We start from the raw sequence: 57,671 nt of genomic DNA on the forward strand, positions 1-57,671 counted from the left end.
ATTTCATCAAAATCAAAATCTACTTCTTCATTCATTGTCAGTCCTTGATAGTATTTTATCAAACTGACACGAAATTTCTAACACTCCCAGTAAAAGAGTTAGCTAAACCCAACTAAAATCTTCATCTTCCTCAGGCCTTCCCTCAAGAGTTAGATATGGCTTGTATGAGGCTTTGTATGAGAGCGAGCCACAATCTTTAACATAGTAACCTAGATATATCCAATCTTTTTTTTGTCTCTTTGCAAACTCTATCTCGTAAAGTAGCGAGAGTTTTCCTAAAGAGTAACTACTGTAATCTGGGTCGTAGTAAAAGTAGATAGATGAGATGCCATCTTTTAGCACATCTATAAGGTCAACTCCGATAAGTCTGTTTTCATCATAATACAAAACTTCATAGCCAAACCCATTGTGCCCATTTACAAAAGAGCTGTAGTAATTTTGGGGATCTACATAGGAGTGTTCCCAACCCTTTTTATCTCTCATGTAGAGATGATACTTGTCAAAGAGTTGAAGATGTTTTTTTGTCATACTTGGAGCTTGTATATAACTTTTTATATGTTTAGCCTTTTTCATAACTCTTTTATGAGATTTTGAAAACTCAAAATTTTTCACATCTATCTTTATACTTTTACACTCATCACAATCTTTACAAATAGGTCTAAAATACATCTTACCAAATCTTCTGTAACCCCTCTGTATAAGTGAAGAACACTGTCTTTCATCACAATTTTCTATGACTTTGTAGTGAGTAGTTTGGTCTTTGTTCTCAAGATATGAGCAACTATCGTTTAGATAAAATTCTTTAAGTAAATTCATATCGTGATTTTGACATAATTTGCATTATGAATGCTTGAGTAGAGGAATGATTTTGGAATTTTTAAAAAAATATAAGATAGTCTTTTTTAGAGTTGCTGGCATTTTGATGCTTCTTATTGGTTTCGTTGTGCATTTTTGGCTTACTCCAAAAGAGGCTTATACCCAAAATGAGTTAGCTGCACTAAATGTAGCTAGGATGGAGGCACAGGTCTCAGGAGGCTCAGGCTCTAGTAGAAGTAAAAAAGCACAGCCAGATACATCAAAATATATAGAGGAGCTCAAAAATGCTCAAGCTAAGCAGATGAAGTATTTAACTATCATAGCTATGATTTTTGGGGTTGGTTTTTTAGGATATAGTTTTATAAAAAAGAAAGAGGATTAAGGATTTAGGGAGAGTCTTTTTTGCAACCGCGAACTTGTTCGGGTTCCGTGGTGCAAAACTACGCTTTGTTCATGGAGATTAAGACATCCTCTAGCATCTTGTCTAGGTCACCATCTAAGATAGCAGAGACATTAGAGTACGCTTCGTTGCTTCTTGAATCTTTAATCTGCTGATATGGTTGCATCACATAAGAGCGAATCTGGTGTCCCCAACCAATCTCACTCTTACTCACTCCATCAGCTTCGGCTTTTTGAGCGTCAAGTTCTAGTTCATATAGACGAGACTTTAGCATCTTCATAGCAGTCGCTTTATTTTTATGCTGGCTTCTATCGTTTTGACATTGAACCACTACACCTGTTTTAATGTGCGTGATACGGATGGCTGACTCAGTTTTGTTAACATGTTGTCCTCCTGCACCACTTGCTCGATATGTATCGATGCGGATATCTTTGTCTTCTACTACGATGTTTATATCATCATCAATCTCAGGTGAAACCATAACCGAGGTAAAAGAGGTGTGTCTTTTTGCATTTGAATCAAATGGTGAGATGCGAACTAGTCTATGGATGCCATTTTCTACTTTTAAGTAGCCATAAGCATTTTCGCCTTTTATAATGATAGAAGCATCCTTGATGCCAGCTTCATCTCCAGCTTGATAGTCAAGAACTTCAACCGCAAAACCTTTTCTCTCTGCCCAGCGTTTATACATGCGAAGTAACATCTCTGTCCAGTCTTGAGACTCTGTTCCACCAGCTCCAGGATGGATGGATAAAATCGCATTGTTAGCATCTGTTTCGCCACTAAGCATTACTTCTACCTCCATATTGAGTATAAGTTCTTCAAGTCTCTCGCTATCACTAAAGCAAGCCTCTATAGTCTCTTCATCTGCCTCATCTTTTGCCATCTCATAGAGATCTTTAGCATCTTGAAGTGCTTCGCTTGCTTTTTCGTACTTCTGTAGTTTTCTTTGAATTTGAGTTTTTTCTTTTTGAATCTTTGCAGCATAGCTAGCATCATTCCAAAAGTCTTGAGAAGCTTCTTCTTGCTCAATGGCATCTAATCTCGCACTGAGTTTAGCAGGCTCCACAACACCTTCAATGTTTTTCATCTTTAAGCTTAAGTTTTTTAACAGTTCTGTGTATTCATAATTATCCATAAAATAGTCCAATAGTGTATAATTGCGATTATATAAAAAAGAGGCTTAAAATGAAGATCATCACAACAGTAAAAGAGCTAAAAGAGTATGTCAAAAACATAGATAAAAGCATAGGTTTTGTGCCAACCATGGGAGCCTTGCATCAAGGACATACAAAACTTATAAAGCAAGCAAGGGAAGAAAATGAGATAGTTGTGGTCTCAATATTTCTTAATCCTACTCAGTTTTTAAAGGGTGAAGATTTAGATAAGTATCCTAAAAAAGATGAAGCAGATAAGAAAATATGTCAATTAAGTGGTGTTGATGTTATGTTTTTTCCATCTGTAGATGAGATTTACACAGATGATGAAGTTAGCATCCTAGCACCTTGTGTTCGTGGTTTTGTTTTAGAGGGTTTTAGCCGTCCAGGGCATTTCAATGGTGTTTTAACTGTAGTTATGAAGCTTTTAAATATAGTAAATCCAACAAGAGCTTACTTTGGTAAAAAAGATGCACAGCAACTATATCTCATAAAACTTATGGCTAGGCAGTTTTTTATGAGTGTGCAGATCGTAGCGGTAGATACACAAAGAGAGAGTGATGGACTAGCACTTAGTAGTAGAAACGTTTATCTCTCAAAAGAGGAGCGACAAGAGGCTCTTAAAATTCCACAATCGCTTCATCTTTGTGCTAAGTTGGTCTCTAAAAATATAAGAGATAGGGATGAGATAGTGCAAAAGATGAAAGAGATTCTAAATCCTCTAGAACTCTCTTATGTAGAGATTTTAAATCGTAACTTTGAAGTGATAAAAGAGGTTGAACTAGGCAATAGTGTAGTCTTAGTTGAAGCCAAGGTAGGCTCGACTAGGCTTTTGGATAACATTTGGCTTTAATTGTCTACTTAGATGGAACTTTTTTTGCTTAAAGAGAGTCAAATATCTCAAAAAGGTAGGTTTATGGACATTGTTTTACGTAACAATCTTATTCTTATCACGACAAGTTTTGAGACACTAAACAGAGAGTGGATGAAAAACTTTTTAAATCATCACTCAAGAGGTATGCTTTTTTTATCAAAGTCTGTTTTGGTATTTAGAAACGAGACGCTAACAGAGGTAAGAGATGAGTTTTTAAGAGAGCTCTCACAATATCATGCATCTACGCATGAGTATGACCACAAGTTTTTTTTACGCTCAATGTTAAAGTTTGGAACTCAACCTATAAAAATAGAGCTAAAGAAACTTGATAAGACCCAAAAAATAAAAGTAAATCTATATGCTTATGATAAAAACACAGTTTTAATAACACTAGAGAGTCCAAATTCATGGGTACTTAGCTATTTCCGTTCACAGCTTGAAGTCTACGTAGAGAGAGGTACAGATATCTCTTTAGTAGTAGATGTGAGTGACCATAGGGCAAAAGCAAGGTTGGAGAGAACACTCAACAAAAAAGATGTGCTTCACTATCATTTAGAGTATAGTTATGACAATCATTTTTTGAGTAAACTCTATAGTGACTTTGCAAATTATACTTTTGGAGATCTTTGTAGAGAGGAAGAACAGAGCCATCTAACACAACTCTATAGACTCTTAGAGTGTCCTGTTGGCGCTAGTGCTGATGATATTAAAAGAAACTATAAAAAGTTAGCAAGAGCCTATCATCCGGATAAGATACTCCATGAGAATCCTACCATGATAGAGCACTACACACAAAAGTTCCAACTTCTACAAGAGGCATATACAACACTTAAAGAAGTTAGCTAAGATTTTTTAAAAAAGAGAGTCTATTAGTTCATCACTTGAGGTGTTTTTTAGAAGCACTTCAAAGTCATCGCTACTGTAGAGAGCTAAGTCTTTTCCTTGCATTTGCTTTAACTCCTTTGAGAAGCCTCTTTTTGAAAAAAGTATGATCTGAGATGGTTCTATACCGAGTATTTCACACTTCTGTGTGAGTTTTTGCCACTCTTTTTTTGTGACCACATGGTTAGTCCATTTACACTCAGCTACATAAATCTTGTCATTATCAGCGATGGTTAAGATATCTATCTCTATCTTTGCATCCCAGTAACTCCCAGAGCTAACAATCTGAGCATCACGCAAATTATAGTTTAGCAAAACCTCTGATAACTCTTCAAAAACTAAGCTTGTGTAGCTATTTTGTCTCAGCTTAAAATTTTTAAATAGTCTGCTATACTTTTTGTTTCTTATATCTCTTATATTTGGATAGATAAAGTAAAACCAAAACCTTATAAAGGGGTGTGTGAAGAGCACTTTGTGCGAAATTCTCTGCCTCGCTAACTCTCTTTTTAGTTTGTTTTTCGGATTTGGGCTTTTGTTGCACTCTTCTCTTGAGTACTCGATTTGAACTAAGCCTCGCTCTTGAAGGTAGTTAAGGGCTACCCCACCATTACTGTTGTTAAGCCCAGCTCTATTAAATGCAGAAAAAATCCTTCTATCGCCAACGGCTAGCGCATGCAGAAGTCTTTTGTTGATGGGATTGCCAAGAGTTAAATCTTCTATCTTTGCATTTAGATAGGTAAAGTTTTCTAAGATGAGATCTTCTATGAGAAACGAGATAGGTTGTGTGGTATCAACCTCAAATCCAAGTCCGCCAAAGATAGCAAAGTACTCTATGTGAGTCTCCATATCATTGGGATAGTTTCTTATGTAAAATGAGCGAAATTGATCTAAAAGACTTGTATTTTTCATATTTTATTATCTTTATATTGAATTGTTTCTAGCTTTTGCATTTGCTCTGTCTGTAGAAAAAAAAGCTATAAAATTTGCAAGAGTCCCAACTACTAACCCATCGATTCCAAGCGGAGAATCTAAGAGATTACTCCATAAAAGTGTGGTGATGATGCCAGCTGATGCACCTGATATAAAGCGTTTTTTACTAAGTTTTAAACCAAGCAAGGCGGCTGCAAGTGGGACTAAGGTAGTAGGTGCCCAAAAGTTATATGAGTAGATAAGGATATCTAAAATACTATCAATAGAGAGTGCAAAAATCACAGCTATAGTGCCAACAGCTAGAGTAGTCATACGAGCAAGTTTAAGCTCCGCATCTTGGTTAAGTGGAGTCTTTAGTATGGGCTTTATGATGTCGTTATTAAAAGCGATGGCAGCTGCGTTTAAAAATGAATCCGCAGAGGACATGATGATGGAGATGATAGCTGAGATAACTACAGCTTGAAGTACTGGAGAGAGTGCTTCTTGGATAACATAAGGCATGGCAAGGTTTGCATCTAGTGATGGGTTTAGTGCTAATGCTACAAGCCCGATTAACCCAGTGGTTGCAAAAAATGGGATGGAAAATAGTCCACTAAGCATTGTTCCTCTTCTTACATTACGATTTCTTTTACCAATAAGAAGCCTTTGAACATAGGGAGGAACTAGAGTCTCACCTAGTAAAAAGGTAAGAAAAAGAGAGATAAGGGCAATTAGTGCCATAGGTTCAAGTGAGATAGTAAAGTGGCTCTCTGGGACACGCTCAACAACTTCACTCCAGCCACCTAGATGCTCTATGCCAAAGTAAAGTGTAAGAGGAATACCAACAGATAAAACTATAAACTGAACAATATCAGTCCAAACAACCGCTCTCATTCCTCCTATGGTTGAGTAGATGATAACGATGCTAATACCTAAGATGATGCCAGTTGAACGGTCAAGCCCTAGAAAAAGATTAAAAATATATCCCATAGCACCAATCTGAGCACCGAGAATTCCAGCACTTAAAATCACACCAAAAACACCTGCAAAGATTCTAGACTCTTTCCCATAAGCTGGCTCCATTATATCGCCTATAGATATGGCATCTGGATAGTGTCTTATGTTTGGAGCGATGTACTTTGCTACTAAGATCTCTTTTAGGCTAAATCCCCAAAGTGCTACAATATTTGAGATGCCAACTAAAAAAACCTTCTCAGCATTTCCCATAGAGAAGCCTCCTCCAATAAAAGAGGCACTAAGGGTTGCAAAGATAGCCATAGTTCCAAAGGACTTTGAAGCTACAGCGTAGTCTTTGATATCTTTGATACCACGACCTGCCCAGATTCCGATAAGTAGTACTACGATGAGGTATGAAAATATTATAATGCTTTGGGTAGTAAACATCCCTTTTTGGCTCCATTTGCAAAAGTGGCTGTAGTATACTATATTATCTTAATTAAATTCAATTTTTTTGAGGACAAAAAGGAGGACATAGCCTCCCTTTTAGAGGAGAGCTAGATTAGAACTTATAAACTAGAGTACTACTAACTTGAGTCAAGTCAGTAGCAGCCCAACCAATGTCTTTTTCATCTTCATTTATTACTGTGAGAATAGCACTTAGATTTAGGTTTTTAGTGATGTCATAGCCTGCCCATAAACAAAATTCGCTCATTTTATAATCGCCTGAACCATTAGGTAGTTTATAAGTACTATGACCATAAATAGCACTAAGGCTAAGCCCCATTATATTTTTAGAGAGAGTTATATATGGAGTACGAGTATCTATTGCTATATAGTTGTAGAGTTTATCTCCCTCTTCAAAAGGCGTGACATTTTCGCCACCCTTATAAGCAGAACCCCAACCACCATCTTTTCCTGTTTGGATATATCCAAGTCCAAGATTGTAGCCATCAAGCTCAACATAGACTTTTGTATCTATAAGCGAGCCATCTTCGTTTTGTGCAAGTCTTTCATCTGTTTGCATATAGTGAAAAAATCCACCATATTTAAAATCATTTGACTCAAGAGCGAGGGTAGCTTTCGCGCCATAAACAGAGTAGTTATCAGGAGCTACTAGAGTGTAGCCTTTGACTTTTAGTGAATCTAAAATATCGTAAGTTAAACCAACTTTATAGATTCCACCTCCTTCAGAGTTTATAGTTCCACTAAAACCATCCATATCAGGTCCATAAAACAACTCTCTTGCCCACATTCTATAGTGACTTTGTGACCAGATAAGCTCAACTTCAAGCTTTTCTATTGGGTTTGCATAGAGAGTTATTGCATCGTGGTGCTCATCTAGCCACTCAGTCTCAAGCTCTTGACGACCAGCTTTAAAGTGGATTTTTTCTGTGTCATAACCGATGTAAGCATTTGTTGTAACTGCAATCTCTCCACCATCAATATTCCAAAATCTTGAACTTGCATCACCTTTTCCTGCCGTAGGTCCATAAGCACCTATAGAGTTTTTATGATCTTCCCAGATAACTTTATAAGCTCTCATACCAAAGGCAAGATTGAAATTATGAAAAGAGTCAGTTTTATAGATAAGTTCCGCTGAACCAACTGAGTAAGCGCTATCTCTATAGTAAACGTCTAAGTCTTTCTTAGAATCCCTCATCTCATAAGTTATAGTAGCATCACCACTTAACTTTCCGTTTTTAATCGCTTCATCAAACTCTGCTGCGCCAACTGAACTAGCCGCCATAAACATACATGCCACTAAACTTAAACTTTTTTTTCTCATTATTTCTACCTTAGAGGATTTTTTATATAAAACATATATTTAAGAAGTAGAGAAAGCTCTACTTCTTTTTTAGATTAAGGTTGTTTAAACATAGAGAGTTCAGGAGCTGCTTTAGTATATTTTTCAATATTAACTAGAGCTGTATTTGAACTATTTCCATTTGCTAACTTAGATGTTGGGATATCTTTTGTTAGAACATTAACATTACCATTTAAGCAAAGTGAGCCTATCTTTCCTCTCTCCATTGGGTCATACCAAGCACCCTCATCAATTTTCACGACACTCTCTCTAACTTCATCAGATACAATAGCACCAACTAAGATTTGTCCTCTATCGTTAAAGACTCTCACAATATCGCCACTTTTGATGCCCTTAGCTTTTGCATCTTTTGTATTGATCCAAACCGGTTCTCTGTTTGCTACTGCGTACTTTTCTCTTAAACTAGTATTGTTTAGTTGGGAGTGTAGTCTATGAGTTGAGTGTGGAGTAATAAGTGCAAACTCCGCAGTTTTTTTCTTCATACCCAACCACTCAGCTGGTTCTAACCAACTAGGATGCGCCTTACAATCATCATAGTTCATATCTTCAATTGTTTTAGAGTAGATCTCAATTCTTCCAGATGGAGTACCAAGTGGATCTAAGATAGGATCTTCTATATAGTCTGCATATCTTACGAATTGTGTATTTTCATAAGGAGTCCCAAAAGTTATAGGCTCATTTTTACTCCAAAATTCTCTAAATTTTGGTATTTTCATATCCATTTTTACAGCTTGATCATAAGCCTTAGTATAGAACTCTTCTATCCACTCCATCTCAGTTTTGTTTTGTGTGTACTCTTTATGTACTCCAAACTCTTTTGCTAAATCACTAAAGATTTGATAATCATCTTTAGACTCAAACTGCTTTTTAACTGCTTGCTTCATTGGAACGATATTTAGGTTTGAGTAGTCTCCAGTTCCCGTAATATCATTTCTCTCATAACTCGTAGTTGTAGGCATTACAATATCTGCCATTCTAGCTGTTGGAGTCCAAAATGCTTCATTGACAACAACTGTTCTAGGTTTTCTCCAAGCTTTAATTAGAGTATTTGTATCTTGATGGTGAACCAATGGATTTCCACCAGCCCAGTAGATAAAATCAATCTCTGGATATGTTATCTCTTTGCCATTAAACTGGATTTTTTTACCAGGATTTAAAAGAGCATCTGCAACTCTTGCAACAGGGAAAGAAAATTTAGCTGCATTTTGTAGCCACTCTGCACCTTCTGCGTTCTCATTTGCTGTAACATTTGCAGTTATCCCACCAACTATAGCACTCTTAGCAGTTGGAACACCGCCGTTTGAGTAGTGATAAGAGAGTCCGAAACCACCACCTGGTTTACCGATTTGTCCAAGCATTGAAGCTAGAGTTATTAGCATCCAGTGAGTTTGCTCTCCGTGATGAGCTCTTTGCATACCCCATCCAGACATAAACATAGTTGTGTTTTCAAAAAACAGCACTGCTAACTCTTTGATTGTTTTTTCATCAATTCCACATATTTTTGAAGCCCAAGCTGCACTCTTTACAACTTTGTCTTTTTTTCCATAGATATAATCTTTAAACTCATCAAAGCCTTCAGTGTACTCTTCTAAAAACTCTTTATCATATTTCTTAGCTTCAATTAGAGAGTGAGCCATACCTATCATTAGAGCGACATCAGTATTTGGAACAGGAGCTACCCACTGTGCATTTAAGTATTCGCAAGTCTCCGTCTTAAAAGGGTCGATGCAGATGATTTTTTTACCTGAATTTTTTAATTCTTCAAGATATTTAAGCCCATAATCATCAGATGCAGTCCATGCAATTTTTAGAGTAGCCGCAGGATTTGCTCCCCAGATAACTACAGCTTTTGAGTGCTCTAACACAATTGGCCAAGATGTTTGTTGTTCGTAAACTTCAAGAGTTCCTAAAACGTGAGGCATTATTACTTGTGAAGCACCTGTTGAGTAGTCTCCAACTGTTCCTGTAAAACCACCAGTTGCAGTCATAAATCTATGAAGTAGGATTCTACAGTTGTGCATATTTCCACTACTCTTCCAGCCATAACTACCAGCAAAAACACTCTCAGCGCCTTTGTCTTTTCTAGTCTTTTTAAGCTGCGATGCTATTAGTTTTATAGCATCATTATAAGAGACTCTAACCCACTCATCGCTACCTCTTAGTTCTGGCTTTGGATTGTTTGGATCTTTTAAGTAGGACTTTCTAACCATTGGGTATTTAACTCTATCTTTTGCATAGACTAAGTCTTGTGTATGGTGTTGAAGAGAGTTTTCAAGCCCTGATACTTTTTGATAAGGTTCAGATTTTGTTAGTACGCCATCTTTAATTGTTAACTTTAACATTCCCCAGTGAGCAGCAGTTAAGACCTCTCCATTTTGAACTAGTTTTGTGGAAAACTTTACAATTGTTCCAGCTAGCAGATGCCCTCTACTTGTGAGAACATCTATGAATGGAACAGCTGCAAAGAGTGCAGCAAACTTTAGTACATTTCTTCTTTTTAAGTTTGTATTTTGCATGTTATTTTTCTCCTATGTCTTTTGAGTGTTTTTGTAGAAACTGTGTTACAAGATATACATCTTCTTTTGTCATTGCCGTTCTATTTGACATCGACTTTATCATGCTTGGCCATTGGTTTGATGTATATTCATTGTTTGGATGTGCTGGGTGACAGATGGAGCAGTTATCTTTATATATAGCCTCTGCATTTTTATATAAAGAGCTTAAATCTTCTGTCAGATTGTCATTTACTGTATAAGCAGTAAGGGCTACTTTGCTCCATTTTACGCCATCTTTGTCTTTACTAGTGGAGATAGTTTTGATATCAAACTTTGCCTTTTTACTAAGACCAGCAATTAAAATCCTTTTACCTGTTGTAAAATAGACTGCACTTGAGACGCCTTCTCTCATAAAGCCCTCAATCTCAACTTTTACCTTGCCATCTTTTTTCTCTAAGATTTTTACTTCTGAAGTAGGAAGCAATCTCCCCTCACTTCTTTTACCATCTGGCGATGTATATAGATTCTTAACAGAACTTGAGTACAAAGACTCATTTGCAAACAGGGATCCACTTAAAAAAATGAACCCGATCATTAAACTTTTTATCATTTTACTTCCTCATAAGATTTTTAACTCTTTAAATGATAATAGATTAAAGTAGCAAAATAGTCGAATAAATTGTTGTTGTGTTCGACTATTTTGCTACATTTTGTCAATACAATTTTTAAAATCGTAGATTAGGAATTTTTACTTGCTATTTTGGATGTAGGGTTTTAAAGTTAAAATGAGCATTAGAGTATAATGAGCAAGAAGGAATTGGTAGTGAAAAAAGAGCTTTTACATAAATTACAAAATCTAACTATTCTTTATGCAGAAGATGAAGAGGGTATACGAAAAAATATAGCTGATTCTCTTAGATATTATGTTAAAGAAGTTTATGAGGCAGGTGATGGCGAGGAGGCTTATCTTTTGTATGAGCAAAAAAAGCCCAATATTATATTTAGTGATATCCATATGCCAAAGATGGATGGTATCGAGTTTGTTAAAAAGGTGAGGGAAAAAGATTTAGAAACTGCTGTTGTTATGATAACTGCACACACAGATAAAGAGTATCTCTTAGATGCAGTTGAGCTTCACATGGAGAAATACTTTGTAAAGCCTATAAACTTTGAACAACTCTTAGGTGGGCTTGAGCGGTGTGTTCTTCAACTAGAACAAAACAAACTTGTTGTTTTGGATGTTGATAACTCCTATGTTTATGACTTTGATAACAAAAAATTGAACTACAAAGAGAAGTGGGTTACTCTTAACAAAAAAGAGATGCTTTTTTTTGAGGCACTTATCAAAAATCAAAACCGCATCACTTACTACGGCGAACTACAAGAGAGTGTTTGGGTTGATGATGTAATGACTGATAGTGCTTTGCGTTCACTTGTTCGCAATCTTAGAAAAAAACTGCCAACAGATATCATCTACAATCTATCAGGAGTAGGATATAAATTTATTTAAATACTTACTTATTTTACTTCTTTTTATTAATATAACTGATGCAAATGAGCTTCTAGTAAAAAAAACTCACTTTAGAGATGACGATGCAGCCTCTCGCGCTGCAACTCCTCTGCATCCAGACTCTCACATAAAGATATTTATCCCAAATGTTCCATATATTTACATTACCAAAGCCACAAATGCTGGACTTATTCGCTCTTATGATAATGAGAGAGGTTGGAAGTACGAACTAGCAAAAAGTCATAAAAGAGTGGACGATTTTACTTATGAGTTTGAGTTACGAAAGGGACTAAAGTTTCAAGATGGAAGCGAGTTTGATACTGCTGATGTGCTTTTGAACTTTGAGTACTTCAAGCGCTCTCCTTTTCTTTATACAAACATAGATAACGTAGACTTTGAGGTTATAAAGATTGATAAGTACAAGTTCAAAATAGTGCTAAAAGAGAAGTATGAGATGTTTTTTACAGACCTCGCTAATATCTACTTTCATACAAGAGAGTATCTTAAAAAGTATGGCTTTAAGGGCAGTGAGACTGAATCAACAACACATGCACCAGGTGCTTATGGGATGGGGCCATACATACTCAAAGAGGGTTATGCTCTAGGCTCAAAACATACACCAATCATAGAGTTAGAGGCAAATCCATACTACTACAATAAAGAGTACCCAAAGATAAGAAGAGTAACAGCTTACACACAACTAAGTGCCACAAAAGCACTAGAGATGATAACTCAAAAAGAGGGAGAGCTTGACTTTGCCCCTATTGCCTTTAACAAAAAGATAGAAGTTCTAACATCAAAGTATGCAAAGTTAAATATTAGCAAATCCACAAACAATTTTATAATCTTTTTTAATCTTATAAATGCGAATGAGAGACTAAAATCAAAAGAAGTAAGAGTAGCACTAAACCAAGCACTAAACCAAGAAAACTTACTAAACTTTGTATATAAAAACGAGGGCTATATCGCACCATTTGCAAGTTCTGTAAACTATGAGATAGTGAAAAAAGTCTTAAAAGATGCAAAACCAAAAGAACAAGAGAGTTATACAAAAGAGAAGATGCACAAACTACTAAAGGGTCTGCATCTAAAGGTCTTTACGCAAGATAGTTTTATGTTTTTGTTTAAGGGCATAGAGTATCAGTTAAAGAAGTATGGAGTAACACTTAGTTACACCATAACAAGTAGTGAAAAAGATATATATGAACAGTTGCTCACCACTCATAAATCGCAAAATACTCAAAAGTGGGACTTGCTTATCTGGGGAGATGATGACTGGTACTATGGTAATCCATGGAGTGTTCTTTTCATCTATGAAGATGAGAGCGCATGGTCAACCATAGGAAAAGACAGACTTATGAAGAGCTATATAGATGAGTTTTTTGTAACAAAGGTTGATTCAAAAGAGTATGAAGAGATAGTTTCAAAAATACTATATAGAGCAAAAGAGATGGCGTACACGCTAAGGGTTCCATCACCGAACAAAGTTACAGCACTAAATAAAGAGATCATCTATAAGCCATACAAAGGAGCAGTTATCCCCATTTGGGAGATGCAAATTACAAAAGACCACTACTCCATAAGAAAAACAAGAGAGTATCCTAAATACTTAGAACAACCCATAAAGCCAAAAAGAGGAAATTGTGAATAAAATAAGTATAAAATTTAAACTCAGAATCCTCTTTATCTTACTACTTCTAGCTATCTCAACTATAGGATATAAGTCTATATCTATAAGTCAAGATAACAAAGACAGACTTGAAGTGGTTCATAGCAAATCACAAACGCTTCTAGGCTTGCAAGATAAAATCATCACTCCACTCTATAATCTAAGAGAGCTAAGCCAAGCCTTAGTTATGGCACCAAACCAAAAGATAAGAGAGTCTATACTAGACAATTTGACTACAGCGATAAATGAACTTGATGATGCATTTTTAGAGTATTCAAAAGAGAATAAAATAGTTTACGAGATGTGGCTTCACTACAAGTCTCTTATAAAGGTGACAAAAGGCTATTTAAACTCAGAGTTTGAGGAAGGCGCTTATGTAAATATTACAACTGTTGGTAGAGCACAATTTCAACTCTTAGTTAAAGAGCTTTTGGTTATCCAAAGTGACTTGTTAAGTAAATCATCCATAGCTTATAGCGAAGCGGTAAAAGATGTTGCAAATATAAAAATAGAAATATTTGTTTCTCTATTTGTGATCTTGCTTTTTTCTATCATCATAGGTTCTTTAATATCAAATAATATCATCTCCTCTATATATAGAGTTCAAAATGGCTTAAGAGAGTTTTTTGAGTATATAAACCATAAGAGGGAAAAAGCAAACAGGATTGAACTTGTCTCAAATGACGAGTTTAGCGATATGGCAAACATGATAAATGAAAATGTTGAGACTATACAAAACAACATAGAAAAAGATGAGGCACTTATAAAAAATGCTACAAGAGTGCTACTAAGCATCAAAAGTGGGAACCTCGGAGACAGGCTTGATGGTCATACTCATAACATGGCTCTTGGTGAACTAAAAGAGATGATAAACGATATGATAGAAAACCTAGAAGAAAAAATCCAGCAAGAGATAAATAAAAGACTTGAAAACGAACAGATATTACTACAACAGTCAAAGCTTGCATCTATGGGTGAGATGATAGGAAACATAGCACATCAGTGGAGACAACCACTCGCTCAAATCATAGCGATTTTTATGAATATGAAGGTTACTTATGACTTTGATAAGTTTACACCAATCTATCTAAACCAAAAGATAGAAGAGGCAGATAAACTAACACAATACATGTCACAAACCATAGATGACTTTCAGAACTTTTTCAATCCACATAGTGTAAAAGAGGTGTTTTGTGTTGAGAGAGCTTGTAGAGATGCGCTTTTTATAGTTGAGTCTTCACTTAAACACAACCATATAAAAGTAGAGTTTGAAGTCTTAGATGAGTTAAAGATTTTAGGACATAAAAATGAGTACTCTCAGGTTGTACTAAATATCATAAACAATGCAAAAAATATCCTCTTAGAAAAAAAGATAAAAGAGCCACTTATAAAGATAGAGATAAAAGAGGGAGATAACTTTGCAATAGTGAAGATTTGGGATAATGGTGGAGGGATACCAGACGAGTTTTTAGATAAAGTGTTTGAGCCTTACTTCACAACTAGACACAAAACTCAAGGAACTGGCATCGGTCTCTATATGTCAAAAAATATCATAGAGAAAAATATGCAAGGCTATTTGAATGTCAAGAATATTGGTGATGGAGCTTGCTTTACTATATAAGGTACAAAAACACTAAAGTTCACTTGCCCATTTGATGGCATCTAGTCCATACTTTTCTCTAAGTTTATGTGTCTGCTCGCTTAGTGTTTTCATCTTTTGATCATCTTCAAAACCTATGAGGGAGAGCTCTTTTTTAGAGTCTCTTGTAAAGCTTGAGCAGTTGATGCTAAGCCTGATGGCGTGGAGTCTCTTGTGGATGTCTGCCTCATTAAAGAGGCTCAAGCAAAGAGAGTCAAACTTTTTTTCTGTAAATATCTCAGCTAGTGAGATGTTTTTATGTGAACTTTGTCGCATCTCATAAGAGATGCTAAGATGAAAAACAGTTGGGATGACATCAAGTTTTAAGATAGCGTAACTTAGATGTCTGGCTAAGATATGCACTCTTCGTCTTAACTCACCTCTATCAAAGATGGGGTCAAATGTTCTTGAGATGCCGATGGACTTTCTTTTGTGAGTTGTCTTAATGTTCTCATCTGAGAGACCGCAAACTCTTTTATAAAGCTCTTTTGCGTAAGGCCCCCACGACTCAATAGTGCCACGTCTCTGCTGTAACTCTCCTAAAGTACGAATCTGAACAGAGCTTAGCTTCTCCTGCATACTTTTACCAATGCCAGCAAACTCTTTAACAGGGATATCTTTTATAAAAGAGTCAACACCGTTTGCATAGATAGTTTTGCATCCAAAAGGTTTTGCGCTTGAAGTGGCTAGCTTTGCGATGAAGCGAGTGTTTGCCGCTCCGATGGATACTGGGAGTTTTAGCTCTCTTTTTATCTCATGTCTAAGGTTATCAATAAACTGCTCAACTTCATCATCTTCCACCCAACCAGACAAATCACCATAAAACTCATCGATGCTGGCTTGCTCAATGAGAGGGATTTTTGACTGTAAAAACTCATGAAGCTTATGCGAGAGCTTTTGATATAGAGACATGTTTGGTGCTTTTATGATGAGATGTGGACAGAGCATCAAAGCCTCTCTTATGGTCATAGCAGTTTTAATCCCAAAAGAGCGAGCTTCATAAGATGAGGTAGTTAAAATCCCACGAACTCTTCCATCTGTATCTACAAAAGCATCTATATCATCACTCTTCTCATAAGTTTTATAAAAAGTGCTAACAAAAGAGCCAGAGTTCTCAAGGTTAACACTCTGCTTCTTTGCTTCTTTTGTAAAAATCTGAGCATCACTTCTCCCACCAATAGCCACAGGTTTCCCCTCCAATGATGGCTCACTAATGCGAACGGCACTTACAAAAAAGCAGTCTATATCTATGTGTATTTTCATAGTTAGAATTATAGGGGATTTTAAATAAAGAAGTTAAAAATATGACAAGTTGTCAAGAAAAATAAAACTGCGAACTTTGGGATCAAGAGCAGTTTGTAAAGCCTCACTTCCGAGTTATTTCACACTCTCAGTGTAGAGGAGTGCTAAATAGAAGCAGAGAAATCTTATTTGAAAACTTAGATATTCATTTGTGGATAGATTATGCTATTATAACTTACTATATAGCTATAAAAAGGGGCATACATGAAAAAAAGAACCAAAATTATAGCCACTGTTGGCCCAGCATCTGATTCGCTTGAGGTTATAGAGGCACTTATCTTAGCAGGTGTTAATGTTTTTCGACTAAATTTTTCACACGGGACGCATGAGTACCATTATGAAGTTCTGCATAGAATTCGTCAAGCTGAAAAAAACACAGGGCTTTTAACTGGCGTTTTACAAGATATTAGCGGACCAAAGATTCGTGTGGGTAAGATTGATGAGCCTTTTAAGCTTAAAGAAAATGATACTGTAGAGTTTGTTGCAGAAGATATCTTAGGCGTGCAGCTCGGTGAAAATAGCTACCGCACTTGCATCAATCAGCCAACTATTTTAAAGCAGTTGCACATAGGCGATTATATATATCTTTATGATGGAATGATCCGTACAAAAGTTATCGAAGCCTCTGCATCTAATGTAAAAGTTGTTGTAGAAAATAGTGGAATGCTCTCCTCGAAAAAGGGTGTAAATTTTCCTAATACTCGTTTGGGCATAGAGATAATCACAAAAAAAGACAAAGAAGATATACTTTGGGGCATTGAAAATGATGTTGATTTTATGGCTATCTCTTTTGTTCAAAATGCATCAGATATGATTCAGGCAAGAGAGATTATCAAACAGAACAACGGCAGAGTGCAGCTCTTTGCAAAGATAGAAAAATTTGATGCAGTTGAGAATATTGATGCTATCTTAGAAGCTAGTGATGGCATAATGGTTGCGCGTGGAGACTTAGGTATAGAAGTGCCTTTTTATGAAGTGCCAAGCCTGCAAAAAATGCTAATTAGAAAAGCAAATGAGGTAGCAAAGCCAGTTATAACTGCAACCCAGATGTTGCTCTCAATGACAGAAAAAGACAGAGCAACTCGCGCAGAGATTAGCGATATTGCCAATGCTGTTTTAGATGGTACAGATGCAGTTATGCTCTCAGAGGAGAGTGCAGTGGGGCACAACCCTGTATTGGCGGTAAAGACCATGTTTGAGGCGATTCAAGGAGCAGAAGAAATCTACTCTTTTAATGAGTTTTCAAAGTTTAAAGTCATAGATGCAGCTGATAGCGTAAATCAAGCAGCGGCCAGACTGTGCGAAGATGTAGATGCTTGGGGAATCATAGCACTCACCACTTCAGGTACATCAGCTAGAAAAATAGCTAGATATCGACCTCGTAGAGATATATATGGTGTAACGCATGACATAAAAGTATCAAGATTTTTAACTATTTGTTGGGGCATTGTTCCTGCTTTTTTAGTTAAAGAAGACTCTTTAGAGAAGATGCTCGCAGAGGTCATGAGACAAGGCTTTGATAGGAAAGCTCTTCACCTTGATAAAAGCTATGTATTAACAGCAGGCGACCCAATAGGCGTTGAGGGCTCAACAAATATGATACGAATACTAAGAGCCAATGAAATGGAATATTTTCACTCGTTGATAGATGCATAGCTCTTTAACGCTATAAACTAAACAAAGTTACGAGGTCTTATGAGAAAAAAATCAGATATTTTAAAAAATATGCCAAAATCCATCATTGTTGAGACTAATGGTAAGGTAGTTGTTGGTGTCTATGGTGGCAAAAAGAGTTTAAAGAAATTAAAGCATAAAAAACTAAAAGACATATTTGATGCTAAAGCTTATAAGAGGCTGAAAAAGCTTAGGAAAAAAAAGTCTAAGAGTAGCGTCATTAGTTGGGATGGGCAGGAGTATGGGGCTTACTATAAGTCTGATGTTTTTTATTTTTATGATATTACGGCTTACTTTGAAGTTGAGTCAAAACTAAAGCAGAGTTTGAGTGAGCTTACTTCTAAAAAAGAGGAACTTCAAGCGGTCTTTGACCTTGCGGCAAATGGCATCTCTATTTTAGATAGAGATGGAATGTTTTTGTATGCAAACAAGTTTTTTCAAAATATGATGGAGTATACGATGGAAGAGCTTTATAGTGAATCTTGCATCTCTCTCTCATCTGCTGAATATGCGGCTCCATCAAAGACTGCGGTTGAAAAAGCCATAGAGTTTGGAAGTTTTGAGAAGTTTAAAAAGGTTTGTGTCACAAAGTCTGGAGTCCATTTAAATGCTAGTATGTCCTTGGCTTACCTAGAGAGTAGGGATGAGATTATCATGATAACCTCAGACATTACAGAAGATATAATGTATCAAGACAAACTAAAAAAACAAGTTGAGATAGAAGTCGCAAAAAGATCACAACAGCATGAGATAATGTGCCATCAGTCAAGACTCGCTGCTATGGGTGAGATGATAGACTCTATAGCTCATCAATGGAGACAACCCTTAAATAGTCTAGGCATCATAGTACAAGGGCTTAGACACATATCAAGCCAAAAAAACATAGATGCTAGGTTTTTAAAAGAGATAGAAGCAGAGATGATGCAAAAGCTAAACTACATGTCTCAAACCATCGATGACTTTAGTATGTTTTTTAGAATATCTAAACAAAAAGAGAGTTTTAATGTTCTAAAAAGCATAGAAGATGCCATAAGACTTATAGATATACAACTAAAAAACTACAATATTACGATAAAAATAACAAAAGATGAGAGCTTAGACTTGAGTGTTTTAGGCTTTGCAAATAAGTTTAGGCAAGTAATACTAAACATGATTCATAACTCAATGATGGCTATAGTCTCAAAAAGTGTGAAAAATGCAAAGATAGAGATAATCATTAAACGAGTCAAAAACAATCTTCATATAGAGATAGTTGACAATGGTGGAGGCATTTCAAGGGAGGATATGCCAAAGATATTTAACCCATACTTTACAACAAAAGACAAAGGAAGTGGGATAGGGCTCTATATGTCAAAAGTAATTATTGAGAGCCATATGAACGGGCTTTTAGCGGTTAAAAATATCAAAGATGGTGTGAAGTTTACTATCATGTTAAAAAAAGGTTATGAAGATGCAAGCCATTCATAAAAGACTGCAAGCACTTACACTTTTAATCGCAGAAGATGATGAGAGCACCCTAAAGTGGCTTAGTCGCGTTTTGTCCATCTACTTCAAAGAGGTCAGAGTTGCAAAAGATGCTATGCAAGCCTTAGAACTTTTTAAAGAGAGTCCATCAGACGTTATCATCTCAGATATAGAGATGCCACAAGTTGATGGCTTGCATCTACTACAAAAGATATCACAACTCTCACCAAACACCATAAGAGTGGTTATGACAGCTTATAATACGCCAGAGTATATAAACATAGCAGTAGAGTCTAATGTTGATTTTTATCTTAAAAAGCCCATAGATATAGATGAGTTTCTAGTCGCAATATCTTCAAGTGTATCTAAAGGTAGCATACTAAGTGAGGAGATTTTTTTAAATGAAGATTACTCTTATAGCTATAAACAAAAGTTAGTAAAAAAAGGGCAAGAGAGTATAAAGCTCACAAAAAAAGAGGTACTTCTTCTTGAGTTGTTGTTAAAAAATAGAAAATCTATAGTGAGTATAGAGCAGATTGAACATAGTGTTTGGCAAGAGAGTGTTAGTGCAGATGCCATTAGGATGGTAGTAGCTGGTATTAGGAAAAAACTCTATCAAGGTGTTATAGAAAATGTAAAAGGGCTTGGATACAGGATAGAGTAAAATCTTATGTAAACCTTATACACTCCTTATACTAAACTTCTTATTTTAAGTTAGCATTCACCATAGCTAAAATAAGGAGAGAGAGTATGAAGAAAAAGATTCTTATAGTTGGTGGTGGAACCGCTGGAACTATGACTGCGAACAATCTTGCAAAGAAATTGATGCCTGAGATAGATAGAGATGAGTTAGAGATTACGCTAATCTCTAACTCTAAATATCACTACTATAAACCAGGTGCAATGTATGTTGCTTTTGGAAAATCAGAAGGATATGAGTTTGTAAGAGATCAACGCGCCCTTCTTATGAGTGAGATAAACTTTGAAGTAGAAGAAGCTACAGAGATAAGCACAAACGGCAACTTTGTTAAAACAAAAAAGGGTAAAAAGTTTGATTATGACTTTTTAGTCTTAGCTACTGGATGTGAGGTGGCGCCAGAGAGAATTCCAGGGCTTAGTGAGGCTGGAGACTGGTTTTATACTTACGAAGGCGCTACAAAGTTAGCAAAAAAGTTTCACGATATCAAAAAGGGAAGAGTCCTTGTTACTGTAAACTTTCCAAAAACTCCAAATATTCCACATCAGTGTGGTATTGCACCAGTTGAGACAACTATGATGTTGCATGATTTCTTAACAGAGAGAGGTGTGCGAGATGATATAGAGATAATCTATACCTATCCAACCGTGGCACAATCCGTAACTAACGGGCTTTTCATGCAAGAGCCTACTTCAAATGTACTGCCTTCTATTTTTGATAGTTTGGGTGTTAAGCATCAATCTGGTTTTACACTAAGTAAGGTAGATGCTAAAAAGAAAGTAGCCATCTCAGCTGAGGGCGAAGAGATAGAGTTTGACATACTAATGTCAACACCGCCTTTTACAGCTACAAAGTTTATAAGAGAGTCAGGAATCTCTCAAGCTTTAGATGATGAGGGTTGGCTTCCAACAGACAAAGAGACTCTAAAAGTAAAAGGCTTAGACAATGTATATACTCTAGGTGATACGGTGGATTTACCAGTCTCAAAAGCTGGTGGAACTGTACATAACCAAACAGATGTTGTAGCAGATAACATCGCATCTGAGCTTAGACATGGATATACGAGTGAGAGTTATGATGGCTTAGTAATTGCCATAGCTCAAATGGGACTCTCTTGTGGAATGCCACTTTGGTATAACTATGATAAAGATGTAGCCCCAACACCTTGTAGCAAACTAGGTAGCTTTGTAAGAAAAGGTTTTAACAAAGGCATCTACTGGGCAGCAGCTCGTGGAATGGTATAGGAGAAAATTATGAGTGAAAAAGTAGAAGTATTAAAAACAAAAGAGATGCAAGAACTAGAAGCAAAAATGACAATGCTGATCCAAACAGGACGCATAGACAATCTTATAGACCTAATGGCGCTTATCTCAGACAACATAGAGATGACAACCTCACCGATGGTTGAGAAGATGATTCATACAGTAGACAACCTTGCATCTGCTGGGTTTATAACAGACAATGCAGTTCGCTATGCAAAAAGAGAGACAGCAAAAAATGAAGTACCATCACTCTTTGGCATCTTAAAGCTGATGGGGGATGAAGATACAAGAAAAGGCTTAAGTTTCATGCTAAACCTAACAAAAGGTATAGGTAAACAACTCTAAAGTCCTATTCGTTTTTCCTTCTCGTTCCCACGCTCCGCGTGGTAACGCATATAAGCCCCAACAAAATCAATCAGACCAATAAGTATATATACACTCCAACGCAGAGCATTGGAGCGAGAAAAAAGAGTTAAAAGATTATATAGCTTATAAAAATCCTCTAAATTTTACAACTTGTATTTGAAAAACACATATCTTGCTATAATCCTACTTATGAAATATTTACTTATCGTTTTTGCGCTTTTATTTAGTGCTTGTAGTGTTAAAAATTATGAAATCACTCAGACTAAAGTTATCATCATAAAGACTAAAAAACTCAAATTTGCAGACTTGGGTTATGTCAGAAATACAGAGGATTCCATAGAGTTAGAACTCTTTGTTGCATCTAGGGCTATAGAGAAGATTAGCATTAACCACCTTATCTGCACAAGTGATGGATGTATGACAAAGTCTAACTTTAACAAAGAGTATCTGCATGAGTCTTATCCTAGTGAGATACTTCAAAATATCTTGTTAGCAGATGCGATTTATGGTGGCAAAAGTAGAGAGCAAACAGAGTCTGGGTTTGAGCAAAAGATAGTAGATGAAGATGTAGATATAATCTATAGAGTGAGCGAAGAAGAAACATTTTTTAAAGATAGAAAAAATAAAATTATATTTAAGATAAAGGATACAAAATAATGAGCAGTAAAAAGTTTGTAGGTGCACACACAAGTGCAAGTGGTGGAGTCTTTAACGCAGTTGAGAATGCAGTAAAAATTGGGGCTAGAGCTTTTGCCCTTTTTACAAAAAACCAGAGACAGTGGGTTGCAAAAGATTTAGATAAAGAGACTATAGATAAGTTCAAAAAGGCACTTGCTGAGAGTGGGATTTTAGCTAAGCATGTTTTGCCACACGACTCATATCTTATAAACCTTGGCCACCCAGAAGCTGATAAGTTGGAAAAATCAAGAGAAGCTTTTGTAGATGAGATACAAAGATGCGAACAGTTAGGACTTGTTAAACTAAACTTTCACCCAGGGAGCCACTTAAAGCAAATTAGTGAAGATGAGTGTATTGGCATCATTGCTGATTCTATAAATATGGCACTTGATAAAACAAGTGGAGTTAAAGCGGTTATAGAAAACACTGCTGGACAAGGGAGTAACTTAGGTTATACCTTTGAACATCTAGCACAAATCATAGAAAAGGTAGAAGATAAAAGTCGTGTTGGAGTCTGCATCGATACCTGTCATATGTTTGTAGCGGGATATGACATAAGAACAAAAGAGGCTTATGAGAAGACTTGGAATGAGTTTAGTGATGTTGTAGGATTTGAGTATTTGATGGGAATGCACATAAATGACTCTAAACCACCACTAGGTTCAAAAAAAGATAGACATCACTCCATAGGAGAGGGAGAAATAGGACTTGATGCTTTTAGATTTATTATGAATGATGAGAGGATGAATGATATCCCGCTAATACTTGAGACCATAGATGCTAGCATCTGGAAAGAGGAGATAGAGCTACTCTACTCTTTGGAAAATTAAGTTTAGTTCATGTACGATTGCAAGCAAATTAAAAAGAGTGAGACTATGAAAAAAGTAGTGCTTTCGTCGTTAATGACTAGCTCAATGCTTATGGCTGGAGGGTATAAAACACCAGAAAACTCCCTAAATGCTGTAGCTTTGAGCGCTGCGAATATTGCTCATAACAAGAGTGCAGATGCAGCTTATTATAACCCAGCAAATATGGTTTTTATGGAAGATAAGCATATCGTAGAGCTTGACCTTACATATATAGGACTTGATAGAGTTGAGTATAGGGGCAAAGTCTCAAGTAGTGGGTCATATAGTTTAGAGTCAAAAAAAGAGTCGTTTATAGTCCCAAATCTTCATTATGTCTCAGGTAGGGCTGGAGAGACCCGCATAGGGCTTAGCATAGTAGTACCTGCTGGACTCTCAAAGAGATGGCAGAGTGAGCCTGCAAAAACTTCAGCAGAGGAGTTTACGCTTGAAGTAATAGAGATAAATCCAACAGTAGCTATCCCTGTAAATGACAAACTCTCAGTTGCATTTGGCTTTAGAATTGTGCATACTTCTGGGGTTGTAAAGAGTGATGGAACTGCTCTTGTTGGACCTAGCACATATAGTAAAATAACTCGTGATATGACTGGAGATGGAATTAGCTATGGTTATAATCTAGCACTAGCATATAAACCTACAAACGAGTTAGAGTTAGCCACAACATATCGCTCAAAAGTTAACTTAAATTCAGAAGGAAATGCTAAACTAAGCTCTTTGCTAGATGGTGCTACTTATAATGGTGGCGGGGAAGTCTTTGTACCTCTTCCCGCACTCTTTAGTGCGGCAGTTGCATATACGCTTCCCTCGCAGACAACTATAGAGCTTGTTTATGAAAGAGTTATGTGGTCGGCATATAAGGATTTGGATTTTGACTATGATGGAGCTTTAAATAGTGCTATTTTAATAGGAGCATTTGACAATGCAAAACCTAAAAACTGGAAAGATACAAACACTTTTCGCTTAGGTATCACTCAAGAGTTAGATACTATGACTTTAATGGCTGGAGTAGTTTATGATGAATCACCCGCTCCAGATGCAACTATTGGTTTTGAGCTTCCTGATTCAAATAGTTTTGCACTATCTTTTGGTGGTCGCTATAAGATAGGTGATAGCATGGAAGTGGGTTTAGCAACACTTTACTCTATGAGAGAAAATCGCAAGATTAGAAGCTCAACCCTAGATGGCGAGTTTAGTGGTGGAGATGTACTTATAGTCTCAACAGGTTTGAGTTATAAATTTTAAGGATAATATTGAAAATACTAGTTGATTTTATACAGATAAAAAACATAGAAGAGTCTCAAATATTTACACAACTAAAGTGTAGTGCAAATGAAGCTTTATTGCTTCAAAATTTGACGAAAAAATATCTTCAAGGTCAAGATGATGTTTTAGTTTTAGAGCTTTTAAGTGAGCTTTATCCAAATGATGATTTTAAGCATTTAGAGCATCTAAAAGAGGTAAAAGTTCTCTTAGAATTGGGTTGGTTACATCAACAAAGTTTTGCGCCTGTTAAGGTATCAGAGATAACTCCCCTAGAGCTTTTAAACACAGCAGTTGGACTAACTCCATCACTTTTAAAGCTACTTCAAGATGGAGCAAGTGAAGTTGAGTTGCCAGATATAAAGCCATATAGTGACCATCTAGAGTATCTTCAAGATCAGTTTTTTCGTATAGAACTTTATCAAAAGATGAGCACTATCCGCCAAGATGTGCATGAACACTCTTTGGGTATAGATAGGATTCAGCAAAAGCTTCAACTTTTAGAAAATAGAATAAACCAAAGAGTAGAGCAAACTCCTCAAAAACTTGTTTTAGACAAGTTTTTTAAACAAAAAAAGCTCGAATATAAAGAGGAGATAATATTTTTAGCACTTCTTCGTGAAGAGTATAGTGCATCTGACTCGTCACTAAGAGATATGAATACGCTTATCGATCTTATCTCATTAGATGAGTATGATCGTATCAAAAACCGCTCACTTTTAGAAGAGAGTTCAAACCTTGTAAATGAGGGAATCATCGACTATGAGGAGATGTTAAATCCTTTTGGTGGCATCTCAAGAGCTTTTTATATTGTAGATGATGTGCTTCAAAGTATCATCCATCCTCACAAGAACAAAAAAGTTCGTAGGTTAAAATTAAATGCTCTTATAGAAGAACAAGATATTTTTGAACTTATCGAGCCTGAGACTTCACTTGATGATGTGGTTTTAGCAAAAGATACTCAAACTACTCTAGAAAACTTGATGCGTCAAGTGGACAAAGAGGTAGTGGGGCGTTTAGTTGAGTGGGGCGTAAAAGATAAAAAAAGTGGTATAGATGCTAGAATAATCTTCTACGGACACGCAGGAACTGGTAAAACTATGACAGCTTACTCGCTCGCCAAATCACTTAAGCGTCAAGTTTTAGCCTTTGACTGCTCTAAAATCCTCTCTATGTATGTTGGAGAGAGTGAGAAAAATGTTCGCAAGATTTTTGACACCTTTTATGATTTAAGCCAGAAAACAAAAACAGAGCCAATACTACTTTTAAATGAAGCAGATCAGTTTTTAAGTTCAAGATCAAGTGGAGCAACAAGTGGCTCTGAGCAGATGCACAATCAGATGCAAAACATTTTTTTAGAGCAGATTGAAAACTTCAAAGGAATGCTTATAGCTACTACAAACTTACTTGAGAACATTGACAAAGCATTCTCAAGACGCTTTAACTACAAGATAGAGTTTAAAAAACCAGATGAGGCTCAAAGACTTAGTCTTTGGAAAAAGATGTTACCAGATAACGCTCCATATACTGAGGATTTTAATGTAGCAGAACTTGCTAAGTACTCTTTAACTGGTGGTCAGATAAACTTGATTATAAAAAATACAGCTTATAAGGTAGCAGTCACACCAGAGCCAATCTTTAGCATAGAAGCCTTTGTTAGCGAGATAAGAAGAGAAAAAGATGCTAGCTTTGATGGCGAGAAGTCAATGGGGTTTTTAAACAAATAAAAGTAAAAGGAGTCTAAAATGTACTTTAATATTAAGAGCAATGTCTACCATGTTGGAAATGTTGACTGGGAGATAGAACATTATCAAGGTTTTAAATACTCAACACACAGAGGTTCTTCTTATAATGCTTACTTGATTGAGGAAGAAAAAACTGTCCTTATAGATACAGTCTCAGAGCCTTTTACTGATGTTTTTATAAAAAATCTTAAAAATAAAATAGACTTAAAAAAGATTGACTACATAGTTATAAACCACGGAGAAAAAGACCATACAGGTGCACTTCCTGAACTTATGAGCTATATCCCCGATACTCCGATTTACTGCACAAAAAACTGTGTTAAGTCACTTAAGGGGCAGTATCATAAAGATTGGAATTTTGTAGTAGTAAAGAGTGGCGACACCCTAAGCTTAGGCAAAAAAGAGCTAACCTTTGTTGAGATGCCAATGCTTCACTGGCCAGATAGCATGGCGTGTTATCTAAGCCAAGATAACATCCTCTTTAGTAACGATGCTTTTGGACAACACTATGCATCTTCGGCTCTATATAATGATGAAGTAGATCAGTGTGAACTCTTTATTGAGTGCCTAAAATACTACGCAAACATACTCACCCCATACAATAAACTAGTTACTAGAAAGATAAACGAGATACTCTCTATGAATCTTGACATAGATATGATTTGCACCTCTCACGGAGTTATCTGGAGAGATAATCCCACTCAAATAGTGGAGCTTTACTTAAAATGGGCGGAAAACTATAAAGAGAATCAAATAACAATACTATATGACACAATGTGGGATGCAACAAGGCTGATGGCAGAAGCTATTGCAAAAGGCTTGATACAAGAAGATAGCGAAGTAAGAGTAAAATTACTTCATCTAAGTAAAAAAGACAAAAATGATGTAATCTCTGAAGTCTTTAAATCAAAAGCTATACTAGTTGGCTCACCTACTGTTAACAAAGGAGTTCTAACCTCTTTAGCATCTATATTTGAGCTTATTAAATCACTAGGTTTTAAAGAAAAACAAGCAGCTTCTTTTGGTTCTTATGGTTGGAGTGGAGAAAATATAAAAGTGCTAAATGAAAAACTAAAAGAGAGTGGATTTGAGTTGGTAAACGATGGACTAAAAATAGCGTGGACACCAGATAAAGAAGGTATAGAGTCTTGCATGAATTTTGGTAGGGAGTTTGCAAAGAGTACGAAGTTTTAAAGTTATTTTTAAAAGGATATATATGCAAACATGTGATAGTGAAACTGGCTTATGTTCCATAGCTAGTGTAGGTTCAAAAGATGTTAGTCTTGATATAAAAAAAGTAGAGCTTTTTTATGTAGGTGATCCTATGTGTTCATGGTGCTGGGGTATGTCAGAGGAGCTTAAAAAGATACAAGAGTTTTGTACAAAAGAGGGCATAAAGTTTAATGTTGTCTTAGGAGGGCTGAGAATTGGTGGAGGAGATGCTTGGAATGATGAGTTTAAGGGTTTTTTAAAAAATGAGTGGCAAAATGTTCATAAAAGAACTAATCAAAAATTTGTTTACTCGCTGTTTGATTTAAAAGAGTTTAACTATGACACTTTGCCCGCTTGTCTTAGCGTCTATATTGTAAAGAAAATCTTAAAAGACAAGGATGATAATGGCTCAACTGTACTAGGATTTTTCTCTAAAATTCAGGAAAAATTTTACGCAAAAGGATTAGACCCAACAAAGCTAGATTTTTATCATGATATTTGTGAAGAATTTGATATTGATATTGATGAGTTTGAAAAGTATTTTAACTCTAAAGAGATGAAAAGAGAGCTTGAAAGTGATTTTGCACTAGCAGGAAAATTAGGAGCTAGAGGAATGCCTAGTCTAATCTATGTAAAAGAAAACAAAATTATAGATATGTCATCTGGATACAGAACATATAACGATGTTTTAAAAATGTTTAGTATTTAGAGTTTAAAGGGATTTGTTGGATTATACTCAAATTAAATCGCTCCAACAAATTTGATTTTATAGTTTTGTACTGCTTTTTTATCCATAATCAGTTCTCTGTTTTTTTAAATTGTCTAATTATAGCCATCTTCGCATTATTGCTGTATAATTTCAAAAACAAAACTAAAGGCTTCCCTTATGGCAAAGCATCCAACACTCTTAGAACAATTTCGTTCTTTTTACTTTCAAAATAATCCTAAAAATATGGAACAAGCCATAAAGTACTTTTGTGTATTTGGCGGGATGGGCTGGAGTGTTGATGTGGATGTGCCACTAGAAGAGCTAATAGAGAGTAAGGTTTTAAATAACTACAGATATATCCACGCTGATATAACAAAGATTACCGAGAGTGACAGACACTCTCATCTGCTTTTAAGTGGCATAGCTATGGGAGATCGCAGGACTCATTCTGCTCTAAAAAAAGCTCGCATCTCAAGAACTGATGGCGAGTACGCTTTAGAGAATCTTTTTAAACGTGGTATGCTTGAAGCTGAGCACTCACTAGAATCTCCACCAAATTTAGATGACAATATAGATGAAAAACTAAACTTCACTAAACCCTTTATGCGCTTTTGGTTTGCTTTTGTATCTCCATATTTTAAAGGCATCAGAGATGGCGACTACAAAGAGTCAAAAGAGAGCTTTGCTAACCGACAACAAGAGTTTTTTGAGCTAACTTTTACAAAACTAGCAATGGAAGTTATGAAAAAAAGTTTTAAAGATGACCCAATTGTAGAGATAGGAAGCTACTGGGATAGAAATACAGAGATAGAGATACTAGCAAAAACAAAGTCTGGAAAAATCGTTGCGGGCATTTGTAAAAACTCTAATTCTAAAGCAAAAAAGACTGAGCTTACAAAACTAAAAGAGCAATGTAATAAAGCTGAGTTAACTGCTGATATAAATGTTGTTATCTCTAAAAATGGCTTCTCAAATGAACTTAAAAGTCTAAAAGGAACTGAGTTAAGACTATTTTCTTTAAAAAACTTCAAAATCTTAGTAGAAGATTTAGACGAAAAAGATTTTATAGAGTGTACAACAAAAAGGTATTGAACATATGAAAAAGAGAGTTGCTTATCAAGGCGTAGAGGGTGCTTACTCTCATTTAGCTTGCTATAGCCAGTTTCCTGAGTATGAAACTATTGCATGCAAATCATTTGATGAGACTATGTATCTGGTTGAAGAGGATAAAGCAAATATTGCGATGATTCCAATGGAAAACTCGACAGCGGGAAGGGTTGAAGAGATATACAGACTCATACCAAAAATGAAACTATTTATCATTAGTGAGTATTATCAGCCAGTAAACCACTGTCTTCTAGCACTTCCTGGAACAAAGATAGAAGATTTAAAAAGTGTCTCATCACATCCTCAAGCACTTGCTCAATGTAAAGCTCATATAGAGAAGTACAATCTTGTGGCTCGTGCAAAGTTTGACACAGCAGGCTCAGCACAAGAACTTATAGATATGCAAGATAAGACTTGCGCTGCCATAGCATCTAGCTTAACAGCTGAGAAATATGACTTAGAAATTTTAGAAGAGGGATTTCAAGACATAAAAAACAACACTACTCGCTTTCTTGTCCTCTCTAAAGAGCATATTGTTCCTGCATTTCATGAACATCAAAAGTATATTACTTCCATCATCTTTGAAGTAAGAAACATACCAGCAGCGCTTTACAAAGTACTTGGTGGTTTTGCGACAAATAGTGTAAATATCATAAAAATAGAGAGTTACTCTGGGAGTGGAACTCTAACGCTTTCTCAATTTCACATAGATATAGATGGGCATCCAGATGAAGCAAATGTAAGACTTGCACTTGAAGAGTTAGCCTACTTTGCCAGCACAGTTAAGATGCTTGGTACTTATATACCTCACTCTATGAGAGAGATATTACAAGCTTGATTTAATGGGATGCATTTTTTTGCGTTACAAATATACACACATTGTCAATATTCGACAAAATAATTACATTATCTTGATATATCACTAATATGTGATAAAATTACTGTTTATTTATTGTTTATTTCATCGAAAGCTCATTAAATAGGCACTTCTATATTTCAACGTTTAAAAACATGTTAATTTTAAGGTATGTAAAATAAGTAAAACTTATACTTTACAGCGATAAAAAATTAGTTTTGCTTATATTATTTTTTTAGTTTAAGTTTCTAATAATCTTAAAGCCTATAGTATTGTTTATATCCTAAAGATTTGGATTTCTTATATCAACCAAGGAGAATGAATGAAAATGAATCGTCGAGAAGCACTTAAAATAGGTGCACTAAGCGTTGCAGCAGCTGCAACAATGGGTACAATAACAGGATGTAATGAGGGCGCTAAGCCAGCATCAGCTCCAGCAGCAGGTAAAAAACTTTGTAAACATAAGGTAGTAGTTATCGGTGGTGGTTTTGGTGGCTTAACTGTTGCTAAAGAGTTGAAGAAAAGAGATTCTACATTTGATGTTTTAGTAATTGAAAAAAACGATACTTTTATGTCTTGTCCATTTTCTAATACTTACTTAGGTAAGTTAGAGGGTGTTAATCTTGGGACGTTTGTACATGATTATGCTCAGCCAGTTGAGGCAAATGGTTATGGGATGCTTCATGCTGAAGTAACTAGTATTGATAGAGCTGCTAAGCAGATTCATACAACTAAAGGTGTAGTTGAGTATGAAATTTTAGTAATGTCTCCAGGAATTGGTTACGACTATAAAGGACAATTTCCAAATTGGGATGATGAAAAAATCAAGCATGTTCAGCGTGTAGCTCCGGGTGCACTTATCCCAGGAAAAGAGCATATTATTTTAGAACGTCAACTTGTTGATATGGATGATGGTAATGTTGTTATCACTGTTCCTTCAGATGGAAAATACCGTTGTCCGCCAGCTCCATTTGAACGTGCTAGTATGATAGCAGCTTATATGAAAAAAGAGGGCATTGAGGGTAAAGTTATAATACTAAATGCTACAAATAAAGTATCTAAAGGTGCTGCATTTAAAGAGTCGTGGAAAGACCTATATGGTGATAGAGTTGAGCATATTGACTTTGCTAAGATTCAAGATGTTGACCCAGTTTCAAAAACAGTAACATATCATATTGCAGATGAGATGGAAGATAAAGGGTATAAAGTTAAGACTCTTAAGTACTCAGTTTTAAATCTTATACCTAACAATATATCTAACCCAGTTATAGAGATGAGTGGAGTTGAAACTACTACTGATAGCTTCAAAAGAGTTGTTATGAATGGTTGTTCATTCCAAACTAAAACAGATAAAGATATTTATGCTGTTGGTGATGTTATAGCTCATACTGTGCCACCAAGTGGACAAACTGCTAATTGGACTGGAAAACAATGTGCTCTTGAGATTGCTAATAGATTGCATAAAAAAGCTTTTGAACTTCCAGTTAAAAAGAGTACTATTAAAGTTGGAAATGTTTGCTACTCTATGGTTAGTGATAATCCAGAAGAGGCTATTATGGTTACGCATGACTTTAGTTTTAGTGAAGAAAAAAATATTATCGTAAGTGCAGGTAATGTACCTAAATCTCCTAGTGGCAAATACCGCTCAAGTGGTACTGCAAAAGCAACTCGTGACTGGTATGGTGGAATTATGAGAGATCTGTTCTCATAAGCTATTTTAAAGCCCCTTCTCTTTTTAAGAGAGGGTCTTCATAAATAACTTAATATTTAAAAAAAGGAAGATAGACAAAATGGATAGAAGAAACTTTTTACGAGTAGTAGGTGCTACAGGTGCGCTAGTAGCAATCTCTCCATCAACCATATCTGGCAGGCTATATGCTAGCACAGGACTATACGAGTCATATGAGAGAGTACAGCTCATAGATGCACAAGGCTCACCTATAAAACTTACTGATTTAAAAAAAGAGACAAATTATGTTTTTAATTATCCTTATGTAGCTACACCTACTATACTTTTAGATTTAGAAGATACTACAGCTAAAGATGTAAGATTGAAGTCTGAGTATGGTGAAGAGTATATCTGGAAGGGGGGAGTTGGTGAAGGCAGAACAGTTGTAGCGTATAGTGCTATATGTTCACATCAACTAGCTCATCCAACTCCCGATGATAGTTTTTTGCAGTATGTCCAAAAAGATAAAAAAACTATGGCGTGTGATCATGGTGGCGTGATGGTTTGTTCATCCCATCTCTCTAGTTTTGAAGCTAAAGAGGGGTGCAAAAACATATCTGGACCAGCTTCAGAGCCTCTTGCATCTATAGTTTTAGAGATAGCAGATGATGACACTATCTATGCAGTTGGTGTACTTGGTCCAGACAAATTTCATGAGTACTTTAAAGCTTTTAAACCTGAGTTTAAAAAATATTATGAGGGCAGAAGAAAAGCAAAGAAAAAAGTAAAAACAAGTGCTACCATGGTTGAGTTAAGCCAATATACTAAAGAGATAATTCAATATTAAGGAAATAATGTGAAAAAGATTATAATAACTACAGTTGTAACCTTGCTTCTTAGTTCATCTCTGCTAGCCAATGCTAAAGAAAAAGCGCAGCTTGCTTCAGATATGCGTGAGATGTTATCCGCAGTAGAATTAATACAAAAAGGTGGCTTTTACTCAACACCTAAGATGATGAAAGATGGTGTAGCAAAACTAAAAGCAAAACTAGCTATTTTAGAATCATCGGACGCATCTAAATACTTACCAGATGATAAAAAACAAGCAGATAAGTTTGCCAATAAAAGAGCAAGAATGATAGAGATGTATGCAGATGATTTAGTTCTATCTATAGATGCAAACAATCTAGATGACGCACTTGAAGATTATACACAGATAATTAGACAGTGCACATCATGTCATATCCGTATGCGCTCATATTAAACATCCCCAGGATAACGAAAACATTGTCGTTTTACGTTCAACATCCACTCTCGTTTTGCACTTGATACGGGATCTCATGGGATCCTAAATCGAGTTTTATTATTTATGATAAAAATAAAAACACACAATCAGATAAAAGATATAGAACCTGCTCTTTGTAAATCATGATATAATCCACAAATTAAAACAAATTGTACTCAGAAGTAGAAATCAAATGATAGAAAAAGTTTTTTTAGTTATAACTAAAGATGAAGAACAAACTACAGCCTTTAACGACTTAGTTTTGCTTATAAAAACTCACTATAAGTTAAAAGTCGAGCTGAAATACTATAATGATATTATTGACGCAGATGAGCAAAAGTCATTTGTGTTGGTGTATCTTAGCGATGAGAAGATAAAGAGATTTTTCAAAAATCATTTAAATAGTAGCATAAATATAGCTATTTTGCCAACTGGCAAAAACTCTAAAACTATTACAAGTTATGGGATCTCAAACGATGTACACGAAGCGCTTGAAGATGCACTTGATACTTCAAGGTATGCGAAAGTGGACATACTACTTTGTAATGGTGAGCCTACTTTTACAAATATCATTATAGGGAATGTTCACGGTTTAAATAATGCCAGCATAGAGAAGAAGTTTTTGCTCACAAAAATAAAAGAGTTCTTTGTGCATTTAACCAATCTAAGCTTTAGAGATTTTACGTTTACTACAGCAAAAGATTATAAACTCCATACTGCATCAACGGGCATCATGATACTAGAACACAGTGTTAAGCACGCTCGTAGCAACATGATTCATGAAGAGTTCTCATTTCAAGATGGCAAGCTAAATGCATTTATACTCTCTCCTACTAGTATATTGTCATATGTTTACTATCTGTTTTCAGTGTTTTTTTATAGTAGATTTTCACTAAACAACCTCCCTAAAAGTATAGGTGTTATAAAAACTTCAAAGCTCAATATTACAAGTTCTAAACCTATGGACTTTACTATAGATGATAGTTTTGTAAGCTCAAAAACTATCGACTTAGAGATTATAAAAGAAGCTCTTCATATCGCCTTGGGTAGAAACATAAAAAATCTACCTGAGAAATCTACAACAGAAGATGAAAAAGATACTATAAAAACAAATGACTTACCAAAGGGTGAGATGGTAGGCTCTTTACTAAGCGAGACCGTACCTTTGTTTAAAAGAGCGGATGAAGATGACTTTAAAGATTTGTTTTCATCGTTAAGAGAGAGTTCAAAGTTTAGCTCAATATTTATAGTGCTTATGGTACTAAGTACACTTCTAGCCACCACAGGTTTGTTTCAAAATTCTGCTCCTGTTATCATCGGTGCAATGATTTTAGCACCACTTATGGGTCCTATAGTCTCACTTGCTATGGGAGTAGTTAGGGCTGAAAACCAACTCATAACAAACAGTATAAAAACCTTAGCCTACGCAGTAGTTACTGCTTTGTTTTTCTCATGTATATATACTTACTCTATGCCACTCTCAGAGTTAACACCAGAGATGCGAGGGCGACTAAACCCAAATGTACTTGATCTAATGGTAGCTATCATCTCAGGAATCGCTGGAGCCTATGCTAATTCAAAAAGCGAAGTAGCTAAAAGTTTGGCGGGTGTGGCTATTGCTGTTGCACTCATACCTCCGCTAAGTGTGACAGGTATAGGGATAGGTTGGGGTAACATAGACATTATCTATGGCTCATTTTTACTCTTTATCACCAACCTTGTAGGAATCACACTCTCTGCATCTTTGACATTTTTAGTCTTAGGTTACGCGCCACTAAGAAGAGCAAAAAAAGGACTAGTTTATACATCTATAATCTTAGCCTTAGTCACTATTCCTTTGATAATCTCTTTTACAAAACTAATAAAACAAAATAGTATCTTAAGCAGGCTAAACAACAAGACATACACAATAGATAACAAAAAAGTAGACATAGCAGTTTTAGAAGTAGATCTAAGTTCTAAAATTCCGCTTTTATACATAAAGACAAGAAGTAACACACTCTTAAGTAAAAAAGATTTAGTGAGTTTAAAGCAAAATATATCTGAGCATATAAATGATGAGGTTACGCTAAATGTTTCTATGAGAACTATAGTTGAGTGAGGCAGATCTAAATTAAGAGGGTCTAAAAAACTGCATGATAGTAACTAAAGTGTCTCTATATTACACATTCTTATAATTATTTATATAAAATATAATCTCTCTCTTAAGCAGGTTTTCAGCACTTTTGCACCTATAAAAACTCTCAATGTTACAATTTTACACCTATGTTACAAACTGCAAATAAAGATGTATCATTTAGTGACATTTTAAAATTCTTCTACTTTTTGTATATTATATTTAATACTCTTTTTGATATAGTGCAGTAACTGTTTTTTCTTGTCCCTCTTGCGAGTAAACAAGAAAAAAATTATTTAAAGGTAGGTTGTATGGAGCATATAGTGACTTCAAATCCGTATTTTGGTGTCTTTGTACTATTTGTTATAACATTTGGTGCATTTACAGCTACAACGGTGATAGCTCGTTTAGCGAGTCGTGCATTAGCAGCTAAGGATAGTGAAAAAATCAAACTCTCAGTTTACGAGTGTGGACCAGAGGTAACTAAACAGCCAAATAGAATTTCGCCACAGTTTTATCTATTTGCACTTTTGTTTTTACTTTTTGATGTTGAGATTATTTTTATGTTTCCATGGGCGGTAGATTTTAAACTACTTGGTTGGTTTGGTTTTGCTGAGATGTTGATGTTTATACTTTTATTGACTATCGGTTTTATATACGCATGGAAAAAAGGAGCGCTTGAATGGCACAACATAAAGTAAACTATACACAAAATGCAGGTTTACCTGTAGCACTAACAAGTATAGATAAAATTGTTAATTGGGGTCGTTCAAACTCGCTTTGGGCACTGACTTATGGTCTTGCATGTTGTGGGATTGAGATGATGGCATCTGGTGCTGCAAGATATGACTTTGACCGTTTTGGAACGATTTTTCGTGCATCTCCTCGTCAAGCTGATGTTATGATAGTAGCTGGAACTCTTACAAAAAAACATGCTGAGTTTATTAAAAGACTTTACGACCAGATGACTGAGCCTAGATGGGTTATATCTATGGGCTCATGTGCAAATACTGGTGGAATGTTTAACACTTATGCAACTGTTCAGGGTGTAGATAGAGTGATTCCTGTAGATTTGTATCTTCCAGGCTGTGCACCAAGGCCTGAGACACTACAGTATGGCGTTATGCTTCTACAGAAAAAGATTCGTGCAAACCAAGCTTCAAGAGCACAAAAAGCAAAAAGGTTAATGTAATGAGAGCTTATAAACCTAAAGATGATGTACAGAAAAAACCATACTATACAGATAGATTTTATAAATCTCCACAAGTTCCTAAAAGTACTCCAGAGAGTGATGAACTCTTTAGTGCAGACTTAGAGGCTATAAAGTCCAAATTTGAGGTACTTGATGCTTATATACAAGTTGGGCAGTTAGTTGTTTATATAAATCCACAAGATAATTTTAAAGTGCTAGAACTTTTAAAAAATGAAAGAGCTTACTCTCAACTCTCTGAGATGAGTGCTATTGACTGGATTGCAGATCGCGGTGGGTTTGAGGTTTTTTACCAGATGCTAAGTATGCAAAAGAGAAGAAGAATCCGCATCAAAACTTTTATAAAAAAGAATCAAGCCATAAACTCAGTTGAGAAACTTTTTCGCTCGGCTGATTGGTCTGAGAGAGAGATGTTTGATATGTTTGGCATAGAGGCTAATGGACATCCGTTTATGAAAAGAATCCTTATGCCTTATGATTGGCAAGGACACCCACTTCTAAAGACTTATCCACTCCAAGGTGATGAGTTTGCGGCTTGGTATGAAGTAGATAAGATTTTTGGTAAAGAAGCAAGAGATATAATAGGACCTGAAATTCGTGATACTGCGAGAGTTGATCGCTATGATTCTGAGAGATTTTCTCTTTTGGGTCATGAGGTGCCTAAGGGAACTAAGGTTACAGGCGATGAGCCTAAAGTAAAAGAAGCTTACCAAGAAGAAGGTGGAGTTTTCTTGATTAAAAAATTTGATAGAAAGTCATCAGTAGTTATTGATGATCCTCAAAGATAGGTAGAGATATGGCACAAATAAAAAATAGATTAACCCCGTTTTTTGAGAATATCACTTTTGATAGGGAAGATAATGAGCTTATCTTAAACTTCGGTCCTCAGCATCCATCAGCTCACGGACAGTTGCGTTTAATGCTTCATCTTCAACAAGAGATGATAACAAAAGCTCATCCAGATATTGGATATCTTCATCGTGGTATGGAAAAAATGGCTGAAAACATGATTTACAATGAGTTTATGCCAACAACTGACCGCATGGACTATATCGCATCATCTGCAAATAACTACGGTTTTGCTCTTACAGTTGAAAAGCTTATAGGCTTAGAAGTTCCTCGCCGTGCAAAAATTATCCGTATGATGCTTTTGGAGATAAATCGTCTCATGTCTCATATCTTTTGGCTTGCAACTACTGCATTAGACATCGGTGCTATGACAGTTTTTCTTTATGCATTTCGTGAGAGAGAGTACTTGATGGATATAATCGAGGGTTATTGTGGAGCTAGACTTACTCATGCTGCCATTCGTATCGGTGGAGTTCCTTTAGACATTCAAGATAGTTTTATCACACAACTTAAGACGTTTTTAGATAAGTTACCAGAGAATATCAAGACTTATGAAGATCTACTTGATACTAACCGTATCTGGCTTATGAGAATGGAAGAGGTTGGTACACTATCTACGGAGATGGCACTTTCATGGGGCTGTACAGGTCCAATGCTTAGAGCTAGCGGTGTAGCTTGGGATATTCGTAAAGAAGAGCCTTATGAACTTTATGATGAAGTAGAGTTCAGTGTTCCTTACTCTGACAAAGGTGATAACTTTGCAAGATATCGCATCTTTATGGAGGAGATGAGAGAGAGCGCAAAAATACTCTATCAAACCATAGATATGTATGAGAAGTGTGTAAAAGATGGACAAACTGAGCTTATGGCTCACGCTCCAAAGTATGTATCGGCTCCAAAGCTAGATATTATGACTCAAAACTACTCTTTGATGCAGCACTTTGTGCTTGTTACTCAAGGTATGAGACCTCCAGTTGGAGAGGTCTATGTAGCGACTGAATCACCAAAAGGAGAGCTTGGTTTTTTCATAAACTCTCAAGGTGGTCCATATCCATATAGACTAAAAGTTCGTGCTCCATCTTTTTGGCATACAGGAGTTTTAACAGATTTAATTCCAGGTCACTACATTCCAGATGTTGTCTCTATTATTGGTACTACAAATATAGTTTTTGGAGAAGTTGACCGATGATAAATTTAAATAATTTTTTTCTCATCGCTAGATGTAGCTTTAGTGAGGGGGATTTTACAAAGAATTCACTTCTTTGTAAAAGGAGACAAATATGAAAAGATATGATTTAAGACACTTAAAGTCAGAGTTTGAACCTAGAATGAAAGAGATTTTAGAAACTCATGGTGCTGGTGAAGTTGCAATATTTTTATTTGAGATAGGTGATTTCTCGCCTATTCAAAAATCAGCGGATTTGGTAAAGAAAAGCGGATATGAGTTGATGAACTCTTTAAAGTTTAACGAAGTCGATTGGACTATCGTGGCTAAAAAAGTTTAGGGATTTATTTTGAGTAAAGTATATTTTTCTACTTGGAACGGTGAACTGGTTAATAATGTCGGCAAGCCACAAGAAGAGTGGGAAGAGTCAGCGTATAATCTACCTGCAACTTATGATGACCACCGCGAGTCTAAAGCTTTTATAGGTTGGGATGGAGTTTCACTCTTTAACGCGGATGTTGATGTTATCCGTTTGTGTATGGAGTACGCTGCACAGTATCAAGTATATTCTGAGGCTTGTGGAAGATGTGCACCTGGGAGATGGGGTGGTAGAATTCTTTACGACCAGCTAGATAAAATCGCTCGTGGAGAGGGAACTCTAAGCGATATGGAACATCTCAAAGAGATTGGCAAGAGTATGCAGATCACCTCAAAATGTGAGATTGGAAAAACTGTTCCAAATCCTATCATTGATTTGATGACTCATTTTGAAGATGTTTTTATGGAGTGCATAAAGAGCCAAAAACCATCTAAACACTACAATGAGGATGTTAGTTATATCGCAAAAATAACTGCACCTTGTACTGATATGTGTCCAGCTCATGTTGATATTCCAGCTTATATAGAGGGTGTTAGAGATTTAAGATTTGATGACTCACTTGAAGCTACCAGACAGACTATGCCACTAGCTCATGTTTGTGGACGCGTCTGTCCTCATCCATGTGAAGATGCTTGTAGAAGAACAAATCTTGATGAGCCTATATCTATCATGGAGTTAAAACGTCTTGGAGCTGACTATGAAACAGATCATGGCTTTGGCTTTTTTCATCCGATAGAGAAAAAACCTAAAAATGGCAAAAGAGTAGCAGTTATAGGTGCTGGTCCTGCTGGGCTTACAAATGCTTACTATCTTGCAGCCGAGGGTGTTGAAGTTGATGTTTATGAAGAGCTTCCAGTTCTAGGTGGTGAAGTTGCAGTCGGTGTTCCTGAGTATAGAATGCCTGTAGATAAGTATAATCAAGACATTGAATGCGTTAGAGATATGGGTGTAAACTTCATAACCAATAGCAAAATTAATGCAGATGATATGAGACGCTTTGAGAGCGAGTACGATGCTACCATGATTGCAACTGGTACTCGCATCTCAAAAAAAGTTCGATGTGACAATGAGAGACCTGAGATAAAAGGTTATTGGTCTGCTATTGAGATGCTAGACCAAATCAACCTTTGGGATAAGTATGAGATAGGACAAAAAGTAGATCTAACTGGCAAAACTGTTGTCTGCGTTGGTGGTGGATTTACTTCTATGGACGTTGTTCGTTGTGCCATTCGTGCAAATGCTAAAAAGGTCTATATGATTTATCGTCGTGATGAAGAAACTATTATCAAAAATACAACTTATGAAGAGTACCATGAAGCAGTGGAAGAGGGTGTTGAATTTTTGTTTCACTCAGCAGTTAATACTATGGTTGATGAAGAAGATGTTTTAAAATCACTCCTGATAGATAAATTTGAATTAGTTCCAAATCCAGATGGTGGTCGTGCACAGTTAGTCAAAATTGAAGGTGCATCTTACAGCATCGAGACTGACTATATAATCCCAGCTGTTTCTCAATCGGCTGACTTAGAGTTACTCCCAAAAGAGTGGGAGCTTGAGATGACTTCTTGGGGAACACTTAAAACAAATGGCAGGGACTATATGACATCAAAAAGAGGTGTTTTTGCATCAGGAGATTGTGAGTATGGTCCTATGACTATTGTAAATGCAGTAGGTCAGGCAAAACGAGCTGCATCTGTTATGAGTAGATACTTGCAAAGTGGAGAGATTACTCTAAGCGATGATGAGATTATGGAAGACCATCTTCGCAAACTTAAGGTTTATGACAAAAAAGAAAAAATAGTAGGCTGGCTTCCAGGGCTACCTAGACAAAATAGTGAAAAATTAGCCGTTGATATTCGCAAAGACAATAACAAAGAGGTAAATCTAGGGTTTACTCAAGAAGAAGCGATGAGTGAAGCTGATCGCTGTATGCGTTGCTACTATATAGCAATGGTAGCAACATGAAGTGGAGGGATATATGAGTAATTTAATTAACTTTAAAATTGATGGTATCTCTGTAGAAGCAAAGAGAGGCGAGACTATTTTGACTGTAGCTCGCAAAAATGAGATCTACATCCCGACTATGTGCTATATCTCAAAAACCTCACCATGCGCATCTTGTCGTATGTGTGTAGTTGAAGCTAAGGGGATTGATGGTTTCGTTCTCTCTTGTAACACTCCTCCGACTGAGGGCATTGAGATAACAACAAACACTCCAGCGTTAGAGCTTGAGAGAACAAATATCATGAAACTCTACGATGTAAATCATCCGCTAGAATGTGGTGTTTGTGATAAATCGGGCGAGTGTGATCTGCAAAATAAGACTTTAGAGTTTGGAGTAAGTAGACAAAATTTCTCAGCTCGTGACCAATTTCGTGAGACTAAAGATTGGGGACTCATTGGTTATGAGGCATCTCTATGCATTTTGTGTGAAAAGTGCGTTCATGTTTGTAATGAAGTAATCGGAGATGATGCAATAGAAGTCAAGTTTGGTGGTTATAGTTCAGTTATAATCCCTAAAAATTCTGAGGTTCTTGATTGTACTTTTTGTGGAGAGTGTATAGCAGTTTGCCCTGTTGGAGCACTTGTTAGCTCAAACTTTAAGTATAGTGCAAATGCTTGGGAGTTAAGTCGTGTACCTGCTACTTGTGCTCACTGCTCTGGCGGTTGCCCTTTAGAGTATGAGACAAGACACACATCAATAAATGGAGATGATTCTATCTATAGAGTAAAAAATAACTTTGAATTTACATCACTTTGTGGTGCAGGAAGGTTTGGTTTTGATTTTGATAACAAAAACGTTAGTGATAAGGAAGCATTTTTAAGAGCAAAAGAGGCTCTCATGAGTGCTAAAGCGATTCGTTTTTCATCTATGATTACAAATGAAGAGGCTCATATCTTAAATCTTTTAAAACAAAAGCTAGGGCTTAAGCTTTTCAATGAAGATGCTAGAAAATATCAAGAGTTTATGCACTCTTATAGCTCTCTTAGCTCAAAACTTCATCATAGTGGTTCATTAGATGCCATAAAACAAGCAGATGCAGCTATAGTTATAGGAACTAAAATAGCAACTGACAACCCAGCTGTAAGATATGCACTAACTACTGCAGCAAGGCATAATGGTGCAAAAATAGTCTATGCTCATCCTATAGAAGATGCACTTATGCAAAACACCATCACCCAACTTATGAAGTATGAGGTTGGAACTGAAGAGGGTGTGATGGCTCTTTTGGCAAATGCGATACTTGCAGATGCGGATCTCAGTGAGAGTGAGAGAGGATTCTTTAATGACTTAGATCTTGGTTATTTGGGTGCAGAGAGTAATATTGGAGAAGAAGAGCTTGAGTTTATGATGAAATCATTTGCTAGAGCTAAAAATCGTGTGCTAATTGTCGGAGACGATATTATCTCACATAAGCGGTCAAAAAACATAGCAAAACTAGCAGCGATCATAGAAAAATATAGTACTTTTTCTTTAGTTGTAGTACCAAATGAAGTTAATACCCTTGGAGTCTCTTTGATTTGCAAGCTAGATATTGATGAGGATATAGATAGGGTTGTAGGCTATAACGCAAAAGCAGACTTTACTATTTCATCACTTGAAGAAGCAGACTTTTATGTTCCTGCACTAAACCAACAAGAGGGGACTTTTGTAAGCATTGATAATAGAGTCTTACCTACAAATGTTGCACTTAGTTATGCAGGTTATACCCTAAATGACTTAGCATCTGCTTGTGGAGTTAAGGCTAGAGAGACTATTGACTATACAGCTGAGTTAAGTAAAAGTGCTGGATTTAAGACTATCGAATTTGATGAGCTAGAAAACTTTTTATCTAAAGATGGAGATGATAACAGAGGTTACATACTAGATGAAGTTGTGTGTGAAGCTAAGGCAGAGCTAGAAGAGATAGAAGATTTACCAGAATTCAATGGTACAATTATATATCATTCAAACCCAGTTTTACAGTTTAATGCATACACAAACAAAACAAAGCAACTTGAACGTGATACAACTCTAAGAGGCTCAGCTCAGTTTGCAGCAGCTGCTAAAATCTCTGATGGAGACAAAATAGAGATTACATTTAATTCTAAGACTTTACAAAGAGAGTTTAAGCTCGATAGCGAGTTAAAGGGCACAATAGCACTAAATCCTACTTTTGATGGGGTACTTGATTCAAGTAGATATAGATTTGAAAAAACCAAAATAGTGAGAGTAGTATAATGAGTAAAATTACTATAAATATAGATGGTAAAGAGGTACAGACGCAAGAGGGCGAGTATATTTTAAATGCCGCTCGTGCTAATGATATCTTTATTCCAGCTATCTGTTACTTAACAAGATGTAGTCCGACACTAGCTTGTCGTATCTGCCTTGTAGAAGCTGATGGAAAACAAGTTTATGCTTGTAATGCAAAAAGCAAAGATGGCATGAACATAACAACAAAAACTGAAAATATAGCTAAAGAGCATCGTGCAATTATGGAAGTTTACGATGTAAATCATCCTCTACAGTGTGGAGTGTGTGACCAGTCAGGCGAATGCGAGCTACAAAACTATACTCTAGAGATGGGAGTGGATTCTCAAAGCTATGCAGTAAAGGATGTAGATAGAAGTTCTCATGATTGGGGGCATATCCACTATGATCCAGGCCTTTGTATAGTGTGTGAGAGATGTGTAACTGTATGTAAGGATATGATAGGAGATAACTCTTTAAAGACTGTTCCTCGCGGCGGAGATGCACTTGAGGCTGAGTATAAAGAGAGTATGCCAAAAGATGCTTACTCAATGTGGAACAAACTTAACAAATCACTTATCGGGCTTACAAATGGAACTGATGTTCTTGATTGTACAAGTTGTGGAGAGTGTGCGGCGGTTTGTCCTGTTGGAGCATTAGTAGATACTCACTTTATGTATACTTCAAACGCATGGGAACTCACTCAAATCCCAGCAACTTGTGGACACTGCTCTGCAGGATGTCAAATCTACTACGATGTAAAACATACAAGTGTCTCAGATGATACGAAAAAAATCTATAGAGTTATGAATGAGTGGAACTATGTCTCACTTTGTGGAGCTGGTAGATATGGGTTTGATTATGAAAATAGAGTTGCATCTAAAGATGAAAAAGCCTTTGCATCTGCTATAGAAGCTTTTAAGAAGGCTGATACTATAGAGTTTACTTCTACTATTACAAACGAAGAGGCTTTTATACTACAAAGTTTAAAAGAGAAGCGTGGATACAAACTTATAAACAAAGAAGCAAAATCATTTCAAACTTTCTTGAAAAACTATAGTGAAGTAAGTGGAAGTATGCTCTATAGTGGAGATTTAAAACTAACTCATAATTCTAACTTTGTTATCTCAATAGGAGCAGCACTTAAGAGTGATAATCCAAATGCGAGATATGCACTAAACAATTCAATGACTGTAAATAAAGGTGCAGGACTTTACTTTCATCCTGTAAAAGACCCTATCATAGAGGGACTTGGCAAGAGCATTATGACAGTAGAGCACGCTCCACTTCAAGAAGAAGTAGCTCTTTATCTTATCTTAGATTTGTTTGCAGACAGAGAAAAACTTCCTGCAAAAGTAACTGAATACCTAGAAGGATTTCACACTAAGAAGATGATAACTATAGAAGAGACTATAAAAGAAGAAGTAGTTGAAATTGTTAAAGAGATGAAGCTCAATGAAGAAACGGGCGAAGAGGAAGAAGTTGAGATAGAAAAGAAAAAAATGATACCTAAGAAAATCTCTAAAGAGGTAGAAGTTGATGATAACGCTCTTTTAGAAATCTTAGGATTAGATGATAGTTTTATGGAAACTCTAGAGAAAAATCTCAAGAAAAAAGATAGCTTTAGCATGATAGTAGGGGAGGATTTGTACAACCATCCAAACTCTAAAAATATAGCAAGACTCGTAGCTCTTGTAGAGAGATGCAGTGATATTAAATTAACGATAATTCCACCACTAACTAACTCTTTGGGTGTTGCTCTTATTTGTGAACTTGATGATGAGAGAGGCACGTTTACTATAGGCTATAACACAAAAGCAGATTTTACTCTAAGTGCTTTAGGTGATGGTGATTTGGACATGCCTGCAATGAATCAACAAGAGGGGACTCTAACTTCTATAAACAAAAGAGTAAACCCTACAAATGCAGCACTTCCTTACCATGGCTATGAGCTAAATGATATAGCAAATGAGTTAGGACTAAATGCCAATGAGACTATAGAGTACACTCCATCTCTTGGACTAAAAGCTGGCTTTAGTGAGTTAAACTTTGATGACTTGCCAAACCATTATGAAAATGATGGAAGTGAGCATAGAGGTTATCTACTTGGTGAGATAAAAGTTAAAAGAAGTACAAACCAAAGTGTTGAGCCATTTAGTGATGAGAAACTGATAAAAGATAGTGAGATGATTATCTATCTTGCAAACCCTGTAAGACAGTTTACTGAGTTTACCCACAAGACTACAAATCTTGATGAAGTCTCAGGGCTCTACATGAGTGAAGAGTTTTTAACAAACTCAGAGTTTGAGGAAGGACAGAGTGTTCGTTTGAAAAACTCTAATGGAGAGATAGTTGTAAATATTGTAAGTGATAATAAAATCGCTGGAGATATAGCAGTTCTACCAACATTTGATACTAAAATAAATTCAGAAGCACTTTTTAGCGGCTACCGCTTTAATAAAGCTTCGATTGAAAGGGTGTAATATATGGAAACAGCATATTTAATTGAGACAATTATAAAAATTGTTGTAGTTTTACTTGTCTTTTCTGCTCTAGCGGGTATTGGAACTTACTTTGAGAGAAAGGTTCTTGCTTTTATGCAAAGGCGACTTGGACCTATGAATGTTGGTCCTTATGGACTGCTTCAAGTAGCAGCAGATGGTGTTAAACTATTTACTAAAGAGGATATTATTCCTAAGAATGTAGTAGCTCCTATCTTTAAGATAGCTCCGGTTATAACTGCAGCTACTGCATTTATGGCAGCAGCTGCCATTCCATTTTTACCACAATTTACTATCTTTGGATACACAGTTCATCCAATAGTAGCAGATATAAACATCGGTATCTTGTATATCTTAGGAGTTATGGGAGTTGGACTATATGGTCCACTTCTTGGTGGTATGGCATCTGCAAATAAGTTCTCACTTATCTCAGCTGCAAGGGGAGCTGCAGTTTTTATCTCTTATGAGGTTGTAACTGGGCTTTCTATCTTAGCACCAATTATGATGGTTGGTTCACTCTCTCTTATCGACTTTAATGAGTATCAATCTGGTGGGATTACGGATTGGATTATCTGGAGCCAGCCTGTTGCATTTGTACTTTTTTGGATAGCTGCTTTTGCAGAGACTGGAAGAACTCCTTTTCACCTTATAGCAAACGACCATGAGATTATTGATGGGTTTGGTACTGAGTACTCTGGTATGAGATGGGGGCTTTTCTTCATAGGTGAATATGCAAATATGTTCTTTATGTCTTTTGTGATTCCTCTTCTTTTCTTAGGTGGTTTTGGTGATGGAAGTCTTTTAGGGGCTTTAGGACTCTTAGCTAAGATGGCATTTTTCTTCTTTTTCTTTTTATGGACAAGAGCTGCATGGCCTGATATAAGACCAGATCAGTTGATGTGGTTATGTTGGAAAGTGCTTATGCCAATTGCAGTGCTGAACATCTTAGTTACTGCTATAGTATTGATGTAAGGGGGTAGTGATGGAACAATTTAACAACAGAAATATCTCTAATGAGTATTTTTTAGTAGACATAGAAGACTATCCAACTGATGGATGGGGTAAATTTAAACGAGTAGTAAAGCGAACCTTTAGAGGCGAGCTTTTTGTGGGTCTTTGGGTTGTTTTGCGTGAGATGATCAAGTTTGATATCCACACAGTAAGATACCCAGAGGAGAAGATGCCAATAGGTCCAAGATATCGTGCAGTTCATGAGATGAAGAGGCTTTGGGAATCAGATGCTGAGAGATGTATCGGTTGTGGACTTTGCGAGAAGATTTGTATCTCAAACTGTATCAGAATGGATACAAAAATAGATGAAGAGTCTCGTAAAGAGGTAAGTGAGTACACTATAAACCTAGGTCGCTGTATCTTTTGTGGATATTGTGCTGAGGTTTGTCCTGAGCTTGCGATTACGCATGGTGGGGAGTATGAAAATGCATCTGATCAAAGAGAGCATTTTGTAGATTTCAAAACAATGTTAACACCACTAGAGAAGATGAAAGCGGGAACTCAAGCGGAGTTTGAAGGTTTTGGTGCGATTACACCACATGAAGATGAGCGTGTTAAGAAAACACCTCTAGCATATTAAGGAGTTTGATTATGTTTGAAGCGATTGCTTTTTATCTGTTTGCTTTTCTAACAATAGCGATGTTCTATATTACAGTTACAACATCGCAAGCATTATATGCTCTAACGGCATTAGCAGCAGGAATGATTTTTATATCAGCATTTTTCTTTATTTTAGGAGCTGATTTTTTAGGTGCGGTACAAATTGTCGTTTACTCTGGTGCTGTAATGGCTCTTTATGCTTTTGGAATGATGTTTTTTGACACAACTAGGGATGTAAAAGAAAAGGCTGGAAATAAGTACCTTATTGTAGGTCTATCTACACTAGCTGCTATTTTAGTAGTTGTGATAGTTTCTGCTCCTATTATAGGTGATAATATCAACGCTTACTATCCTATGACTGAAGGAGTAGGAAATACTCAGGAGATAGGAATGGTTCTCTTTACTAAATACCTAGTTCCTTTTGAGCTTGCAGCTGTAATGTTACTAGTTGCAATGGTCTCAGGTATAGTACTCGCTGGTAAAAAGATGGACTTGTCTCTTACTCTTATGAGTGATAGAGAGATTATAGAGATGAGAGAAGAAAAAAATAAAAAGGTACTTCTATGATGGAAATAGGACTAAACCACTATCTTGTACTTTCTACTATTTTATTCTCTATAGGTTTAGTAGGGGTAATGAGAAGAAAGAATCTGTTAATGCTATTTTTTGCAACTGAGATTTTATTAAACTCTGTAAATATCGCTTTTGCTGCTATTTCACACTTTTATGGTGATTTGACTGGTCAAATGTTTGCATTTTTTGTGATTGCGATTGCTGCATCTGAAGTTGCTGTAGGACTTGGTTTGCTTATAGTTTGGCATAAACGACACAATGCAATAGATCTTGACTTAATGTCAACGATGAAAGGATAGATATATGGAACTATTACTCTATACTGCACTATTTGCACCGCTTGTGGGCTCTTTGTTTGCTGCACTCTTTGGTGCATCGCCTAAGACACTTGTGACAGGTGTTGTTACAAGTCTGCTTCTTGGTCTCTCATTTATTGCAAGTACTATTCTCTTGGTGTTTGTAATTTCAAGCGGACAGTTTGTTCAAGTTGAGATGATGACATGGATTACTGCTGGTGATTTATATATTCCTTTTGGGTTTATTGTTGATCAGATAAGTGTTACTATGATGATGGTAGTAACTCTAGTCTCAACTGTAGTTCATGTCTATGCTATTGGCTACATGGATCACGATAAAGGCTTTAACAGATTTTTCTCATGGCTCTCAGCATTTGTTTTTTCAATGTTGGTTCTTGTCATGAGTGACAACTTTGCTGGTCTTTTTATTGGCTGGGAAGGTGTTGGTCTTTGTTCTTGGGGCCTTATCGGCTTTTGGTATAAAAAAGAGAGTGCTACATGGGCTGCTAATGAGGCGTTCATTATGAACCGTATCGCAGACCTTGGTATGCTTATCGGTATCTTTTTGATCTACTGGAACACAGGAAGCTTGCAATATCACGAAGCTTTTGCAGCAATGCCAGCTTTAGATACTTCTGCTCTTACATGGATAGGAATCTTCTTGTTTGTTGGAGCTATGGGTAAATCAGCTCAGTTTCCACTTCACACATGGCTTGCAGATGCTATGGAGGGACCTACTCCAGTCTCAGCTCTAATTCACGCAGCTACAATGGTAACAGCGGGTGTTTACTTAGTTATTCGCTCACATGAACTCTATGCTCTTATCCCAAATGTTGGACTATTTATCGCTAGTCTTGGTGCCTTTGTTGCTATTTTTGCGGCTTCCATGGCTCTTGTAAATCGGGATATTAAGCGTGTGATTGCTTACTCTACTCTGTCTCAGCTTGGTTATATGTTTGTTGCAGCAGGACTAGGCGCTTACTGGGTTGCACTCTTTCATCTAATGGCACACGCATTCTTTAAAGCACTTCTTTTCTTGGGTGCAGGTAATGTTATGCATGCAATGGATAGTGAACTTGATCCATTTAAGATGGGTGGTCTAGGTAAAAAAATGAAGGTAACTATGATAATGATGACATTGGCATCAGTAGCACTAGCTGGTATCTACCCATTTGCAGGCTTTTTCTCAAAAGATTTGATTTTAGAGGCAGCTTTTGTTGAACAGCACTACATCATCTACACTGTTTTACTTGTAACTGCAGGTCTAACTGCATTTTACTCTTTTAGAATAATTGCTTTGATTTTTCATGGAGAGGAGAGATATAAACTATTTGGTTTTCATCCGCATGAAGCATATAAGTTTATGCTTGTTGCAATGAGTCCTCTTCTTTTATTGGCTATTATTGCTGGTTCATTTAAACTCTCATACTTTGAGATGGTAACTAATCTACTTCCGGCGATTGAATATCATATTCATCATCCACTTACATATTGGGTCATAACAATAGGTACTCAACTTTTTGTAATTGCATCTATTATTTTTGCATACAAAAAATATATGAGTAAAAGTATAAAAGTGCCAGATGGGACAAGTGCAATGGAGAAGAGTTTTTTCTATAAACTACTAATCAACCAGTACTACATTCCACACTTTTATGAAGAGTATTTGGTAAAACCTTATAGAGAACTCTCAAGCGTGTTTTGGAAGCATCTAGATCAAAAAGTGGTTGATGCTACAGTTGATGGGATCGCAAATGTTATCTATGCAACGGGCGAAAACAGTAGAGATATGCAAAGTGGTAATCTCTCAACAATGTTAAAGTGGATGGTAGCAGGTCTTGTTGCTCTTCTCTCTTTAGCGGTTGTTTTTGGATTAGCAACTAGACACTCTGATAAAATCATGTTGATTTTATCAGGCTTAGGAGTTTAATAGATGTTAGATAATATATTATCAATTTTGGTTTTCTTTCCAGCAGTAGCGGCAATATTTGGTTTTGCTGTTGCAAAAGATAGTATAAGAGCTTATGGTGTTGCAGTTGCATTTATAGAGTTTGCTCTATCCTTGTTGTTGTGGTTCTCATTTGATTCTAGTATATCTGGAATGCAGTTTATGGAGATGGTTCCACTTGTTCCTTCTTTTGGAATCAACTACATACTAGGAGTAGATGGTATCTCACTTTTTATAGTCATACTGGCTTCATTTTTTACTATGATAGGTATAGCTTCTTTAGGTGAGACTAAGAATGTTAAAAACATGATAATCTCACTTCTGTTTTTACAGATGACTATGGCTGGTGTTTTTGTGGCACTAGACGCTATTGTATTTTATGTATTTTGGGAGCTTTCACTTGTTCCGATGCTATATATCATTGGTGCATGGGGTGGACCTCTTAGAATTTACGCCTCTGTAAAGTTTTTCCTCTATACTTTTACAGGCTCACTAGTTATGCTAGTTGGTATGCTATTTATGGCATATTTTTACTATCAAGCTACGGGATCGTGGAGTTTTGCATTTTTAGAGTGGTATAGACTTATACTTCCTGAGACCTTTCAACTATGGCTATTTATAGCATTTTTTGTTGGTTTTGCCATTAAAGTTCCAATGTTTCCATTTCATACATGGTTGCCATACGCTCATGGACAAGCACCAACCATTGGTTCAGTTATACTAGCTGCCATCTTACTAAAGATGGGTACATATGCGTTTATAAGATTATCACTTCCGATGTTTCCTGATGCATCTGTATTTTTTATGTTTCCTATAGCGGTTATCGCTATTATTATGATTATTTATACAGCTATGGTGGCTTATGCTCAAGAGGATATCAAGCAAGTTGTTGCATACTCATCCATCTCACATATGGGTGTTATCATATTGGGAACTTTTGCTCTAAATGTTGAGGGTATTACAGGTTCTATCTTTTTAATGATAGCTCACGGTGTAGTCTCAGGAGCACTATTTTTACTTGTTGGTGTTATTTATGATAGAAGACATACTAAGATGATGGCTGAGTTTGGCGGGCTTGCTTCTGTTATGCCACGATATGCAACCATCTTTGGGATAATGCTTATGGCATCAGTTGGTCTTCCACTTACTATAAACTTTGTTGGAGAGTTTTTAAGTCTTTTAGGTTTCTATCAACAATCACACATCTTAACTCTTCTAGCTGGAATAGCTATTATAGTTGGTGCTATATATATGTTGGCGGCTTATAAAAAGATGTTTTTTGGTGAAGTTACAAATGAAAAAAATAGAAACCTCCCAGATGTAAACAAAAGAGAGCTTGTAGCTTTAGTTCCTCTTGTTATCATCACAGTCTGGTTGGGTGTCTACCCTAAACCTCTCTTAGAGCCTATCAACAACTCAGTTGAATCAGTTGTTCAACTGATGCATGATAAGTCTATCAGCGAAGAAGCTAAAAAGAGAATCCCTAACCTGATGGATGGGGTTACTAGAGTTAAGGAGGCAAACTAATGTTAGAGCCAGTAAACGTTTCACTAGAGTCATTAAACTTGATGACTCTTGCACCAATGTTAATTCCTATCATTGGTGCTCTGCTAATCTTAATAATTGATATTTTCAAGAGTGATTTAGATAAGACTCTTTATGTAATGATAAGTATCATTTTCTTACTTTTAGACTTTGGAGCAATAGCACAAACAGCAGGACTATTTAGTACAGGTGGCACTATTATGGGTGTCTTTGATGTGATGCTAATAGATGGACTTGCAATCTTAGCACAACTCATCATAGTTGGTGCATCACTGCTTTTCATTCCATTAGCCTTAACACACAAAAGATTTCATGAGTTTTCTTACTCTGAATTTTTCGCACTCTTTTTGTTTATGCTTGGTGGTTTTCAGTTTATGGTTGCCACAGACAATCTAATTCTAATCTTTGTAGGACTTGAGACTGCATCATTGGCACTATATACTATGATAGCTATGCATAACCGTGACAAATCTTTTGAAGCGGCAGTTAAATACTTTACTATGGGAGCCTTAGCAGCTGGTTTTTTTAGTTTTGGCTCGATGGTATTTTATGCACTTACAGGTTCAGTGGAGATTAACCAAATAGCTACAGTGCTTACAGAAAATGGCTTTGCTGATATGGGCTTTGTTCTTGTTGGTGTTACTTTTCTCTTAGGAGCTCTTGGATTTAAACTCTCTCTTGTTCCATTTCATACATGGGCGCCTGATGTTTATGAAGGCTCCTCTGCGGCTCTGGCTGGATTTATGTCTATAGTTCCAAAAATAGCGGTGTTTATAGTGGCTATGAGGATGTTCGAGTTCTTGATTCATAGCGGTGTAGTATGGTTAGAGATAATTCTCTACATTGTAGTTGTAGTAACAATGACAGCTGCAAATATTTGGGCACTAGTACAAAACGATGTTAAAAGAATGCTAGCATATAGCTCCATCTCTCATGCTGGTTTTGTAATGGCTGCGGTTCTTATCGGTACAACTCAGTCAAATAGTGCTCTTTTCTTATACTGGATACTATTTAGTTTTACTAATCTTGGTGCATTTAGTATGCTCTGGATTTCTCGTCAAAAACATCTACCGTTGCATCAAAGTTCAGACCATAGTTATAACAAGTTTGCAGGCATGGTTCAAACTGCACCAGTTGCAGCGACTATCATGGGACTTTTTATGCTAAGTTTAGCTGGGATACCTCCATTTGCACTATTTTGGGGTAAACTTTATATGATATCTTCTGCAGTCTCAGGTGGATATACAGTGTTAGCTCTTGTCATGGCGTTAAACTCTGCAATTGCTGGATATTACTACTTAAAATTAATAGTATTTATGTTTATGAGAGAGCCAGCTTTAAACAAAAATGGACACGTCTTTGCAGCAAATGCAACAAATCCACTAAGAACTATTATCGGCTTTGCAGCAGTGGGAACTATTTTTGCTTTTGTTGCTATAAATCCTGTTTTAGAGTTTATTACAGCACTAGTATTTAAAAGTGGTTACTAGCTTATTTTGTACACTAAAACGAACTTGTCCGTTTTAGCGGCAGGGACATTCTGTCCCTTGCAACCCCCTAAAGCTACGAAAAACAAGTTTTTCGAGAGTGCAAGATAACCGTTATTTTGTACTAAATATCTTTGCTCTAGGATAGATTAATTATTAACAAGCAAAGGAAGAAGATTTGTTAAAGTGGATGCTTTTAGCCTTTTTCTCTTTTAATCTTTTTGCACTTGATATCTCTATGCAAGGTGCAAGAGCAAATTTTGACGACTACTCAACACTCCATATAAAAGATAAAGACAGATTTTTATGCAAAGAGATGATAAATGACTTTGAAGAAGTCATTCAGATAGTTTGTGCATTTTCAAAAGCTCCATCAGGAGGATTAAAACCAATCCAAAATGATTTTTTTAAGATAGAATCTCAGATAAAGAAAAAAACATTTTTTTTAATAATAACACCTTTTAAAAAGATGAAACTCTATCCTGTTGTATTTAACCTAAGTCAAGATGATAGTGTTTTTGACGTAAATGCAGAGCTTGCATCTCATTGGGTGGTAGTTGGTTACCTTAAAGAAGTGCCATTTTTAAAAACTCAAGAAAGCTCAGATGTAGCTATAAATTTCCCATTTTTTTTAGATAAAAACAGACTTCCATATGTAGGAAGTCTTGATATAGAAGGTAAACCTGTTCATATCAAAGAAGTTAACGATGTAAGCGAATACTTAAAGATTAAAAAGCTTTATGCACAAAAAGAGTATGAAAAATCTTTAGACCTTATAAATGAAGTTATTCGCGAGTACCCATCTTCACTCTTTAGAGCTGAACTTCTCTACTACAAAATAAAAGTAAATGCTAAGTTAGAGGGAAATAATGATGAAGTTATAGAACTATCAAAAATCTACCTAAGAGAGTATTCATCAGATGATAATGTAGCAGAGGTTTTATCTCTCATCGCTAGGGCTTATTCATTAGAAGGAGTTGGCACACAAGCTGACTACTTCTTTGATAGGCTCTTTAGCGAGCATGAAGAATCACCATTTGCAAAGTGGGGTTATATATATAAAGCCCAGATGCTAGAAGAATCAGGTGCAGCTTCAAAAGCTCTATCTTTTTATGAAAAAGCTCTTAATGAGACTAGGGACATAGACATAGCAGCTACTGCGGCTTTTAAACTTGCACAATACAATATTTATAGAGAAAAACATAAAATAGCTAGTGAGTATGCTATGAAAATAGTAAATGCAAAGCCAAGTTTTTTTGTCTCAAAGTATGAAGAGTCTCTTCGTATGATGGACTCCTTTGCCCAAAAGCAAGAGTATCTAACCGCGGCAGCTATTGCACAATCACTTTTAGATGAGATAAATTTAGAGTATATTGAGTATGAGTCTTTAGTTAAAGATGTTGGTATTTGGCTTGCAAAAACTTCTAAAAAACAAGAGGCGTTAGAAGCTCTTAACAACTACTTTGAGACGTTTGTTGATGGGCTCTTTGAGCACGAGGTTCAAGTAGCAAAAGACTCTCTGTTTTTTGATGTAAGTGATGCAAATTTAAGCACAAAACTAGCTGATTATGACAAGCTTGAAGAGACTTATAGAGATGATAGTATAGGCAAAAGAGCTATATACGAAAAAGCTAAATTAATGCTTGAAAACTCAATGTATAAGCAAGTCCTCGAATCTAAAGACAAACTCTTAGAATTAGATGCAACGGTTTATGAGGACATACAACAAATTATAAACGATGCAGCCGTTGGAGCAATGGAGGAGGCACTAAAAGAAAAAGAGTGTCATAGTGTTTTAAAAATCTCTACAGAGTACTCTATAAAACTCTCAGATAGTTGGGATGATGGCATCTATGAGTGTGCTATGAAAGGGGCTGATTTTTTACTTGCAAAAAATATAGCTTTAAAAAACTTAAAATCAAAAGATTTAGAGGTAAGGAAAAAGTGGCTATATCGTTATATAAAAGTTGATTTTGCAACAGGAAACTATAGTGATGTTCTAAAGGCATCAAAAGATTTAGTGACACTTATAGCACAAGAGGTAGACTCAGAGTATAAAGATGTTTATAGAATTTTGTTTGATACTTACCAAAGGCTAGAGAATGAAAACAAGATGATAGAGACTATTGTAGATATCCAAAGGGTCTATGGAGATAGTTATATTGATATAGAGAGATATATTGCAGTGATGGCAATTGGGAGCCAGAGGAATGACGATAATCTAGTTATAAAGTACGCAAATGAAGTTATGAAGATACAAGAGGCTTCAAGCTCTTACGTACAGAGTCCTTTTGTAGAGTTTACGCTCTATCAAGCCTATATAAACAAAGAGGACTTAAACAAGGCACTAGAGGTTATAAAGTCTTTAGACGAGATAAAAATTTCAAACTCAAATAGAGCTAGACAGAAGTATTTGTTAGGGACTGTTTATGAGAAACTTTGGAGAGGCGAAGATGCTCAGAGGGCCTATGAAGACTCCATAGAAGCAGACAAAGATTCTGCATGGGCTAAGTTGGCTAAGGCGGCTAAAGAGAGCAAGTTGTAGGTTAAAACTCTGAGAACTTTTTAGATGGCATACACTTCCGCCACTCCGTGCTTAGTACAGAGTCTCATGAACTCTTTAAAAGCATGAGATCCTGAATCAAGTTCAGGATGACGAAAAGTGACTCAGGATGACGGTTGGTCATGTGTTTACTTTAGTTTCTCAAAAAATCCATTAAACTCTCTTAGAAGTTTTTTATCGTTTGTTATATATAAAACTTCATAATTTTTTTTAAAACTCTTCTTAGTCCAGTTTGGGCTTCCAAAGGCAACTATTTTTTTGTCAAATATAGCTATCTTTGTGTGGAGCTTTTTATCTAGTGTTTTGGCTTTTATATTTTTAAAATTAACATCTTTTTTATCATAAAAAACTTTTACTATAACGCCTCTTTTTTGGGCTTTTTGCAATAACTTTACTAGTTTTTTATCTCCAAAATTATACATGGCTATATCTATACTATGTTTTGAAGAATTAATGAGTTTTTCAATATCATCTTTAGCTCTTTTAGCATCTTTTGGAAAAAAGTAAAGAGAGCTCTTGGCATATAAATTTATGCTTATTAGCAAGATTAAAAAGAGTTTCATGTTAGTAAAACTTCTAGTTCATTTAGTTTTGCAGATCTAATATTTTCAAATTGTGTGCGGTTAAAAGTTTGTTGCCTTTTTGCAAGCTGCGCTGTGTGAGTTGAGATTAGCTCACTCATCTGCTCTTTTGTGCTCTTACCATCAAGAAAGTCTAAGACTTCAACTATGCCTATGGCGCTCATAGAGTGGGGCGACCTTGTGTACTTTTGCTCTAGATAACAGACTTCATCAATAAGTCCGGAGTCAAGCATCTTTTTAGTTCTCTTTGCAATTCTTTTGTGTAAAATATCTCTATCTACATCAATATTATAGATATCAAGATTTTTTATAATAGGCTTTGGAGGATTTGCTCTAAAGTACTCACTTGGAGTAAGCCCAGAAGCCCTATAGATGAAAAGTGCCTTTTCTATCCTGTATGAGTCGTTTGGACTTATGTTTTTCATGTACTCTTTGTCGGCATCATAGAGTAGATTGTAGCACTCATTTAGCTCACAAAGCTCCTCTTTTACAAGAAGTTTTATCTTGGCATCTATAGTTGGGAGGGGCGATAATCCATTTAGAAGAGACTTTAGATAAAAGGAAGTCCCACCAACTATGATAAGATTTTTGTTATCTTTTTGACACAGTTCTTTTACTTGTTTATAGAGGTTTATAAAAATCTCTACAGAAAAATACTCATCTGGGTAGAGCATATCTATGCCAAAATGTTTAACACTTGCAAGTTCATCTTTTGATGGCTTTGCTGAGACAATATCGATCTCTTTGTAGATACTAAGAGAGTCTATAGAGAGGATATAAGCATCAAATTTTTGTGCGACTTTGATAGCTAAATCACTCTTTCCTGATGCGGTTGGTCCTATGATTGAGAGTTGTTTTATGGGAGTGTTCATGGCAAAATTATATCATTTTAAATCAACTTTGGGTAAAATAAACTCAAAAATCTCTCAAGGCAAAAGCTTGCAAAAATATATCAACAAAATAAAAGACTTTAATGAACTTGTGATGTTTGAACACTCTATATTTTCTCTGCCATTTATATTTATAGCTATGATAGTTGCAGCTGATGGCTGGTTTGGTTTTTGGTTGCTTTTAATGGGCGTTTTAGCGGCTATTAGTGCTAGAAACTTCGCTATGGGTTTAAACAGATATGCCGATAGGGACATAGATGCCGCAAACCCTAGAACAAAGGCACGTCCAAATGTTGATGGCAGGCTTGATAGCACAAGCATTATGATTTTTGTAGTTGTAAATGCTTTGGTTTTTGTAGCAGTAGCTTACATGATAAATGATTTAGCACTAAAGCTTAGTCTTCCTATCTTGTTTATTTTAGGCTCTTACTCTTA

The 57,671-nt window shown here is 36.1% G+C and carries 50 protein-coding genes (1 of these 50 running past the window's edge); 40 read left to right on the plus strand and 10 right to left on the minus strand.

Going from position 1 to position 57,671, the window contains the following annotated elements:
* Nucleotides 1-102 precede the first annotated feature (102 nt).
* Nucleotides 103-816 carry an arginyltransferase gene (locus M947_RS15965; protein ID WP_021287067.1) on the minus strand — a complete coding sequence of 238 codons (714 nt, stop codon included), beginning with the start codon at nt 814-816 and terminating at the stop codon, nt 103-105.
* A 46-nt stretch (nt 817-862) separates the two neighbouring features.
* On the opposite strand from M947_RS15965, the gene M947_RS15970 reads away from it, so the two are divergent.
* Nucleotides 863-1,198, plus strand: a complete 336-nt coding sequence (locus M947_RS15970; RefSeq protein ID WP_425425632.1) for a hypothetical protein — start codon at nt 863-865, stop codon at nt 1,196-1,198.
* 58 nt (nt 1,199-1,256) lie between these two features.
* Here M947_RS15970 and prfB read toward each other — a convergent pair whose 3' ends face one another.
* Entirely contained in the window at nt 1,257-2,354 is a 1,098-nt protein-coding gene (gene prfB, locus M947_RS15975) for a peptide chain release factor 2 (RefSeq protein WP_021287069.1), read from the minus strand.
* A 50-nt stretch (nt 2,355-2,404) separates the two neighbouring features.
* Here prfB and panC point away from each other — a divergent pair, with 50 nt between their 5' ends.
* Together panC and M947_RS15985 are read left to right on the plus strand one after the other, a co-directional pair.
* Nucleotides 2,405-3,226: a pantoate--beta-alanine ligase gene (gene panC / locus M947_RS15980; protein ID WP_021287070.1), complete on the plus strand. Its 822-nt coding sequence runs from the start codon at nt 2,405-2,407 to the stop codon at nt 3,224-3,226.
* Between the two features lie 63 nt (nt 3,227-3,289).
* Nucleotides 3,290-4,093 (plus strand): J domain-containing protein, encoded by an 804-nt coding sequence (locus tag M947_RS15985; RefSeq protein ID WP_031347885.1) that lies wholly within the window; start codon nt 3,290-3,292, stop codon nt 4,091-4,093.
* A gap of 6 nt (nt 4,094-4,099) precedes the next feature.
* Here the strand turns inward: M947_RS15985 and M947_RS15990 are convergent, their stop codons facing one another.
* The 5 genes from M947_RS15990 to M947_RS16010 all read right to left on the minus strand — a co-directional run bounded on the left by M947_RS15990 (nt 4,100) and on the right by M947_RS16010 (nt 10,928).
* On the minus strand, nt 4,100-5,038 hold the full coding sequence (locus M947_RS15990; protein ID WP_021287072.1) for a DUF234 domain-containing protein: 939 nt from the start codon (nt 5,036-5,038) through the stop codon (nt 4,100-4,102).
* A gap of 12 nt (nt 5,039-5,050) precedes the next feature.
* Complete coding sequence (locus tag M947_RS15995; RefSeq protein WP_021287073.1) at nt 5,051-6,442, minus strand: sodium:solute symporter family protein; 1,392 nt, start codon at nt 6,440-6,442, stop codon at nt 5,051-5,053.
* A 115-nt stretch (nt 6,443-6,557) separates the two neighbouring features.
* Complete coding sequence (locus M947_RS16000; protein WP_021287074.1) at nt 6,558-7,784, minus strand: Opr family porin; 1,227 nt, start codon at nt 7,782-7,784, stop codon at nt 6,558-6,560.
* Between the two features lie 74 nt (nt 7,785-7,858).
* Nucleotides 7,859-10,339, minus strand: coding sequence for a molybdopterin guanine dinucleotide-containing S/N-oxide reductase (locus M947_RS16005; protein WP_021287075.1), 2,481 nt, complete (start codon nt 10,337-10,339; stop codon nt 7,859-7,861).
* 1 nt (nt 10,340) lies between these two features.
* Nucleotides 10,341-10,928 (minus strand): hypothetical protein, encoded by a 588-nt coding sequence (locus M947_RS16010; RefSeq protein WP_021287076.1) that lies wholly within the window; start codon nt 10,926-10,928, stop codon nt 10,341-10,343.
* A gap of 213 nt (nt 10,929-11,141) precedes the next feature.
* Here M947_RS16010 and M947_RS16015 point away from each other — a divergent pair, with 213 nt between their 5' ends.
* The 3 genes from M947_RS16015 (at nt 11,142) to M947_RS16025 (ending at nt 15,118) form a co-directional block, all read left to right on the plus strand.
* On the plus strand, nt 11,142-11,828 hold the full coding sequence (locus M947_RS16015) for a response regulator transcription factor (RefSeq protein WP_021287077.1): 687 nt from the start codon (nt 11,142-11,144) through the stop codon (nt 11,826-11,828).
* A gap of 190 nt (nt 11,829-12,018) precedes the next feature.
* A complete protein-coding gene (locus M947_RS16020) occupies nt 12,019-13,479 on the plus strand; it encodes an ABC transporter substrate-binding protein (protein ID WP_281166947.1) in 1,461 nt (486 codons plus the stop codon).
* Nucleotides 13,472-15,118, plus strand: a complete 1,647-nt coding sequence (locus tag M947_RS16025) for a HAMP domain-containing sensor histidine kinase (protein ID WP_021287079.1) — start codon at nt 13,472-13,474, stop codon at nt 15,116-15,118. The genes M947_RS16020 and M947_RS16025 overlap by 8 nt, the downstream gene beginning before the upstream one ends.
* A 12-nt stretch (nt 15,119-15,130) precedes the next feature.
* Here M947_RS16025 and M947_RS16030 read toward each other — a convergent pair whose 3' ends face one another.
* Nucleotides 15,131-16,399 (minus strand): Y-family DNA polymerase, encoded by a 1,269-nt coding sequence (locus M947_RS16030; protein WP_031347887.1) that lies wholly within the window; start codon nt 16,397-16,399, stop codon nt 15,131-15,133.
* 243 nt (nt 16,400-16,642) lie between these two features.
* On the opposite strand from M947_RS16030, the gene pyk reads away from it, so the two are divergent.
* The 33 genes from pyk (at nt 16,643) to M947_RS16195 (ending at nt 55,747) form a co-directional block, all read left to right on the plus strand.
* Nucleotides 16,643-18,094 (plus strand): pyruvate kinase, encoded by a 1,452-nt coding sequence (gene pyk / locus M947_RS16035; RefSeq protein ID WP_021287081.1) that lies wholly within the window; start codon nt 16,643-16,645, stop codon nt 18,092-18,094.
* Nucleotides 18,095-18,133: 39 nt separating this feature from the next.
* Complete coding sequence (locus M947_RS16040; protein ID WP_021287082.1) at nt 18,134-19,579, plus strand: PAS domain-containing sensor histidine kinase; 1,446 nt, start codon at nt 18,134-18,136, stop codon at nt 19,577-19,579.
* Nucleotides 19,563-20,240, plus strand: a complete 678-nt coding sequence (locus M947_RS16045; protein ID WP_021287083.1) for a response regulator transcription factor — start codon at nt 19,563-19,565, stop codon at nt 20,238-20,240. Before M947_RS16040 ends, M947_RS16045 begins: the two co-directional genes overlap by 17 nt.
* Before the next feature lie 86 nt (nt 20,241-20,326).
* Nucleotides 20,327-21,517 (plus strand): NAD(P)/FAD-dependent oxidoreductase, encoded by a 1,191-nt coding sequence (locus tag M947_RS16050; RefSeq protein ID WP_021287084.1) that lies wholly within the window; start codon nt 20,327-20,329, stop codon nt 21,515-21,517.
* 9 nt (nt 21,518-21,526) lie between these two features.
* Nucleotides 21,527-21,880: a DUF1641 domain-containing protein gene (locus tag M947_RS16055; protein WP_021287085.1), complete on the plus strand. Its 354-nt coding sequence runs from the start codon at nt 21,527-21,529 to the stop codon at nt 21,878-21,880.
* 210 nt (nt 21,881-22,090) lie between these two features.
* A complete protein-coding gene (locus tag M947_RS16060; RefSeq protein WP_031347888.1) occupies nt 22,091-22,558 on the plus strand; it encodes a hypothetical protein in 468 nt (155 codons plus the stop codon).
* On the plus strand, nt 22,558-23,409 hold the full coding sequence (gene nfo, locus M947_RS16065) for a deoxyribonuclease IV (protein ID WP_021287087.1): 852 nt from the start codon (nt 22,558-22,560) through the stop codon (nt 23,407-23,409). Before M947_RS16060 ends, nfo begins: the two co-directional genes overlap by 1 nt.
* Before the next feature lie 45 nt (nt 23,410-23,454).
* A complete protein-coding gene (locus tag M947_RS16070; protein ID WP_021287088.1) occupies nt 23,455-24,687 on the plus strand; it encodes an OmpP1/FadL family transporter in 1,233 nt (410 codons plus the stop codon).
* A gap of 8 nt (nt 24,688-24,695) precedes the next feature.
* Nucleotides 24,696-26,432 carry an ATP-binding protein gene (locus M947_RS16075; RefSeq protein WP_021287089.1) on the plus strand — a complete coding sequence of 579 codons (1,737 nt, stop codon included), beginning with the start codon at nt 24,696-24,698 and terminating at the stop codon, nt 26,430-26,432.
* A gap of 18 nt (nt 26,433-26,450) precedes the next feature.
* Nucleotides 26,451-27,644, plus strand: a complete 1,194-nt coding sequence (locus M947_RS16080) for an anaerobic nitric oxide reductase flavorubredoxin (RefSeq protein WP_021287090.1) — start codon at nt 26,451-26,453, stop codon at nt 27,642-27,644.
* A 22-nt stretch (nt 27,645-27,666) separates the two neighbouring features.
* A complete protein-coding gene (locus M947_RS16085; RefSeq protein WP_021287091.1) occupies nt 27,667-28,371 on the plus strand; it encodes a DsbA family protein in 705 nt (234 codons plus the stop codon).
* 177 nt (nt 28,372-28,548) lie between these two features.
* Nucleotides 28,549-29,463, plus strand: a complete 915-nt coding sequence (locus M947_RS16090) for a DUF234 domain-containing protein (protein ID WP_021287092.1) — start codon at nt 28,549-28,551, stop codon at nt 29,461-29,463.
* A 4-nt stretch (nt 29,464-29,467) separates the two neighbouring features.
* The gene (locus tag M947_RS16095; protein ID WP_021287093.1) at nt 29,468-30,316 is read left to right on the plus strand and encodes a prephenate dehydratase; all 849 of its coding nucleotides are present in this window, start codon (nt 29,468-29,470) and stop codon (nt 30,314-30,316) included.
* Nucleotides 30,317-30,662: 346 nt separating this feature from the next.
* On the plus strand, nt 30,663-32,045 hold the full coding sequence (locus tag M947_RS16100) for an FAD-dependent oxidoreductase (protein WP_162139347.1): 1,383 nt from the start codon (nt 30,663-30,665) through the stop codon (nt 32,043-32,045).
* Between the two features lie 79 nt (nt 32,046-32,124).
* Nucleotides 32,125-32,850 carry a Rieske 2Fe-2S domain-containing protein gene (locus tag M947_RS16105; RefSeq protein ID WP_021287095.1) on the plus strand — a complete coding sequence of 242 codons (726 nt, stop codon included), beginning with the start codon at nt 32,125-32,127 and terminating at the stop codon, nt 32,848-32,850.
* A 9-nt stretch (nt 32,851-32,859) separates the two neighbouring features.
* A complete protein-coding gene (locus tag M947_RS16110; RefSeq protein WP_021287096.1) occupies nt 32,860-33,267 on the plus strand; it encodes a hypothetical protein in 408 nt (135 codons plus the stop codon).
* Between the two features lie 214 nt (nt 33,268-33,481).
* Nucleotides 33,482-35,389, plus strand: a complete 1,908-nt coding sequence (locus tag M947_RS16115; RefSeq protein WP_021287097.1) for a TIGR00341 family protein — start codon at nt 33,482-33,484, stop codon at nt 35,387-35,389.
* Nucleotides 35,390-35,715: 326 nt separating this feature from the next.
* Complete coding sequence (locus M947_RS16120) at nt 35,716-36,105, plus strand: NAD(P)H-quinone oxidoreductase subunit 3 (protein ID WP_021287098.1); 390 nt, start codon at nt 35,716-35,718, stop codon at nt 36,103-36,105.
* The gene (locus tag M947_RS16125) at nt 36,087-36,596 is read left to right on the plus strand and encodes a NuoB/complex I 20 kDa subunit family protein (protein ID WP_021287099.1); all 510 of its coding nucleotides are present in this window, start codon (nt 36,087-36,089) and stop codon (nt 36,594-36,596) included. The genes M947_RS16120 and M947_RS16125 overlap by 19 nt, the downstream gene beginning before the upstream one ends.
* On the plus strand, nt 36,596-37,402 hold the full coding sequence (locus tag M947_RS16130) for an NADH-quinone oxidoreductase subunit C (protein ID WP_021287100.1): 807 nt from the start codon (nt 36,596-36,598) through the stop codon (nt 37,400-37,402). Before M947_RS16125 ends, M947_RS16130 begins: the two co-directional genes overlap by 1 nt.
* An 8-nt stretch (nt 37,403-37,410) precedes the next feature.
* Nucleotides 37,411-38,652, plus strand: coding sequence for an NADH dehydrogenase (quinone) subunit D (nuoD, locus tag M947_RS16135; RefSeq protein WP_021287101.1), 1,242 nt, complete (start codon nt 37,411-37,413; stop codon nt 38,650-38,652).
* Between the two features lie 91 nt (nt 38,653-38,743).
* On the plus strand, nt 38,744-38,968 hold the full coding sequence (locus M947_RS16140; RefSeq protein WP_021287102.1) for an NADH-ubiquinone oxidoreductase subunit E family protein: 225 nt from the start codon (nt 38,744-38,746) through the stop codon (nt 38,966-38,968).
* Between the two features lie 9 nt (nt 38,969-38,977).
* The gene (locus tag M947_RS16145; protein WP_021287103.1) at nt 38,978-40,972 is read left to right on the plus strand and encodes an FAD-dependent oxidoreductase; all 1,995 of its coding nucleotides are present in this window, start codon (nt 38,978-38,980) and stop codon (nt 40,970-40,972) included.
* Nucleotides 40,973-40,985: 13 nt separating this feature from the next.
* Nucleotides 40,986-43,229 carry an NADH-quinone oxidoreductase subunit G gene (locus M947_RS16150; protein ID WP_021287104.1) on the plus strand — a complete coding sequence of 748 codons (2,244 nt, stop codon included), beginning with the start codon at nt 40,986-40,988 and terminating at the stop codon, nt 43,227-43,229.
* On the plus strand, nt 43,229-45,724 hold the full coding sequence (locus M947_RS16155; RefSeq protein WP_021287105.1) for an NADH-quinone oxidoreductase subunit G: 2,496 nt from the start codon (nt 43,229-43,231) through the stop codon (nt 45,722-45,724). Before M947_RS16150 ends, M947_RS16155 begins: the two co-directional genes overlap by 1 nt.
* A 3-nt stretch (nt 45,725-45,727) precedes the next feature.
* On the plus strand, nt 45,728-46,714 hold the full coding sequence (gene nuoH, locus M947_RS16160) for an NADH-quinone oxidoreductase subunit NuoH (protein ID WP_021287106.1): 987 nt from the start codon (nt 45,728-45,730) through the stop codon (nt 46,712-46,714).
* A gap of 10 nt (nt 46,715-46,724) precedes the next feature.
* Nucleotides 46,725-47,333 carry an NADH-quinone oxidoreductase subunit NuoI gene (gene nuoI / locus M947_RS16165; protein ID WP_021287107.1) on the plus strand — a complete coding sequence of 203 codons (609 nt, stop codon included), beginning with the start codon at nt 46,725-46,727 and terminating at the stop codon, nt 47,331-47,333.
* Between the two features lie 11 nt (nt 47,334-47,344).
* Nucleotides 47,345-47,920, plus strand: coding sequence for an NADH-quinone oxidoreductase subunit J (locus tag M947_RS16170; protein ID WP_021287108.1), 576 nt, complete (start codon nt 47,345-47,347; stop codon nt 47,918-47,920).
* Nucleotides 47,917-48,225 (plus strand): NADH-quinone oxidoreductase subunit NuoK, encoded by a 309-nt coding sequence (gene nuoK, locus M947_RS16175; RefSeq protein ID WP_021287109.1) that lies wholly within the window; start codon nt 47,917-47,919, stop codon nt 48,223-48,225. Before M947_RS16170 ends, nuoK begins: the two co-directional genes overlap by 4 nt.
* A gap of 4 nt (nt 48,226-48,229) precedes the next feature.
* Entirely contained in the window at nt 48,230-50,152 is a 1,923-nt protein-coding gene (gene nuoL, locus M947_RS16180; protein WP_021287110.1) for an NADH-quinone oxidoreductase subunit L, read from the plus strand.
* 3 nt (nt 50,153-50,155) lie between these two features.
* Nucleotides 50,156-51,697, plus strand: coding sequence for an NADH-quinone oxidoreductase subunit M (locus M947_RS16185; protein WP_021287111.1), 1,542 nt, complete (start codon nt 50,156-50,158; stop codon nt 51,695-51,697).
* A complete protein-coding gene (gene nuoN, locus M947_RS16190; RefSeq protein ID WP_021287112.1) occupies nt 51,697-53,205 on the plus strand; it encodes an NADH-quinone oxidoreductase subunit NuoN in 1,509 nt (502 codons plus the stop codon). The genes M947_RS16185 and nuoN overlap by 1 nt, the downstream gene beginning before the upstream one ends.
* A gap of 175 nt (nt 53,206-53,380) precedes the next feature.
* Nucleotides 53,381-55,747 (plus strand): tetratricopeptide repeat protein, encoded by a 2,367-nt coding sequence (locus M947_RS16195; RefSeq protein WP_021287113.1) that lies wholly within the window; start codon nt 53,381-53,383, stop codon nt 55,745-55,747.
* Between the two features lie 146 nt (nt 55,748-55,893).
* Here M947_RS16195 and M947_RS16200 read toward each other — a convergent pair whose 3' ends face one another.
* Both M947_RS16200 and miaA read right to left on the minus strand, forming a co-directional pair.
* Entirely contained in the window at nt 55,894-56,328 is a 435-nt protein-coding gene (locus M947_RS16200) for a phospholipase D-like domain-containing protein (protein WP_021287114.1), read from the minus strand.
* A complete protein-coding gene (miaA, locus tag M947_RS16205) occupies nt 56,325-57,218 on the minus strand; it encodes a tRNA (adenosine(37)-N6)-dimethylallyltransferase MiaA (RefSeq protein ID WP_021287115.1) in 894 nt (297 codons plus the stop codon). Before miaA ends, M947_RS16200 begins: the two co-directional genes overlap by 4 nt.
* A 67-nt stretch (nt 57,219-57,285) precedes the next feature.
* Here miaA and mqnP point away from each other — a divergent pair, with 67 nt between their 5' ends.
* Nucleotides 57,286-57,671, plus strand: the 5' end (the start) of a protein-coding gene (gene mqnP / locus M947_RS16210) for a menaquinone biosynthesis prenyltransferase MqnP (protein WP_031347890.1). 475 nt of this gene lie beyond the right edge of the window; only the first 386 of its 861 coding nucleotides appear in the window; its start codon is at nt 57,286-57,288; its stop codon lies beyond the right edge, outside the window.

It is taken from the genome of Sulfurimonas hongkongensis, assembly GCF_000445475.1.
GTDB lineage: Bacteria > Campylobacterota > Campylobacteria > Campylobacterales > Sulfurimonadaceae > Sulfurimonas > Sulfurimonas hongkongensis.

What these genes read in the sequence shown, in the direction of transcription:
- M947_RS15965 (WP_021287067.1), bottom strand. Translation starts at nt 816, where the DNA reads ATGAATTTACTTAAAGAATTTTATCTAAACGATAGTTGCTCATATCTT.
- M947_RS15970 (WP_425425632.1), top strand. Translation starts at nt 863, where the DNA reads ATGATTTTGGAATTTTTAAAAAAATATAAGATAGTCTTTTTTAGAGTT.
- prfB (WP_021287069.1), bottom strand. Translation starts at nt 2,354, where the DNA reads ATGGATAATTATGAATACACAGAACTGTTAAAAAACTTAAGCTTAAAG.
- panC (WP_021287070.1), top strand. Translation starts at nt 2,405, where the DNA reads ATGAAGATCATCACAACAGTAAAAGAGCTAAAAGAGTATGTCAAAAAC.
- M947_RS15985 (WP_031347885.1), top strand. Translation starts at nt 3,290, where the DNA reads ATGGACATTGTTTTACGTAACAATCTTATTCTTATCACGACAAGTTTT.
- M947_RS15990 (WP_021287072.1), bottom strand. Translation starts at nt 5,038, where the DNA reads ATGAAAAATACAAGTCTTTTAGATCAATTTCGCTCATTTTACATAAGA.
- M947_RS15995 (WP_021287073.1), bottom strand. Translation starts at nt 6,442, where the DNA reads ATGTTTACTACCCAAAGCATTATAATATTTTCATACCTCATCGTAGTA.
- M947_RS16000 (WP_021287074.1), bottom strand. Translation starts at nt 7,784, where the DNA reads ATGAGAAAAAAAAGTTTAAGTTTAGTGGCATGTATGTTTATGGCGGCT.
- M947_RS16005 (WP_021287075.1), bottom strand. Translation starts at nt 10,339, where the DNA reads ATGCAAAATACAAACTTAAAAAGAAGAAATGTACTAAAGTTTGCTGCA.
- M947_RS16010 (WP_021287076.1), bottom strand. Translation starts at nt 10,928, where the DNA reads ATGATAAAAAGTTTAATGATCGGGTTCATTTTTTTAAGTGGATCCCTG.
- M947_RS16030 (WP_031347887.1), bottom strand. Translation starts at nt 16,399, where the DNA reads ATGAAAATACACATAGATATAGACTGCTTTTTTGTAAGTGCCGTTCGC.
- pyk (WP_021287081.1), top strand. Translation starts at nt 16,643, where the DNA reads ATGAAAAAAAGAACCAAAATTATAGCCACTGTTGGCCCAGCATCTGAT.
- M947_RS16040 (WP_021287082.1), top strand. Translation starts at nt 18,134, where the DNA reads ATGAGAAAAAAATCAGATATTTTAAAAAATATGCCAAAATCCATCATT.
- M947_RS16045 (WP_021287083.1), top strand. Translation starts at nt 19,563, where the DNA reads ATGCAAGCCATTCATAAAAGACTGCAAGCACTTACACTTTTAATCGCA.
- M947_RS16050 (WP_021287084.1), top strand. Translation starts at nt 20,327, where the DNA reads ATGAAGAAAAAGATTCTTATAGTTGGTGGTGGAACCGCTGGAACTATG.
- M947_RS16055 (WP_021287085.1), top strand. Translation starts at nt 21,527, where the DNA reads ATGAGTGAAAAAGTAGAAGTATTAAAAACAAAAGAGATGCAAGAACTA.
- M947_RS16060 (WP_031347888.1), top strand. Translation starts at nt 22,091, where the DNA reads ATGAAATATTTACTTATCGTTTTTGCGCTTTTATTTAGTGCTTGTAGT.
- nfo (WP_021287087.1), top strand. Translation starts at nt 22,558, where the DNA reads ATGAGCAGTAAAAAGTTTGTAGGTGCACACACAAGTGCAAGTGGTGGA.
- M947_RS16070 (WP_021287088.1), top strand. Translation starts at nt 23,455, where the DNA reads ATGAAAAAAGTAGTGCTTTCGTCGTTAATGACTAGCTCAATGCTTATG.
- M947_RS16080 (WP_021287090.1), top strand. Translation starts at nt 26,451, where the DNA reads ATGTACTTTAATATTAAGAGCAATGTCTACCATGTTGGAAATGTTGAC.
- M947_RS16085 (WP_021287091.1), top strand. Translation starts at nt 27,667, where the DNA reads ATGCAAACATGTGATAGTGAAACTGGCTTATGTTCCATAGCTAGTGTA.
- M947_RS16090 (WP_021287092.1), top strand. Translation starts at nt 28,549, where the DNA reads ATGGCAAAGCATCCAACACTCTTAGAACAATTTCGTTCTTTTTACTTT.
- M947_RS16095 (WP_021287093.1), top strand. Translation starts at nt 29,468, where the DNA reads ATGAAAAAGAGAGTTGCTTATCAAGGCGTAGAGGGTGCTTACTCTCAT.
- M947_RS16100 (WP_162139347.1), top strand. Translation starts at nt 30,663, where the DNA reads ATGAATCGTCGAGAAGCACTTAAAATAGGTGCACTAAGCGTTGCAGCA.
- M947_RS16105 (WP_021287095.1), top strand. Translation starts at nt 32,125, where the DNA reads ATGGATAGAAGAAACTTTTTACGAGTAGTAGGTGCTACAGGTGCGCTA.
- M947_RS16115 (WP_021287097.1), top strand. Translation starts at nt 33,482, where the DNA reads ATGATAGAAAAAGTTTTTTTAGTTATAACTAAAGATGAAGAACAAACT.
- M947_RS16120 (WP_021287098.1), top strand. Translation starts at nt 35,716, where the DNA reads ATGGAGCATATAGTGACTTCAAATCCGTATTTTGGTGTCTTTGTACTA.
- M947_RS16125 (WP_021287099.1), top strand. Translation starts at nt 36,087, where the DNA reads ATGGCACAACATAAAGTAAACTATACACAAAATGCAGGTTTACCTGTA.
- M947_RS16130 (WP_021287100.1), top strand. Translation starts at nt 36,596, where the DNA reads ATGAGAGCTTATAAACCTAAAGATGATGTACAGAAAAAACCATACTAT.
- nuoD (WP_021287101.1), top strand. Translation starts at nt 37,411, where the DNA reads ATGGCACAAATAAAAAATAGATTAACCCCGTTTTTTGAGAATATCACT.
- M947_RS16140 (WP_021287102.1), top strand. Translation starts at nt 38,744, where the DNA reads ATGAAAAGATATGATTTAAGACACTTAAAGTCAGAGTTTGAACCTAGA.
- M947_RS16150 (WP_021287104.1), top strand. Translation starts at nt 40,986, where the DNA reads ATGAGTAATTTAATTAACTTTAAAATTGATGGTATCTCTGTAGAAGCA.
- M947_RS16155 (WP_021287105.1), top strand. Translation starts at nt 43,229, where the DNA reads ATGAGTAAAATTACTATAAATATAGATGGTAAAGAGGTACAGACGCAA.
- nuoH (WP_021287106.1), top strand. Translation starts at nt 45,728, where the DNA reads ATGGAAACAGCATATTTAATTGAGACAATTATAAAAATTGTTGTAGTT.
- nuoI (WP_021287107.1), top strand. Translation starts at nt 46,725, where the DNA reads ATGGAACAATTTAACAACAGAAATATCTCTAATGAGTATTTTTTAGTA.
- M947_RS16170 (WP_021287108.1), top strand. Translation starts at nt 47,345, where the DNA reads ATGTTTGAAGCGATTGCTTTTTATCTGTTTGCTTTTCTAACAATAGCG.
- nuoK (WP_021287109.1), top strand. Translation starts at nt 47,917, where the DNA reads ATGATGGAAATAGGACTAAACCACTATCTTGTACTTTCTACTATTTTA.
- nuoL (WP_021287110.1), top strand. Translation starts at nt 48,230, where the DNA reads ATGGAACTATTACTCTATACTGCACTATTTGCACCGCTTGTGGGCTCT.
- M947_RS16185 (WP_021287111.1), top strand. Translation starts at nt 50,156, where the DNA reads ATGTTAGATAATATATTATCAATTTTGGTTTTCTTTCCAGCAGTAGCG.
- nuoN (WP_021287112.1), top strand. Translation starts at nt 51,697, where the DNA reads ATGTTAGAGCCAGTAAACGTTTCACTAGAGTCATTAAACTTGATGACT.
- M947_RS16200 (WP_021287114.1), bottom strand. Translation starts at nt 56,328, where the DNA reads ATGAAACTCTTTTTAATCTTGCTAATAAGCATAAATTTATATGCCAAG.
- miaA (WP_021287115.1), bottom strand. Translation starts at nt 57,218, where the DNA reads ATGAACACTCCCATAAAACAACTCTCAATCATAGGACCAACCGCATCA.